Consider the following 57,190-nt stretch of genomic DNA (forward strand, 5'->3'; position numbering starts at 1 on the left):
AGGTCGGCGGCGGGTCCGGAGCCGCCCTCGCGGGTGAAGCGGACGGGCCCTTCGAAGGCACGGCCCATGGCACGGACCACGGACCGCAGGGCGGGGTGGTCGAGCGGGGTCAGGCACGGGCGCGTGGCGGGGCTGAACGTGATCTCGTGGCGGATCCCGGCGGGGATCCGTTCGTCGGCCCAGGCGCGGACGGCCTTCTCGATCCGCTCGGGGTCCTGGCCCGCGACCAGCCGGAAGGACAGCTTGACGAAGGCGGAGGACGGGATGATCGTCTTGCTGCCGGGGCCCTGGTAGCCGCCTCCGATGCCGTTGACCTCGGCGGTCGGGCGGGCCCAGACGCGCTCCAGGGTGGTGTGCCCGGCCTCGCCGTGGGCGGCGTGCGAGGTGGCGGTGCGCAGCCACTGCTCCTCGTCGAAGGGCAGCTCGGCGAAGAGTTCGCGTTCGCGGTCGGTGAGCTCGACGATGCCGTCGTAGAAGCCGGGGACGGCCACGCGCGCGTGCTCGTCGTGCAGGGCGGCGACGAGGCGGGCGACGGCGGTGGCCGGGTTGGGGACGGCGCCGCCGAAGGAGCCGGAGTGGATGTCCTGGTCGGGGCCGAAGAGGCGGATCTCGCACTCGGTGAGGCCGCGCATGCCCGTGCAGACCGTGGGGGTGTCCGGGGACCACATACCGGTGTCGGAGACGATCACGGCGTCCGCGGCGAGCCGCTCGGCGTGCTTCTCGACGAGGGCGCGGAAGTTCGGGGAGCTGGACTCCTCCTCGCCCTCGATCAGCAGCTTGAGGTGGACCGCCGGGGCGGTGCGGCCGGTGGCGGCGAGGTGGGCCCGCACGCCGAGGGTGTGGAAGAACACCTGGCCCTTGTCGTCGGCGGCCCCGCGCGCGTAGAGGCGGTTTCCGCGGACGACGGGCTCGAAGGGGTCGCTGTCCCAGCCGTCCTCGCGGGCGGCGGGCTGCACGTCGTGGTGGCCGTAGACCAGGACGGCGGGGGCCTCGGGGTCGTCCGAGGGCCACTCGGCGTAGACGGCGGGGGCGCCGGGCGTCGGCCAGACCTCGACGGTCGGGAAGCCGGTCTCCGTCAGCTTCGCGGCGAGCCAGTCCGCGCTGCGTCGTACGTCGGGGGCGTGGTCGGGCTGCGCGGACACCGAGGGGATGCGCAGCCACTCGGCGAGGTCGTCGAGGAAGGCGGCGCGGTGCTGCCCGATGTACGTGCGGACGGCGCTGACGGCACTGTCAACGGTATGGCTCATGGTCACGAGCCTATCGGCCCGCGCCGACATCCTCGCCGGGCGGTTGCGCACGGTTTCCTCGCCCTTGGGGTGCCTCGTGCTCCTCCGCCGGGGCGTCCTCGCCCCTCAACAGGCGCTCCAGGGCGGGGCGATCGGGCAGGTCGCGGGGCCGTACGACCTCGCCGGTGCGGACGTAGAGGAACGCCGCTGTGACGGATTCCACGGGCACTCCCTGCTGTTCGGCCCAGGCGAGCCGGTAGAGGGCGAGCTGGAGGGGGTCGGCGGTGCGGGCGCGGTGGGTCTTCCAGTCGACGATCTCGTACGTCGTCGTGTCGCCGTCGTCCTGCCGGTAGACGGCGTCGATCCGGCCCCGTACCACGCGGCCGGCGAGGGCTAGCTGGAAGGGGGCCTCGACGCGGTGGGGGGTGCGGTGGGCGTACTCGGTGCGCTCGAAGGCCTCCTTGAGGGCCTCCAGGTCGCGTTCGTCGGCGATCTCGGCGTCGTCGGCGCCGGGCAGTTCGTCGGGTTCGAGGAGCGGAAGCGTCAACTCCTCGAAGCGGGCTTCCACCCATGCGTGGAACCGGGTGCCCCGGCGCGCGGCCGGTTGCGGGGGGCGCGGCATGGGGCGGGCCAGTTCCTGTGCGAGACCGTCCGGGTCGGCGGCCAGGCGCATCACCTGGGAGGCGGTGAGCGTCGTCGGGAGGGGGACGTCCGTGACGCTCCGGCGGGTGCGCAGGAGCTCGTCGGCGAGGGCGTCGAGGTCGCGGTCCCAGGAGGCGACCGCGCGGGCCTCCTCGGGGGTGAGGGAACCGCGCCGGGGGCGGCCGAGGGGCGGCTCGGGGGCGGTGGCCTGGTGGGGGACGGCGGGGCGGGCGGGTTCCCGGGGCTCCTCTTCGGTGGCGTCGCCGTAGAGGTCGTGGAGGTCGTCGTCGAACGGGTCGGCCTCGTCGTGGGGCGGTTCGTCCTCGTCCGGCGGCGGGGGCCAGTCCGGGTCGTCGTACGTGTCCGGGTCGTGGGTGGCGGCGGGCCGTACGTCGTCCTGGGCGGCGAGGTCGTCGAGGTGGGCGAGGACGGTGTCGGCGGCGGCGCGGCGGCGGGCGAGTGCGTCGGCGTCCAGGGGCAGCGGCCAGACCTGGTCGGCCGTGGCGCGGTGCAGGGCGGGGTTCTCCGCGTCCTCCTCCGGCTCGTCCGCCCAGGCCTCGATCTCGCCGTACCCGGCGACGCAGTGGTCGTACAGGTCCTGCAGGAAGTCGGAGGGGCCGCGGGGCCTCTTCTGGCTGGGGCCCCACCAGTGGCCGGAGCCCAGGAGCAGGGAGCGGGGGCGGGTGAAGGTGACGTAGCCGAGGCGGAGTTCCTCGGTGTGCTGGTGGTCCTTCATGGCCTCGTGGAAGGCCTTCATGCCCCGGGAGTCCCAGGAGTCGATGTCGGGGAGGGTGTCGGCGTCGCCGCGCAGGGCGTGCGGCAGCACCTTGGCCTGGGCGGTCCACTTCTCGCGCCCCTGGCCGCTGGGGAAGGTGCCGGTGACCAGGCCGGGGACGGCGACGACGTCCCACTCCAGGCCCTTGGACTTGTGGGCGGTGAGCACCTTGACGGTGTTCTCGCCGCCGGGCAGGGCGTTGTCGAGGCCCTTCTCGTACTGGGCGGCGGTGCGCAGGAAGCCGAGGAAGGCGAGCAGGCTCGCCTCGCTCTCGGCGGCGGCGAAGGATGCGGCGACGTCGAGGAAGTTCGACAGGGTCTCGCGGCGGCGGGCGGCCAGCGCGTGCGGGGAGGCCGACAGTTCGACCTCGAGGCCGGTGACGGCGAGGACGCGGTGCAGGACGTCCATCAGCGGGTCGGCCAGGGAGCGGCGCAGGTCGCGCAGTTCGGCGGCGAGCCGTGCGAAGCGCACGCGCGCGTCCGGCGAGAACGGCAGTCTGTCGTCCGCGCCGCCCTCCATGGGGGTCTCCAGGAAGGTGTCGAGGGCGTCCGCGAGCGAGATCACCTCGGACGGGTCGACACCTTCGACGGCCTCGGCGAGACGGCGGTCCGGGTCGTCGCCGTCGTCCCCGCGCGCGTGGGCGACGAGCAGCCGGGCCCGTCGGCCGAGGAGGGCGAGGTCGCGCGGGCCGATGCGCCAGCGCGGGCCGGTGAGCAGCCGGACCAGGGAGGCGTTGGCACCGGGGTCCTGGAGGACCTCGCAGACGGCGACGAGGTCGGCGACCTCGGGCAGGTGCAGCAGTCCGGAGAGGCCGACGACCTCGACGGGCACGTCCCGGGCGACGAGGGCGCCCTGGATCTCCGCGAAGTCGGTGGCCGTACGGCACAGGACGGCGATCTCGCCGGGCGCCTTGCCGGTGGCGACGAGGTGGGCGACGGAGTCGGCGATCCAGTCGATCTCCTCGGCGTGGGTGGCCAGGAGCGCGCAGCGGACCAGGCCGTCGCGTTCGGCGCCCGGGGCCGGGCGCAGGGCCTCCACGCCCGCGTGCAGGGCGCGCAGGGGTGCGGCGAGGCCGTTGGCGAGGTCGAGGAGGCGGCCGCCGCTGCGGCGGTTCTCGCTGAGGGCCTGGCGGGTGGCGGGCCGGCCGTCGGCGTGGGCGAAGTGCTCGGGGAAGTCGTCGAGGTTGGCGACGGAGGCGCCGCGCCAGCCGTAGATGGCCTGGCAGGGGTCGCCGACGGCGGTCACGGGGTGGCCGGTGCCGTCGCCGAACAGTCCGGCCAGGAGGATGCGCTGGGCGACGGAGGTGTCCTGGTACTCGTCGAGGAGGACCACGCGGAACTCGTCCCGCAGGATCCGGCCCACCTCGGGGACCTGGGCGAGCTGTGCCGCGAGGGCGATCTGGTCTCCGAAGTCCAGCAGGTCGCGTTGGCGTTTGGCCGCGCGGTAGCGGACCACCAGGTCGGCCAGCTCGCGCCGGGCGGCGGCGGCCTCGGGCACCTTGCGCAGGTCGGCGTTGCTGAGCCGGGCGCCCTCCAGGGTGGCCAGCAGTCCGGCGTCCCAGGTGCGGAGCTTCTCGGGGCGTACGAGGTGTTCGGCGAGCTCGGAGTCGAGGGCGAGGAGGTCGCTGACCAGGTCGGCGAAGGAGCGGGTGAGCGAGGGGTAGGGGCCGGGGGCCTCGCGCAGCACGCGTGCGGCGAGCTGGTAGCGGGTGGCGTCGGCGAGGAGGCGGGAGGTCGGCTCCAGGCCGATGCGCAGGCCGTGATCGGTCAGCAGCCGGCCCGCGAAGGCGTGGTACGTGGAGATCACCGGCTCGCCCGGCGGGTTGTCCGGGTCGATGGCGTCGGGGTCGGTGACGCCGGCCCTGACCAGTGCCTTGCGGACGCGTTCGGCGAGTTCGCCGGCCGCCTTGTTGGTGAAGGTCAGGCCGAGGACCTGTTCCGGGGCGACCTGGCCGGTGCCGACCAGCCAGACCACGCGCGCGGCCATCACCGTCGTCTTGCCCGACCCGGCTCCGGCCACGATCACCTGCGGGGCGGGCGGCGCGGTGATGCAGGCCGTCTGCTCCGGGGTGAAGGGGATCCCGAGGAGCTCCTTGAGCTGCTCGGGATCGGTGATGCGGGCGGGCATGAAAAGAGGCTAACGGCGGGCACCGACATCGCTGACCACCCGCTCACTCCACCACGTGCCGCCCCTCGGGCCGCGCGGTGCACGACGCCCGGAACGCGCAGTGGGCGCAGTGCTGGCCGGCGCTGGGGGTGAACCGCTCGTCGAGGACCTTGCCGGCCGCCGTGGCGAGCAGTTCGCCGACCCACTCCCCCTCCAGTGGCTCCTGTGCCTGGACCTTCGGCAGGGTCTCGCCGCCGTCCCGCTTGGCGGCGCCCTGACGGAGCTGTACGAGCTCGGCGCCGCCGGGCTCCGGTCGCGCGCCGTCGAAGGCGTCGTCGACGGCCCCCTCACGGACGGCCAGCTGATAGACGGCGAGCTGCGGGTGGCGGGCCACCTCGGCCCCTGACACCTGGCCCTTGCCGGTCTTGAAGTCGACGACATAGGCGCGGCCCTCGGCGTCCGCCTCCACGCGGTCCATCTGACCGCGGATGCGCACCTCGTAGTCGCCCGCTTCGAGGGTGACGTCGAAGTCGCGCTCGCTGGCGACGGGCGTGCGTCCCGCGCGGTCCCGCACATGCCACTGGAGGAAGCGTTCGAGCGCCACGCGCGCGTTGCCCTTCTCCTGCTCCGACTTCCAGGGCGCGTCGAAGGCGAGCGCGTTCCACACGGAGTCGAGGCGCTCCATGAGGACGTCGAGGTCGGCCGGGGTGTGCCCGGAGGCCACCTCGTCGGCGAGGACGTGCACGACGTTGCCGAAGCCCTGGGCGACGGTGGCGGGCGCGTCGGCCTTCACCTCGCGGCCCAGGAACCACTGCAGGGCGCAGGTGTTGGCGAGCTGGTCGAGGGCGCTGCCGGAGAGCACGACGGGCTGGTCTCGGTCGCGCAGCGGGACGCTGCTCGCGGTCGGCTCGAACATGCCCCACCAGCGGTGGGGGTGCGCGGACGGCACCAGCGGGCGGCCGTCCTCGTCGGCGAGTGCGGCCAGGCGGGCGAGCCGGCGGGCGGCGGCCTCCCGGAGGGCGGCGGAGACGCGGGGGTCGACCGTCGTGGCGCGCAGTTCGGCGACGAGCGCGGCGACGGACAGGGGGCGGCGGGGGCGGCCGGTGACGTCCCTGGGTTCCACGCCGAGCTCGGTGAGGAAGCGGGAGGGCTGGTCGCCGTCGTCGGCGGGTGCCTTCACGGCGGTGACGACGAGCCGGTCACGCGCGCGCGTGGCGGCCACGTAGAACAGTCGGCGTTCCTCGGCGAGCAGCGCGCCCGGGGTGAGCGGCTCGGCGAGTCCGTCGCGGCCGATGCGGTCGGCCTCCAGGAGGGAGCCGCGGCGGCGCAGGTCCGGCCACAGGCCTTCCTGGACGCCGACGACGACGACCAGACGCCACTCGAGGCCCTTGGCGCGGTGGGCGGTCATCAGCCGGACGGCGTCGGGGCGTACCGCGCGGCGGGTGAGGGTGTCGGCGGCTATGTCCTCGGCCTCGATCTCGGCGAGGAAGTTCAGGGCGCCGCGGCCGCCGGTGCGTTCCTCCGCGCGCGCGGCGGTGGCGAACAGCGCGCAGACGGCGTCCAGGTCGCGGTCGGCGTTGCGTCCGGCCGCGCCGCCGCGGCGGGCGACCCGTTCCAGGCGGGTGGGCCAGGGCGTGCCCTCCCAGAGGTCCCACAGCGCCTCCTCGGCGGTGCCGCCGCGTGCGAGGCGCTCGCGGGCCGTGGCGAGCAGCGCGCCGAGGCGCTGGGCGCCGCGCGCGTACGCCGGGTCGTGGGTGACGAGCCGCTCCGGTTCGGCGAGGGCGCGGGTGAGCAGGTCGTCGGAGGGCGGCGGCAGCGGGTTGCCCGCGGCGCGCTCCTCCTCGCGCAGGGCGCGTCCCAGGCGGCGCAGATCGGCGGCGTCCATGCCGGCGAGCGGCGAGGCGAGGAGGCTGAGGGCGGTCTCGGTGTCGAGCCAGCAGGGGGCGTCCTGCACGGTGGCCTCGGCGGCCTCGGTGACCCCGGCGGCCTCAGTGGCCCTGGCGGCCTCAGTGGTCCCGGCGGCCTCAGTGGCCCCGGCGGCCTCAGTGGCCCCGGCGGCCTCAGTGGCCCCGGCGGTCGTGGTGGCCCCGGCAGCCCCGGCGGTCGTGGTGGCCCCGGCAGCCCCGGTGACCGTGGTGGCCCCGGCAGCCGTGGCTTTGGTGCCCCCGGTGGCCTCGGTGGTCGTGGCCTCGGTGGCCTCCTCGCCCCGGGAGGCTTCCGCGCTCGCCACCGCCCGCAGGGCCGTCAGCAGGGGGGCCACGGCGGGTTCGTGGCGCAGGGGCAGGTCGTCGCCGTCGATGTCGAGGGGGACGCCGGCCGCTGTGAGGGCGCGGCGGACCGTGGGGATCGTGCGGGAGCCGGCGCGGACCAGGACGGCCATGTCGCCCCAGGCCACCCCGTCCTCCAGATGGGCGCGGCGCAGGATGTCGGCGACGTTGTCCAGCTCGGTGCCGGGGGTCGGGTACGTGTAGACCTCGACGCGGCCGCCCTCGCGTGTGGGGACGAGTTCGCGGTGGGCGCGGACCTTCTCCGCCGGGAGACGGGTCAGGGGCATGCGCCGGGTCAGCAGCCGGGTGGCGGCGAGCAGGGCGTCGCCGGAGCGGCGGGAGGTGCGCAGGACCTCGACGGAGGCCGGGCGGCCGTCGGAGCGGGGGAAGGTGCGAGGGAAGTCCAGGATGCCGTTCACATCGGCGCCCCGGAAGGTGTAGATCGACTGGTCGGGGTCACCGAGGGCGACGAGGGTGCGGCCGCCGCCGGCCAGGGCGTGCAGCAGTCGTACCTGGGCCGGGTCGGTGTCCTGGTACTCGTCGACGTACACGGCGTCGTACTGCGCGGCCAGCCTCAGGGCGGTCTTGGGGCGGTGGGCCAGGAGGACCGCGCGGTGGACGAGTTCGGCGTAGTCGATGACGCCGTGCAGGTCGAGGACGTCGAGGTACTCGGCGAGGAAGGCGGCGGCGGCCCGCCAGTCGGGGCGGCCGATGCGGGCGGCGAAGGCGTCCAGGGCGTCGGGGCCGAGGCCGAGTTCCCGGCTGCGGGCGAGCACCGCGCGGACCTCGTCGGCGAACCCGCGCGTGGTGAGACAGGCGCGCAGTTCGTCCGGCCAGCGGACGTGGGCGAGGCCGAGCCGCTGCAGGTCGAGCTGTCCGGCGAGCAGTTCACGGACGGCCACGTCCTGCTCGGGGCCGGACAGCAGCCGCAGGGGCTCCGCGAACAGTTCGCCGTCCTGGTGGGCGCGGACCAGGGCGTAGCAGTAGGAGTGGAAGGTGGTCGCCTGGGGCGCGCGGGCGGCGCCCATGCGCAACGCCATCCGGTCGCGCAGTTCCACGGCCGCCTTGCGGCTGAAGGTCAGCACCAGCACGCGCGCGGGGTCGCCGCCGCGGGCGACGCGGGCCGCCACGGACTCGACGAGGGTGGTGGTCTTGCCGGTGCCCGGGCCGGCGAGGACGAGCAGCGGACCGGTGACGTGGTCAACCACGGAGCGCTGTGCGGCGTCCAGACGAGGGGGGGCGGTCCGAGTGGGCGGGGTGCGGACCAGTCGGTAAGCGCCACGGTTCCCCTGTCGACCCTGGGGGTACGACAGGCGCCTGGTGGAGGAAGAGGAGCTCACGTGGTTCGCCGGTCCTGGTGGGTGTGCTGGTTGATCGAGGGCCGCTTTCTCCGCCCCGCGCCCCTCGAACGTACGCCATGCCACCGACGTGCCCGGTTTTCCTGTTTTCCCCCGTACGGGCCACAGGGTCCCCTCGGGCAGGTCGGATGGCGGAAGCTGTCAGGTGTGACCGTCCGCGCGTTCGCCGCCGTCCCAGCGGGCCCGCCGCATGTCGAGCCGCGGCAGGTGGCCCTCGGCGGCCCTGCTCGCCTCCTTCAGCGGCGTGCCCTCGTCGCGGTAGTGGCCGAGCGCCCGCAGCTCGTGACCGGGCAGCAGCGCCCCGTCCGCGCGCACCACACGCCACCACGGCACGGCGCCGCCGTAGAGGGCCATCACCCGGCCGACCTGCCGGGGCCCGCCCTCGTCGAGCCACTCGGCGACGTCCCCGTACGTCATGACCCGCCCCGGCGGGATCAGCTCCGCGACCTCGAGGACCCGCTCGGCATACTCCGGCAGCGCGTCGGGGTACTCGGGGCGGGCGTCGTGCCGCTCCGGGCGGGCGTCGTCCGGGATGCTCTGCTCGCTCATCCGCCCCATCCTGCCGCACCCCGCCGACAGGGCGACCGCGGTGTGACCGTGCGTGACCCTCGCCCCCGGGCGGTGCGTCGGGCAGACTGTGCGCCCCCGCGTTTGCACCCTGATGCCCCCGTGTGTCGGTGGAGCATGCCACCATCGTGCGGGCGGTGACCGGTGATACGAGATCAAGAAGAGACGATGAAGCAGCAGGGTGTGCATCCCGAGGACGCGGAGGGCACCTCTGACGCTGCGTCGCGCCCGGACCGCCCCGACAGCTCGGACGGCAAGGTCGGAGAGGAGCCGCTCGACGAGTCGTGCGAGGAAGTACACATCGACGAGGTCGAGGGCGACGAACCGCTGCTCCCCGCGCGCGTGCACCGCCCCTCCGACCTCATGCGGCTGCTGGTGGGCGTGCTCGCCGTCATCGTGCTGCTGGGCATCGCCGCCTTCGCCCACGGAACGACCTCGGGTCTCGAACAGGACATCAACAAGGGCACCGGTCAGGCGCCGGACCTGCTCATCAAGATCGCGGGGCTGGCGTCCAGCATCGCGATCCTGCTGGTCCCGGTGGCCTTCGCGATCGAGCGGCTGATCAAACGGGACGGGCTGCGCATCGCCGACGGCGTGCTCGCCGCCGTCCTCGCGCACGGTGTGACACTCGCCACGGACCTGTGGGTCGCCAAGGCGGCCCCGGACTCCATCCAGGAGGCCCTCACCCAGCCCTCCCCCGGCGACATCCACGCCCTCACCGACCCCGTGCACGGCTATCTCGCCCCGGTCATCGCCTATATGACGGCCGTCGGCATGTCGCGCCGGCCGCGCTGGCGCGCGGTGCTGTGGATGGTGCTGCTCCTCGACGCGTTCTCGATGCTGGTCACCGGCTACACCACGCCGTTCTCGATCATCCTGACGGTACTGATCGGCTGGACCGTGGCCTACGGGACGCTGTACGCGGTCGGCTCGCCGAACGTGCGGCCCACGGGACGGACGCTGATGGCGGGCCTGCGGCACGTCGGCTTCCATCCGGTGAGCGCGGCCCGCGAGGAGGGGCCGGACACCTCCGAGACCGGCGACCGCGGCCGACGCTACTTCGTCACCCTGGAGGACGGCCCGCCGCTGGACGTCACCGTGGTCGACCGGGAGCAGCAGGCCCAGGGATTCTTCTACCGCGCGTGGCGCAATCTGACCCTGCGCGGCTTCGCCACCCGCAGCAGCCTGCAGTCGCTGCGCCAGGCGCTGGAGCAGGAGGCGCTGCTCGCCTACGCGGCGATCGCGGCGGGCGCCAACGCTCCCAAGCTGATCGCCACCTCCGAGCTCGGCCCCGACGCCGTGATGCTCGTCTACGAACACACCGGCGGGCGCACGCTGGACTCGCTGGCGGACGACGACATCACCGACGACCTGCTGCGGGACACCTGGCACCAGGTGCGCGCCCTGCAGTCCCGGCGTATCGCGCACCGCCGGCTGGTGGGGGACGCGGTCCTGGTGGATCGTTCCGGCACGGTGATCCTCACCGATCTGCGCGTCGGCGAGATCGCGGCGGGCGATCTGCTGCTGCGCATGGACATCTCCCAGCTGCTCGTGACCCTGGGGCTCAGAGTGGGCGCCGAGCGCGCGGTCGCCTCGGCGGTGGGTGTGCTCGGCCCGGACGCGGTGGCGGACTGTCTGCCGATGCTGCAGCCCATCGCGCTCAGTCGCTCCACGCGCGCGACGCTGCGCCGACTGGCCCGGGAGCGGGCGCAGCGCGAGCGTGAGGCGGTCCTCGAGGCGTCCCGGCAGGCCAAGCAGGCCCGGCTGGAGGCGGGACACGAGGCGGAGCCGGTCTCCGAGAAGGCCGAGAAGAGGGCCGTACGGGCACAGGCGCGTGCCGAGAAGCGGGCCATCGACGACGCCCTGGAGGAGGCCCGCGAGGAGGATCTGCTGACCCAGATCCGGCACCAGGTGCTGCGGATCCGGCCCCAGGCGCCGGTCGAGCCGGCCCGGCTGGAGCGGGTGCGGCCGCGCACCCTGATGAGCTTCATCGCCGGTGCGATCGGCGCGTACTTCCTGCTGACGCAGCTCACGCACATCGAGTTCGGCCCGCTCGTCGCCAACGCCGAGTGGGGCTGGGTCGCGGCGGCCGTGCTGTTCTCGGCGCTGAGCTATGTCGCCGCCGCGATGAGCCTGCTGGGGTTCGTGCCGGAGCGGGTGCCGTTCCTGCGGACCGTCGCCGCGCAGGTCGCGGGGTCGTTCGTGAAGATCGTGGCCCCGGCCGCGGTCGGCGGGGTCGCGCTCAACACACGTTTCCTGCAGCGTTCGGGGGTGCGCCCCGGGCTCGCGGTGGCGAGCGTCGGCGCGTCGCAGCTGTTCGGGCTCGGCTGCCACATCCTGATGCTGCTGTCGTTCGGCTATCTGACCGGGACCGAGAAGACACCGTCGCTGTCGCCGTCCCGCACGGTCATCGCGGGTCTGCTGACGGTGGCGGTGCTGGTGCTGGTGGTGACATCGGTGCCGTTCCTGCGGAAATTCGTCTCCACGCGCGTGCGGTCGCTGTTCGCGGGTGTCGTGCCGCGCATGCTGGACGTGCTGCAGCGGCCCCAGAAGCTGGTCACCGGCATCGGCGGCATGCTGTTGCTGACGTTCTGCTTCGTGATGTGCCTGGACGCGTCGATCCGCGCGTTCGGCACCGAGTCGTCCTCGATCAGCATCGCCAGCGTCGCGGTCGTCTTCCTCGCCGGCAACGCGCTGGGCTCCGCCGCCCCGACCCCGGGCGGTGTCGGAGCGGTCGAGGCGACGCTGACGGTCGGTCTGATCGCGGTGGGCCTGCCCAAGGAGGTGGCCGCCCCCGCGGTGCTGCTCTACCGGCTGCTGACCCTGTGGCTCCCGGTGCTGCCGGGCTGGCTGGCCTTCAACCACCTGAGCCGCAAGGGCGCGCTCTAGAGGCGGTACCTCGTACGGCCCGCGCCCCGCGCGCGTGGCCTGGCCCGGCCCCACGATGGGATCATGCCGAGCCCCGCCCGTCTGCGCGCCGCCGCCCTGACCGCGACCGCCCTCCTGCTGGCCTCCGCGCTGGCCGGTTGCGGCGAGGACGCCGGGGACGAGGACCTGACGCGGCAGAAGCTCGACTGGGAGGACTGCCCGGCTCCGTCCTCCTCGCAGGGCGGCGGCAACGCCCCGTCCCCGCTGCCGGACGGCGACCGCTGGCAGTGCGCCACGATGAAGGCGCCCCGGGACTGGGCCGACCCGAAGGGTGACACCATCGGGATCGCGCTCATCCGGGCCGAGGCGAGCGGCGATCCGAGCCGGCGGATCGGGTCGCTGGTGTTCAACTTCGGCGGGCCAGGCGTCTCGGGCGTCAGTACGCTGCCGGCGTTCGGCGAGGACTACACGACCCTGCGCACCCGCTACGACCTGGTGAGCTTCGACCCGCGGGGGGTCGGCCGCAGCGCCGGTGTGAAGTGCAAGAACGACCAGCAGCTCGACGCGTACTTCCAGCAGGACTCGACCCCCGACGACGCCGCCGAGCGCGCCACGCTGCTGGACAACACCGAAGCGTTCAACGCGGCCTGCGAGGAGCACTCCGAGGAGATGCTGCCGCATGTCCGCACCACCGACGCGGCCCGTGACATGGACCTGATGCGCGAGGTCCTCGGCGACACGAAACTGCACTACTTCGGCATCTCCTACGGCACCGAACTCGGCGGTGTGTACGCGCATCTGTTCCCGAAGAACGTGGGGCGGGCCGTGTTCGACGCGGTCGTCGACCCGACGCAGACGCCGGAGCAGGGGGCCCTCGGCCAGGCCCGGGGCTTCCAGCTCGCGCTCGACAACTTCGCACAGGACTGCACGTCCCGGGCAGAGGACTGTCCCGTCGGCGACACCCCGAAGGACGTGAAGGACCGCATCGCCGCCCTGCTGGAGCGGCTCGAGACGAAGCCGATCCCCGGCGTCTTCCCACGCGTCCTGACCCAGAGCGCCGCGACCAACGGCATCGCTCAGGCCCTGTACTCGAAGGACTTCTGGGAGTACCTGACCGAGGGCCTGGAGCAGGCCTACGACGGGGACGGCAGGATCCTGATGCTGCTGTCCGACTCTATGAACGGCCGTAGCGCCAACGGCGAGTACAGCAACATCGCGGCCGCGAACGCCGCCATCAACTGCTCCGACGACAAGCCCCGCTACTCCGCCGACTACGTCGAGGGGAAGGTGCCGGAGTTCCGCGCCGCCTCGCCGTTGTTCGGGGACTTCCTGGCCTGGTCCATGGTGAGCTGCGCCGACTGGGCCGTGCCGGGCGCCGCCGACCGTCCGGAGGTCGGCGCGGCCGGCTCGGCTCCCATCCTCGTCGTGGGCAACACCGGTGACCCGGCGACCCCGTACGAGGGGGCGCGCAGGATGGCGACCGCACTGGGCAAGGGCGTGGGCGTGGAGCTGACCTACCGGGGGCAGGGGCACGGCGCCTACGGCAGCAAGAACAAGTGCGTGCAGGCGGCCGTGGACGGCTATCTGCTTCGGGGCAAGGTGCCGGCCTCCGGGACCGTCTGCTCCTGACCCTCCCCCGCTTTCCCCTCACCCCCGGAAAACCCGCAGGTCACAACGTTATCCACAGGCTCGGACGGGCGGGCCGCACTCGCCTACCATGGCCTGACAGCCGTCCCGCCGCCCGGCGCGGACGGTCGGCAAGGGGGGAAGGCTCCATGGCGCGATTCCTGCGGTGGGCGGCTCTCGGGGCCGCCGCCGTGCTCCTCGCGGCGGGCTGCGGCAGCGGCTCCTCGGACGGCGGGGAGGACGGAAAGGGGAGAGCGGCCGACGCGCGGCCGTCCGCGGGCTCGTCGGGTACGGCGACGGCGGCGGCCCTGCCGGCCTCGCTCACCGGGCAGAAGCTGGACTGGGGGCGCTGCCGGGGCGGCGCGGACTCGGCCGCACCGGGCAGCGAGTGGAGGTGCGCCACGCTGAGGGTGCCGCTGGACTGGTCGAAGCCCGACGGCAAGACCATCGGTCTCGCGCTGATCCGCGCCGAGTCCCGGGGCAGCGGCGGCGAGCGGATCGGCTCGCTGCTGTTCAACTTCGGCGGCCCCGGCGGCTCGGGCGTGACCACCCTGCCGCCGTACGGCTCCACCTTCTCCGCGCTGCGCGAGCGTTACGACCTGGTCAGCTGGGATCCGCGCGGGGTGGGCGGCAGCGAGGGCATCCGCTGCCGCAGCAACAAGGACATCCAGGCCGCCGAGTCCATCGACATCACCCCGGACACCACGGCCGAGGAACAGACGTACCTCCAGGACGCCACGGCCTTCGGCAAGGGCTGTGAGAAGGCCGCGGGCGAACTGCTGGCGCATGTGTCCACCACCGACACGGCCCGCGACATGGATCTGATGCGCCAGGTCCTCGGCGACACGAAGATGCACTACTTCGGCATCTCCTACGGCACCGAACTCGGCGGTGTGTACACCCACCTGTTCCCGAAGAACGTGGGGCGGCTGATCCTCGACGCGGTCGTCGACCCGACCGCCGACGCGGTGGGCCATGCCGAGAACCAGGCGAGAGGCTTCCAGCGGGCGCTCGACGACTATCTGAAGTCGACGGGCCAGGACCCCGAGCAGGGCACCGCGAAGATCGCGGACTTCCTGGACCGGCTCGACAACGAGCCGCTGCCGACGTCCGACGGACGGAAGCTGAGCCAGGCACTGGCCGTCACCGGGATCGTCCTGCCGCTGTACAGCGAGCAGAGCTGGCCGGCCCTGACCAGCGCCCTGGAGTCGGCGGAGCAGGGTGACGGCACCGAGCTGCTGGCGCTCGCCGACGCCTACAACGAGCGGGACTCCTCGGGGAACTACGGCACGACGACCCACTCGCAACGCGTCATATCGTGCTTGGACGACAGGCAGCGGCCGACCGCCGAGGAGACCAGGAAGCGGCTGCCGGAGTTCGAGAGGATCTCGCCCGTCTTCGGGGGCTTCCTGGGCTGGGACACGGCCGGCTGGTGTCACGACTGGCCGGTGGCCGGGCAGTACGACACCCCGGAGGTGAGCGCGCCGGGTGCGGCGCCGATCCTGCTGGTCGGCAACACCGGGGACCCGGCGACACCGTACGAGGGCGCCCGGAAGATGGCGGACGAACTCGGCAAGGGAGTCGGGGTGCTGCTCACCTGGAAGGGCGAGGGGCACGGTGCCTACGGCAGCGGGAGCGACTGCGTCGACTCGACGGTGAACGCCTATCTGCTCAAGGGCACGGTGCCGAAGGACGGCAAGGTCTGCTCATGACGACGGAGGGGGCCCCGGGCACGCGTGGCGCCCGGAGCCCCCTCCGATCAAAGACACGAACCGGATCAGTAGACCGGCTTGCTCGGCTCGATCTGGTTGACCCAGCCGATGACACCGCCACCGACGTGGACGGCGTCCGAGAAGCCCGCGGACTTCAGCACGGCGAGGACTTCCGCACTGCGGACACCCGTCTTGCAGTGCAAGACGATCTTCTTGTCCTGCGGCAGGCCCTCCAGGGCGGTGCCCAGGAGGAACTCGTTCTTCGGGATCAGCCTGGCGCCCGGGATGGAGACGATCTCGTACTCGTTCGGCTCGCGGACGTCGATGATCTCGATGTTCTCGCCGTCGTCGATCCACTCCTTGAGCTGCTTGGGAGTGATCGTCGAGCCGGCGGCCGCCTGCTGGGCCTCCTCGGAGACGACGCCGCAGAAGGCCTCGTAGTCGATGAGCTCGGTGACGGTCGGGTTCTCGCCGCAGACCGCGCAGTCCGGGTCCTTGCGGACCTTGACCTGGCGGTACTGCATCTCCAGGGCGTCGTAGATCATGAGGCGGCCGACCAGGGGCTCACCGGTGCCGGTGAGGACCTTGATCGCCTCGGTGACCTGGATGGAGCCGATCGACGCGCACAGCACACCGAGGACACCGCCCTCGGCGCAGGAGGGGACCATGCCCGGCGGCGGGGGCTCCGGGTACAGGCAGCGGTAGCAGGGGCCGTGCTCGGACCAGAACACGGAGGCCTGGCCGTCGAAGCGGTAGATCGAGCCCCACACGTACGGCTTGTTCAGCAGCACACACGCGTCGTTGACCAGGTAGCGGGTCGCGAAGTTGTCCGTGCCGTCGACGATCAGGTCGTACTGGCTGAAGATGTCCATCACGTTCTCGGCCTCGAGCCGTTCCTCGTGAAGGATCACGTTCACGTACGGGTTGATGCCAAGGACGGAGTCACGCGCGGACTCGGCCTTGGAACGGCCGATGTCGGCCTGGCTGTGGATGATCTGGCGCTGCAGGTTCGACTCGTCGACCTCGTCGAACTCCACGATGCCGAGCGTGCCGACGCCCGCCGCGGCCAGGTACATCAGCGCCGGCGAGCCGAGGCCGCCGGCGCCCACACAGAGCACCTTGGCGTTCTTCAGCCGCTTCTGCCCGTCCATCCCGACGTCGGGGATGATCAGGTGGCGGGAGTACCGGCGAACCTCGTCTACGGTGAGCTCAGCGGCTGGCTCGACCAGGGGTGGCAGCGACACGGGGACTCCGTTGGTCGGTCGATCACTACAGTTGTTCTCCCCGTAACACTGCCACGGCCTTCTTCATTCCGAGACACCCGTTCCGATCCGCGAGACGAGTTCGTCCCAGTAGCCGGGCATGGTCTCCCAGGGGTCGTCCAGTCCGCCGCGGTCCCCCCGGTCGGTGAACCAGATCGTGGCCGCGCCCTGCCAGCGGGCGATGCGCAGCGCCTCTTCGAGGTGGCCGCGGGGCACACCGTGCACCAAGTGGCAGAAGCGCTCGGGCGGATGGTCCGCGGTCCACTCGGCCACCTGCGACCAGCGGTAGTCGGTCCAGGGACCGCGGAAGGTGACGAGCTGGTCGGCGTGGTCGGCGTAGCCGGGGTGCGGGTGGGTGCCATGGCCGAGGACGATGTGGGGCGTGTCACGCAGGGTGCGCAGGGCGGCGACCGTGCGGCGGACCCCGGGGAGTTCGGTGCGCCCGGCCGGGCAGCGGTCCAGGAGGAAGCCGTCGACCTGGTACCAGTCGAGGTGCCGTCGCGCGTCGGAGAGCACCTCGGCGAAGCCGCGGACGCCGTGGCCGAGGTCGAGGTGACCGAGGACGCGGACGCCCGCGTTGCGCAGCCCGCCGACGGCCTGGAGACAGTGCGGGTCGGGGCGGACGCCGGGGCCGTCGGCGACGTTCAGGACGACCCAGTGCAGGGCCGCGCCCGTGCGGGCGAGCGAGCCCCACTCGGCCGGCGCGAGCAGGGGGTGGGCCGTGCCGGGCACGCCGAAGCCCGTACGGAGGTCGGTGGTCCCGGTGCCCGCGGTGCCCGTCGGCGTGCCGGTCAGATACGACATGCCGCCTCCATCCAGATGTCGGCGAGGGACTCCTCCAGATTGATCCGGGGCCGCCAGCCCAGCCGGTCGCGGGCGGTGCGCACATCGGCCTGCTGCCAGCTGCCGCAGCCGTCGGGGTACGGGTACGCGACCGGGCCCGCGTGGTCGGAGTCGGCGCGGGGGTGTCCGATGGCCGGCCGCAGATGGGCGCCGGGCGGACCGTCGAGCTCGTGGAGGGCGCCGCCGTATCCGGCCACGCGCGCGAGGATCGAGGCGGCGTCGCGCAGCCGGACGGCGCGCCCGGAGCCGATGTTGATGACGCCCTGGGCGGCGGAGAGGGACGCGGCGTGCACGGCGCGGGCGACGTCGCGGACGTCGACGAAGTCGCGCTGGGCGCCGAGTCCGCCGAGTTTGAGCTCGCCGTCGCCGGACTGCATGGCGCGGCGCATGGCCTCCGCGAGGCGTCCGAGGGGGGACCCCGCCGGGGTGCCGGGGCCGGCCGGGGAGAACACCCGGAGCACGACGGCGTCCAGGCCGGAGCCGAGGACGAGTTCGGTGGCGGCGAGTTTGCTGACGCCGTACGGGCCGCCGGGGCGGGGGACGGCGTCCTCGGCGGTGGAGGAGCCGGGCTGGCTCGGGCCGTACTCGGCGCCGCAGCCGATCTGCACCAGCCGGGCCCCGCAGCCGCTGCGGCGCAGGGCCTCGCAGACGGTGGCGACGGCGACGGTGTTGTGGCGGGTGAGTTCGCGGGCGCCGCCGCGGGTGGCGCCCGCGCAGTTGACGACGACCTGGGGGTGGACCGCGTCGAGGAAGCGGGTGAGCGCGCCGGGGCTGCCGGACGCGAGGTCGAAGCGGACGTCGGCGTCGTCGCCGCGGCCGAGCGCGGTGAGCTGGACGGCCGGGTCGGCGAGCAGGCGGTCGGCGACGAAGCGGCCGAGGTAACCATTGGCTCCGGTCAGCAGGACCCTCATCGTGCGGCTCCCTCGGTGCGTGCTGCGGCTGCCGGGGCCGCGGGGGCGGCGAGCGCCCCGAGTGCCGCGGCTGCTCCGGTGACCGCGGGGGCTCCTGCGACCGCGGGTGCCCCGGTGGCTCCGGTCGCTCCGGATCGGGAGGTGGTCATCTGGTCTCTCCTTCGAGGGTGGTGCGGTTGCCTGCGGCTGGATGGAGGAGCGCGTGCGTCGTGCGGTCCGCGCACGGTGGGGGTGGCGCTGCGCGCGGTGGTCGGGGGCCGGCGGACGGCCGCTGCCCGCCCCTGCGGCGCGGCGCCGCCCGGGCGGGGGTGCGGGAGGCGGGGCGGGTCAGCACGGGTGGGCCGTTCGCGCGTGGGCCGAGGCTCTGGTCAGGCTGCGGGCCGCGTGAACGAGCAGGGGCAGCACGGCGGCTGCGCAGAGCAGGGCCGGGAGGCTCGCCGGGCCCCAGGCGGTGACGACGGTCTCGACGGGAACGGACAGGAAACCGCAGCCGGGCAGCCGGGCCGCGAAGACCGTGGCCGGGGCGAGGGCTTCGACAGTGCCGGTGACGCCGACCACGACCGCCGGGACGTGGGGGAAGCCGTGGACCGTGAGGAGGCGGGCGAGGAAGAGGAGGGCGCCCAGGGTGAGGACGGGGGCGTACGCCGGGGGCTCGTCCAGGGCCGCGGCGCACAGGGCGGTCAGCGCGCCGAGGGCGGCCAGGAACAGCGTGAACACGCCGAGCAGCAGGGGCTGTACGGATGCGGTGAACTCCTCCAGGCCGCGGCTGGCGTCCAGTCGGCGGCGGGCGCGGGCGGTGAGGAGGTGGGCGCACCAGGCGGCGGGCGCGCAGGCCAGGGTGAGGGTGAGCAGGGGCGCGGGCGCGAAGGGCCACGGGCCGTCCGGGGCGCCGGTGGGCGGCCCGTCGGGCCCTCCTGCCACGGCGGCCCGCAGCAGGCCGTCGCCGAGGGCCGCGTAGGCGAGGAGCCAGTAGGTCCACAGGGCGGTCCGGAGCCGGCCGGGGCGGGTGCCGCCGCGGGGGCCGAGCGGGCCTTTGGCGACGGCCTGGCGCAGGGCGAGGGTCACGACGAGAACGCCGATGGCGGCCACGACGAGACGGGTCCGCCCCTCGGTGAGCCGCAGCCCGGCCAGCGCCGCTGCGCACAGGGCGCCCGGCAGCAGGGTGAGCAGGGCCCGGTCCGCGCGGGGGCGTGGCGGGGCGGTGGGTGCGGGGCGCGGCCGTGTGTCGTCGCCGCGCGGGACGCGGGCGTACAGCTCCTCGGCCAGGGAGAAGACGTCCCGGTGCCGGAAGCGGGCCGCGGTGCGGTCGGTGACGCCGTGGGCCTCCAGGCCGGCCGCGATCTCCAGCGGGTCGACGGCCCTTTCGCACAGGTCCCGGTGACGGTGCATCAGTGCCTTCACGGGGTCCCCGGCGCCCCGGCGGGGGGCGGCCGGCTTCTCCGGGGCGCCGGACCGGTCCAGTTCACCGAGGTCGCTCATCGCGCCCCCTCGGCCAGCGAAACCGCGGCGACGGCCGATGCGCCCGGTGCCGGTGGGCCGCCGCACGTCGATGCGCCCGGTGCCGGTGGGCCGACGTAGGCCGACGCGCCCGGTGCCGGTGGGCCGCCATACGCCGGCGCTCCCTGCGCCAGCGGGTCGCCGCACGTCGCCGCGCCCGGTGCCGGGCCGCCCGGCGCGGGTGTGGCCCGTGGGGCCGGGCCCGGCGTCGATCCGCCGCGCGCCGAGGTCCCGCGTACCGGCGGCCCCGCCGGCCAGCCCGGGCCTCGGCGGGCGGTGACCCGTGCGCCCAGGCCGGTCCAGCGGCCGGGCAGCCGGGCCTCGGCGGGGACGGCGAACGGACGGGGGTCGCCGTCCTCGTCGAGGACGACCCCGCGGGCCGGGCACTGGGAGACGATCTCCAGGTAGAGGCCGTGATACGCCTCGACGTTCTGCTCGACGGCGAAGAGCTCCAGCGCGCGGGCGCGGGCGGCCGCGCCCAGGCGTGCACGGCGTTCGGGGTCGCGCAGCAAGGCGCCGCACGCCTCCGCGAGCGCCCGTGGATTGCGCGGCGGTACGACGAGCCCGGTGCCGCCGATGACCTCGACCACCGCGCCGACGTCCGTCGACACGGTCGCCCGGCCGCAGAACATCGCCTCCACGAGGCCCACCGGGAACCCCTCGACGACGCTGGACAGGACGACGACGGCTCCGGCCGCGTAGGTCTCGGCGAGGGCGGGCGCCTGCGGGCCGCCGGGTTCCTCGAAGGACACCGGGTTGTCGCCGACGGCGTGCGGGCCCTCGGCCTCGTCGGGGAAGAGCTGGGCGGCCAGCATCCTGCAGTGTCCGAGGTAGGCCTGCCCCTCGGGACCGGCCGGCGTGCCGACGATCCGCAGGCGGGCCCTCGGCTCCTCCGTGCGGACCTGGGCGAAGGCGTGCAGCAGGGACACCAGGTCCTTCGCCGGTTCCACCCGGCCGACCCAGACCAGGGTGTGCGGATCGGCGGCGTCGGGTGCGTCGCCCACGTCCGCGAAGGGCGCGGCGTCCATCCCCGGAGGGATCATGCGCACCTTGGCGCGGTCGGCGCCGCAGCGTTCCTGCCAGCGGCGGGCGTGCGCGTTGCCGGGGGCGAGGCGGGCCGCCTGCCGGTAGGTCTCGGCGGCGAGCAGACCGTGGAAGGCGGCGAGCAGGGCGCGGACGGCGGGGCTGCCCTCGGCGGCGGTGGCGCCCGGCGCCCCCGAGTTCAGGTAGTGCGTCCGCAGCCGCACCCCGTACTCCGTCACGAGCAGTGGCACGTCGTGGAAGTGGCGCGCGAGGAGTCCGGGCAGGGCGGCCGGGCCGCCGGACGCGGCATGGCACAGGTCCACCGAGCCGAGAGCGCCCCCGTCCGGGCCGTCGGGCCCGTACCAGTCGAGCGAGAGGGGGCGCAGGGCGCGTTCGAGGTGTCCGGCGACGGTCAGCAGCTCGGGTACGCGCGCCTCGCGCGCCGTGCGCAGCGCGCCCGGGGCGCGGCAGGCGCGCTCCAGAGCGCGTACGGCGCTTTCGGAGCGGAGCGCTCCCACCAGCCCGCCCTGGTCGCGGGCGAGTTCGGCGAGGCCGTAGAGCGCACTGGCGAAACGGTCCGCCTGGGAGGGGGAGCTGTAGCACAGGGCGGCCACGAGTTCGCCGTGGCACTCGGTGAAGCGCCGGCGCGCGCGCCGCCCGTACGCGACCCCGTCGTCCTCGGCGGTCCACAGCGGTGCCGTTCGCACTCGCCTGACCTGCGGCGGAAGCGGGACGCAGCCGGATTCCTCCTGGTGCGGTCCGCTGCTGAGCGCGTAGACGTCGAACTCGTGCTGCCCGAGCCCGCGCACGAGCCGGTCGCACCAGAGTCCGGCGTCACCGCTCACATACGGATAACCACCCTCCGTCAGCAGTCCGATGCGCACGCACGCACCCCCGATCTCCCGTCTGGGGAGCCGCCGTTGACCCGGCGGCTCGCAGCGGGAAGAACGTATGCGGACAAGGCGGTGGCGCGACGGACGGTTGTCCATCGCGCCACCAAAAGGGGTGAACGGTCGTAACTTTCCCGTGCGGGTCGCGTTCGGTCGCGCTAAGAGTTCACTCGGATGCGAAACGTCACGTCAGCCCTGGGGGTACGGCCAGGGGTTCGGCAGACAGTGGATCCCGTTGCGGTCGAGGAACTTCGTCTGCTGCTGCATGACGGGCGCGAGATCCCCGTCCTTCTGGCAGTTCTCATGGTGTTTGCCGAGCCGGTGACCGACTTCATGGTTGATCAACATCTGACGGTACGCATGGATCGCGTCACCATATGTACGTGATCCCTGGGCCCATCTGTACGCATTGATCATGACGCGTTCGGTGGCGGCCGAGTCGCAGGAGACGTTGTCCTCGGTGGTGTCCAGGCCTGACTTGTCGCACCAGAAGGCGGTGGTGCCGGGGCTGGCGAGGGTGATGACGAAGTCGGGCTGCCCGGAGTGGATCCGCTCGAAGGTGCGCGCGTTGCCGTGCGCCCAGCTGCGGTCGTCATTCAGGGTCTTCTGCACGGCCTGCGCGAAGAGCTCACCGTCGAGACCGAGCCCCTGCTCCACGTCCACCCGGTAGGTGAACTTCTGCCCCTTGCCCGGCGCCTTGGCGATGCCGGGGATCGCGTCGAACTTCCCGGACCCCTTGAGCTTGGCGTCGAGGGTGTACTTGGTGTCCATCTTCTGCTCGTACGTCAGCGTCACGGGCGCCGGGGACGCGGACGTGGACGGGCTCGGCGCGGCGGACTCCAGGGCCCCGCCGGCGGCCTTCCCGGCGGCCGACTGCGACTGGACGCGGTCGTCGTCGCGCCCAACGGTCACCTGCCCGGCCACCACGACGGCCAGCACGGTCGTGACCGCCGCGGCGGCGATACCGGTGAAGGTCCGCCCCTTGGCGCTCCTGCCGTCGGCGGGTGCACCGGTGGGCGGCGCGTCGTCGTCCGCGCCGTCACCGTCCGGGGAGGAGAGGCCGCCCCCGTACGGATCGCCCTGGTGCAGGCCGCCCCGGTGCAGGTCACCCCCGTACAGGCCGCCCGCGTACGAGTCGGACGCGCGCGTGGGCGTGAACGGCCGTCCCGCGCGCGTGAAGACGTCGTCGGCGCCCGGTTCGAAGGCGTCGAGGTACTCCTGGCGGGGACCCGGTCGCGGGCCCTGCGGCGGGACCGGGCGCTGACGCGGTATCAGCGGCTGCCCGGTGGCGCCCGCCTGGCGGCCTCTCAGGTCGCCCCAGCCGCCCCCGGCCTCCCGCTGCTCGGGGTGTCCGCCGCGGACCTGCGGAACGCCGCGCGCGGGAGTGCCGTCGGGGTACCGGGGCACTCCGTGGGACGGCGTGCCGTCGGGAAGCAGCACGGGGGTGCCGTCGGCCCCGGAGGAGGCACGGGAAGAGTTCTTGGGTGCGCTCTTGGGCGCAGGTCCACGCCGGCTGTGGCGTCCCACGTGAGTCTCAGCCCCCCGGTTTCGCGTCGGCGGTATCGGCGAGCAGCTCGCGGAACGCGGCGGCCACCGTCTCCGGGTACTCCATCATCGCCACGTGCCCGGCGTCCGGCAGGGTGAGCAGGCGGGAGTCGCGGAAGGCGCGGGCGGCGCGCTGGGCCATCCGGAAGCCGACGAGCTGGTCACGGCCGCCGTAGATCAGCAGGGTGGGCGCGAGCACCCGCTCGGCCTGGCGCCACAGCCCGTGCTGGCCGCCCAGGGTGTAGGCGCTGAGCAGCCCGCGCGTGGAACGGGTCAGGGCGTCCCAGAAGTACGGCAGCTGCAGCCGCCGCTCCAGTTCCTCCACCGCGTGCCGGAACGCCTCCGGGGAGACGCTGCCGGGATCGCCGTAGCAGAGCGCGAGGACGCCTCTGACGCGCTGCTCGGCCGTCCACTCCCGGGTGAGCCGGCTGAAGAGCGCGGTCACCCCGGGCAGGCCGGCGAGCCCGGTCGGGATGGCGGTGCGCTGCACGCGCAGCTCGGGCAGGGCCGGCGAGACCAGGGTCAGGGTGCGGACCAGGTCGGGGCGTACCGCCGCGACGCGCGTGGACACCGCGCCGCCGAGGGAGTTGCCGAAGAGGTGCACGGGGCCGCGGCCGGACGCGTCGAGGTAGCGGATCACGGCACGCGCGTGTGCCGTGACGGAGTAGTTGCCGTCGTCCGGGGGCGGGGAGTCGCCGAAGCCGGGCAGGTCGACGGCCTCGCTCGCCACCGCCCCGTCGAGCAGGGCCATCAGCGCGGACCAGTTCTGCGAGGAACCGCCGAGGCCGTGGACGTACAGGGCGGGTTCGAGCCCCTCCCGCGCGGGCGGCCTGGACCGGACGGTCAGGGTGACGCCCGGCAGACCGACGGACCGCAGCCGCTCGCCCTCCGCGACCCTGACGGAGGCCACCTTCGGCAGCACACTGGTGGGCGGCACTGACGGCAGCTCGGTCGAAGACATGCGGGCAATGTTACGAGACGATCACGTGCGGCCATGTGTGTTCGGCGTCACAAGAGCGGGGCGGGGCGGGCGCCGATACCGGCGCGATCCGGGGGCGCATCGCATAGCGTCCGAAACGGGTGTCTCCTAGGCTCGTACTGAGGGCACCCGCTTGTGGCCCCCGCGTGTTCCGGGGGCGTCCGTTGGAAGGGAGCCCACCATGGCGATTGACCCCACCGACCCCGAGACGTTCGCGGAAGAGGACGACGACTTCGGGGAGCTCGACGTCGAGGCACCGGAGAACGCGGCCGCCGAGAAGTACGCGGACGTCACCCCGGGGCGCGACGACCCCCTGGAGGGCGTGGACCCCACTCGGGCGAACGAGGCGGATCTCGTCGAACAGGCGCGCGTCGTCTCACTGGACGAGGACGACTACCGCTGACGTCACGGCTCCATCCAGGAAAGGAGCGGGGGTGAATCCTGCCCGGACTGCACCGCTTCAAAACCTTCTGTACCGCTTTTGTGATCGTCCGGTCCGTGAAATTCTGCGCTCGCACCGCGCGCCACACGGTTACCGAAAAGTACGATGGCGGCGCGGCGCTCACCGCATGAGGACGACTTTGGGAGGCGGCGTGACAGCCATCGAGCAGACAGAGGCGGCACGCCCGCGAGGCACGCGCCTGCCGCGCCGTGCCCGACGGAATCAGCTGCTGGGCGCCGCCCAGGAGGTCTTCGTGGCGCAGGGCTACCACGCCGCCGCCATGGACGACATCGCCGAGCGGGCCGGTGTCAGCAAGCCGGTGCTGTACCAGCACTTCCCGGGCAAGCTCGACCTCTACCTGGCGCTGCTGGACCAGCACTGCGAGTCGCTGATCCAGGCGGTGCGGGGCGCGCTCGCCTCGACGACCGACAACAAGCAGCGCGTCCGCGCCACGATGGACGCCTATTTCGCGTACGTCGAGGACGACGGCGGGGCCTTCCGCCTGGTCTTCGAGTCGGACCTGACGAACGAGCCCGCGGTGCGCGAGCGCGTCGACAAGGTCGCCACCGAGTGCGCCGAGGCGATCTGCGACGTCATCGCCGAGGACACGGGTCTCTCGCGCCCGGAGTCGATGCTGCTGGCCTCCGGTCTGGGCGGTCTGGCCCAGGTCGTCGCCCGCTCCTGGCTGCACAGCGACCGCAGCGTCCCGCGCGATCAGGCGGTGCAGCTGCTGGCCTCGCTGGCGTGGCGGGGCATCGCCGGGTTCCCGCTGCACGGCACCGATCAGCACTGAGCCACAGCGCGGCTCGCCCGTTTGTTCCCGCCCGCTGTTCGCTCCTGGCGTGGACGGCCACGCCGTGTACGTCCCCTCACCGGGCTAATGTGTGCAGCGTACGGCGCGGACGCCCGCGCACCCCATGACCGTCGGAGGGACATAGCCGTGGAGGTCAAGATCGGCGTGCAGCACGCGCCCCGCGAGATCGTTCTGGAGAGCGGTCAGACTCCCGAGGAAGTCGAGCGCGTGGTGGCCGAGGCACTGGCCGGCAAGTCGCAGCTGCTCAGCCTCGTGGACCAGCACGGCCGCAAGGTCCTGGTACCGGCCGACCGCCTGGCCTACGTCGAGCTGGGCGAGCCGGCCCCGCGCAAGGTGGGCTTCGGCGCGCTGTAAGGCACGAGCAAGGCGCACGCATCGCGAGAAGGGGCCCGGCGGTCCGTACGACCGCCGGGCCCCTTCGCATGTTCACCGGCCACTCACAAGTGGTCCCCGCAGGAGGATTGCAATCCGCAGGTCACGGGTAGGACGGGCTGTGACCTTGGTGCACGGCCCGCCGCTCGGGAGGGACCCTCATGATCTTGGAAGCGCTCGGCTCCGCTGTGCTCGGTCTCGCGCTCGCGTGGGCGGCGCTCCAGCGCCTGTCCCACCGCCTGCCGGTCCGCACCCTCGTCCTCGCGACGGGCATCGCCGGAGCCCTGTTCGGTGACTTCGTCACCCACAGCGCGCTGGGCCCCGGCACCCTGCTGCCGAGCCTGATCGGCGCGGCGGTCGTCTCCGTCGCCTCGGTCTCCCTGCTGCTGCGCCCGGCCGGCCGACTCCGCCGCCGCTCGGCCCCGGCGTAGCGTCCCTGGGCCCGACGGCTCTCAGGCCGCGAGCCCCAGCGCGGCCATCCGCTTGGTGTGGGCCTCGGTGATCCGGGAGAACATCCGGCCGACCTCGGCGAGGTCGAACCCGTCCGCGACACCGCCCACGAGCATCGTCGACAGCGCGTCCCGGTCGGCGACCACCCGCTGGGACTGCGACAGGGCCTCGCCCATCAGCCGTCGCGCCCACAGCGCGAGCCGTCCGCCCACGCGCGGGTCGGCGTCGATCGCCGCGCGGACCCGGTCCACGGCGAAGCCGGCGTGACCGGTGTCGTCGAGCACGGCGAGCACCAGGGCACGGGTGTCGGTGTCCAGGCGGACCGCGACCTCCCGGTAGAAGTCACTGGCGATCGAGTCGCCGACGTACGCCTTGACCAGGCCCTCCAGCCAGTCCGAGGGCGCCGTCTGCCGGTGGAAGCCGTCGAGCGCGGCGACGAACGGCTCCATGGCCGCGGTCGGCTCCTCGCCGATCTCCGTGAGCCGGTCGCGCAGCCGCTCGAAGTGGTGGAACTCGGCCGAGGCCATCTTCGCCAGCTCCGCCTTGTCCTCCAGCGTGGGCGCCAGCTTGGCGTCCTCCGCGAGCCGCTCGAACGCGGCCAACTCCCCGTACGCGAGGGCGCCGAGCAGGTCCACGACCGCGGCCCGGTACTGCGGATCGGCAGCGGCCCGCGCCCAGTCCTGGGCGGCGATCCCCGTGGCGGCTTCGGCGGAGTCGGTGGCGGACTCGTCAGGCTCTTCGGAGGCGTTCTCAGGCTTGTCAGAGGTGGTCATGCAGCGCACAATAGCCCGCTCTCCGGGCGGTGGAAGTACCTGGTCAATCAGTGTGACCACGACGACGCGAGCGACCACGTCCGACGGTGTGACAACCACAACGTGACCGAATCGGCCATCGCGTGTGCGCGATTCCGGGGTATGGTGGTAATGCGCCTGCCGAATATTCGACGGGCCGCACGTATGAGGATGCCCGGTCGGTGGCCCGATCGGCTCCGACCCGACAGCCCTCCCCGGCCGTACGGCACATCGCGTACGACGACCGGAGGGAACCCTCCAGCGGTACGAGCGCTGGACCTGTCCGGCGGATGAGGCCGGAGGCGATCCACGGTGACCCGTCATCACCCTGCGTCTCCGGCATGATCCGCCGGACAGGCCCTTGAGCGTCGGCAGAGGTCCCGTGCCATACGGCTTGCCGCATGCGGTCGGTCCGTAAGGCAGCCGACGTCCCCGGCACGGTCCGTCAAAGACCCCCGCGCTCGCCTCGCACCGCATTCACAGAAGAGGCAGCACCCTGACTACGTTCCGAGAGCTCGGAATCCTTCCCGAGACCGCCGAGGCCCTGGAGGCCGTCGGCATCACCACTCCCTTCCCCATCCAGGAGATGACGCTCCCCGTGGCCCTGTCGGGCACGGACGTCATCGGCCAGGCCAAGACCGGCACCGGCAAGACGCTCGGCTTCGGCCTCCCGCTCCTCGAGCGCGTGACCGTCCCCGCCGACGTCGAGGCCGGCCGCGCGAAGCCCGAGGACCTCACCGAGGCCCCGCAGGCGCTCGTCGTCGTCCCCACGCGCGAGCTGTGCACCCAGGTCACCAACGACCTCCTGACCGCCGGCAAGGTGCGCAACGTGCGTGTCCTCGCGATCTACGGCGGCCGGGCCTACGAGCCCCAGGTCGAGGCCCTCAAGAAGGGCGTCGACGTCGTCGTCGGCACCCCGGGCCGGCTCCTCGACCTCGCGGGCCAGAAGAAGCTCAACCTCCAGCACATCAAGTCCCTCGTCCTCGACGAGGCCGACGAGATGCTCGACCTGGGCTTCCTGCCCGACGTCGAGAAGATCATCAACCTGCTGCCGGCGCGCCGCCAGACCATGCTGTTCTCGGCGACCATGCCGGGCGCGGTCATCGGGCTCGCCCGCCGCTACATGTCGCAGCCCACGCACATCCGCGCCACCGCGCCGGACGACGAGGGCGTGACCGTCGCGAACATCTCGCAGCACGTGTACCGCGCGCACAACATGGACAAGCCGGAGATGGTCGCGCGCATTCTGCAGTCCGAGGGCCGTGGCCTCGCCATGATCTTCTGCCGCACCAAGCGCACCGCCGCCGACCTCGCCGACCAGCTCAAGCAGCGCGGCTTCGCCTCCGGCGCGGTCCACGGCGACCTCGGCCAGGGGGCCCGCGAGCAGGCGCTGCGCGCCTTCCGCAACGGCAAGGTGGACGTCCTCGTCTGCACCGACGTCGCCGCGCGCGGCATCGACGTCGAGGGCGTCACCCACGTCATCAACTACCAGACCCCCGAGGACGAGAAGACGTACCTGCACCGCGTCGGCCGTACGGGCCGCGCGGGCGCGAAGGGCATCGCCGTCACGCTCGTCGACTGGGACGACATCCCGCGCTGGCAGCTCATCAACAAGGCGCTGGAGCTTTCGTTCAACGATCCGCCGGAGACGTACTCCACCTCCCCGCACTTCTTCGAGGAGATGAACATCCCGGCCGGCACCAAGGGTGTCCTGCCGCGTTCCGAGCGCACGCGCGCGGGGCTGGACGCGGAGGAGCTGGAGGACCTGGGCGAGCCGGGCGGCCGCGGTGCACGCGGCGGCCGGGGAGGCCGGGGCGAGCGCGGCGGCCGGGGCGAGTCCCGATCCGCCGACCGGTCCGGCGACCGGTCCGCCGAGGGTGAGCGTCCGGCCCGTACGCCGCGCCGCCGCCGTCGTACGCGCGGCGGGGCCATGCTCGACGGAGCGCCGGAGGTCTCCACGACGGAGCAGACGCCGGTGGCCGAGGAGGCCGCCGCGTCCCGCACCCCGCGCCGCCGACGCCGTACGCGCGGCGGAGCGGGCGCCGAGGCGGCTCCGGTGACCGCGGTCACGTCCGCCGCCCCGGAGGCCGCGGAGACGGCCCTGACGACCGCGGAGGGCCCGTCCCTGGACGCCTCCGGGGCCCCGCAGGCCACCGAGACCCCGGCCAAGCCGCGCCGCCGCCGCACCCGCCGGTCCGCGGAGACCGCTGCGGCTGTGGAGACCACCGCCGCTGTGGAGACGGCCCCGGCTGCGGAGCTGACGCCGGCTCAGACTCCGTCCGCCGAAACGGCCGTGGCGACGGCCGAGGGCACGGAGGCTGCCACCGAGGCCCCCGCCGCGCCGCGCCGCCGCACCCGCAAGGTCGCTGCTGCGGCCCCCGCTGTCGAGGCCGCCGAGGCCGTCGTGGAGACGGTCGAGTCGGTCCCGGCCGCGGAGGTCGCCGAGGCCAAGCCGCGCCGCACCCGCAAGACAGCGGCAGCCGCGCCGGCCGAGACCGCCGTGGACACCGCCGAGGCGGTGGAGGCCAAGCCGCGCCGCACCCGTAAGACGGCCGCCGCGGCGGAGGCCACGGTCGACACGGCCGAGGCCGTCGAGGCCAAGCCCCGACGCACCCGTAAGACGGCGACCACCGCTCCGGCGGAGGCCGCCGTGGACACCGCCGAGGGCACGGCGGCCAAGCCGCGGCGCACGCGGAAGACCGCCGCCGCCCCGGCAGAGGCTGAGGCGCAGGTCACGGTCGAGGCCACCGAAGCGGTCACCAAGCCGCGCCGTACGCGCACGACGGCCGCCGCTCCGGCGGAGGCGGAAGCGCAGGTGGACGCCGAGGTCACGGTCGAGGCGACGGAGACCGTCACCAAGCCCCGCCGGACCCGCAAGACGGCCGCCGCCGCTCCGGCGGAGGCCGTGGCCGACACCGCCGAGGCCGTCGAGGCCAAGCCCCGACGCCGGACCACCCGCAAGGCAGCCGAGGCCCCGGAGACGGTCATCACGGCCGAGATCCCGGCCCAGGCCACGCCGGTGGAGGCGGAGGCCAAACCGCGCCGCACCCGCAAGACCGCCGCCGCGACCGCCGAGGCGGCCGTCGACACGGCGGAGGGCACGGAGGCCAAGCCGCGCCGCACCCGGAAGACCGCGGTCGCCAAGACCACGGTCGCCGCTCCGGCCGAGGCCGCCGTGGACACCGCCGAGGGCACGGCGGCCAAGCCGCGCCGCACGCGGAAGATCGCCGCCGCCCCGGCGGAGGCGGAGGCGCAGGTGGACGCCGAGGTCACGGTCGAGGTGACGGAAGCGGTCACCAAGCCGCGCCGGACCCGCAAGACCGCGGCCACCGCTCCGGCGGTAGCCGCCGACGCCGCCGAAGCCGCCGTGGCGACCGAGGTCAAGCCCCGTCGCACGCGGAAGACCGCTGCCGCCGCTCCGGCGGAGGCGCAGGTCACGGTCGAGGCGACGGAAGCGGTCGCCAAGCCGCGCCGGACCCGCAAGGCCGCCGCCACGGTGACGGCCGAGATCCCGGCCCAGGCCACGGCGGCGGAGGCGGAGGCCAAGCCGCGCCGCACCCGCAAGGCCGCGGTCGCCGCTCCGGCCGAGGCCGCCGTGGACACCGCCGAGGCCAAGCCGAGGGTGCGCCGCACCCGTAAGGCGACGGCCGCCGCGGAACCCACGGACAGCTGACCGACCCCGGCTGCACGGACCGACGGCCCGGCCCCTCCCCCACGGAGGAGCCGGGCCGTCGGCGTTCCCGCCCGAGCCGCCCGGCCGCCCGTCTCCTCGTCCCTCCGTGCGGGTAGCCTCAGCACGTGACCAGGCCGACCACCTCCTCGACCCCGTTCCCCCCGCCTCCCGGTGCCCGTGCGTACGCGCTGCGGACCGCGCGCGGTGACTTCGCCGTCGTCGACTCGCCGGTGGCCGCCGGGGTCGAGGAGCGGGGCGTGGCGCTGCTGCTGCCCGGCTTCACCGGCAGCAAGGAGGACTTCCACCATCTGCACGGGCCCTTGGCGGCGCGCGGCTACCGGATGGTCGCGGTGGACGGACGCGGACAGAACGAGTCCGAGGGCCCGACAGACGACGAATCCCCGTACGCACGCGAGGAGTTGGCCCGGGACGTCCTCGCGCAGGCGGCCGCGCTAGGCACACCCCTGCATCTCGTCGGGCACTCCCTGGGGGGCCAGATCGCCCGGGCGGCGGTCCTGCTGGACCACTCCCCCTTCCGGTCCTTCACCCTGATGTCGTCCGGCCCGGCCGAGATCTCGCAGTCGCAGAAGCTGCGGGTGAAGCTGCTGCACGACGCGCTCGCCGTGATGACGATGCCGGAGGTGTGGGAGGCGATCGTGGCGATGGGCCCGCCGGAGGAGGTCGGCGGTCCGGCGCGCGGCTTCGGGGATCCGGAACAGCTGCGGCTGCGCTGGCTGAACCACAAGCCCGCCCAGCTTCTCGCCACGGGCCGTCAGCTGTGCGCGGAGCCGGACCGTGTCGCCGAACTCGCCGCCGTGCCGCTGCCGTTCCACGTCCTGTCGGGCGCGCGGGACGACACCTGGCCGCTGCCGCTGCTGGACGAGATGGCGGTACGGCTGCGGGCCGACCGGACCGTCGTCCCGGATGCCGAGCACTCACCGAACCTGGACCGGCCACTGGCCACGGCCGCGGGTCTCGCCGACTTCTGGGACCGGCACCCCCGACGACCGGGCTAGTACTGCGTCTGTACGTGCTCCCAGAACCCGTCCCGCAGCGCGCGCCGCAGGTCGGCCTGGCCGCGCAGGGAGTACTGCAGGATGCCCTCGGCCTCCACGAGGAGGTCCTGGTCGACGGAGCCGGGGAGGTAGGGGTGGCCGGGCAGCAGCTCGACCAGGGCCTCCCGGCCCCGCGCCGCGAGCCATTTCGCCGCGATCTGGGCGCCGACGAAGCGGACGTCCTCGCGGGTGGGCCGGCTCGCGCCGCTCGCCTCGTAGGCGGGGGCGGTGCGCCGGGCGACGTACGGCTTGAAGAAGTCGAGGTCGAGGGTGCGCTGGCTGTCGACCTCCCAGAGCAGCGGCTCGGCCTGGTTGCGGCCCTCGGGCGCCTCGATGCCCCACAGGTGGACCCGGGCGCCGTAGCCCTGGGCGGCCTCCACCGCCGAGACCAGGTCCTCGTCGCCGCCGAGCAGGGCCGCGTCGCTGATGGCGCGGTGCCGGGCGAGGGACTCGAGGTCGGTGCGGATGAGTGAGTCGACGCCCTTCTGCTGGTTGTTGGCGTTGAGGTTGCCCAACCGGACCTTGACGTCGGGGAGTTCGGCGATGGACTGCTGCTCGGCGGTGTGGATGCGGCGCCGGGCGCCGTCGTACCAGTAGACGCGCAGCAGTCTGCTGTCCGCGAAGATCGTGCGGGCGCGGTCGATGAGCGCCTCGATCAGCCCCTCGGCGTCGAGATCGAAGGCTCTGCGGTCCTCCGTCCCGGCGATCAGCCGGCCCGCGGCGGCGTAGAGATACCCCGCGTCGACGAAGATCGCATGGGTCGAGGGCGTCTTGGCCACCTCGGCGAGCATGCGGGTCAGCAGCTCGTTCGTGCGGTCGATACGGGCGGCGAGGGCCGGGAGGTCGTCGTTCATCGCCTCCATTGTCCCGGCGGTCACGCTGTGAACACAACCGATCCCGTTCAGTCTCCACACACTCTCTTACCGGCGGGTAATTAGCCGTTCGAAAAATTTCTTTAGCGTAGGGAATGTTTGTAACACGCAGCCCGTTGACTCCTCATGTAGCTAGCAATCCTCCAGGAGGATGACCAGACGAAGGGAGAAGCCCATGCGCTTCGAAATCATGCGACTCGACGACGTCGACGGCACGCCCGTGGACAGCACCGTTGTGGACGCCGCCTCCGTCAACCGGATCGTGCAGGACGCCGCCGCCATCGGGCAGCGACTCTGGATCCGACCGGCCGAATCCGCGGCCTCATAACCCGCGGGCCCTTACACACTTCAGAGCCCCGTACGGCGCCGATCGCCGTACGGGGCTCTGTGCGTGTACGCCGGGTCAGCTCGCCCGGACGACCTGGGTGATCCCGTTGATGATCTGCTGCACGGCGATCGCGGAGAGCATCATGCCCGCGAGCCGGGTCACCAGGACCACACCGCCGTCCTTGATGACCCGGATGATCAGCAGCGAGTAGCGCATCACCAGCCACAGCACGACATGAACGGCGAGGATCGCCGCCCACACCGACACCTGCATGGCGGCGCTGTCGGCCTTCTGCACGGCCAGGATGACCGACACGATCGCGCCCGGCCCGGCCAGCAGCGGCATGCCGAGCGGCACGAGCGCGACATTGACGTCCTTGGTCTGCTTCGGCTCGTCGGTCTTGCCGGTGAGCAGGTCGAGCGCGATCAGCAGGAGCAGCAGCCCGCCCGCGATCATCAGCGCGGGCACGGAGACGTGCAGATAGTTCAGGATCTGGTGTCCCACGAGCCCGAAGACGGTGATGACACCGCCCGCCACGCAGACGGCCTGGAAGGCCATCCGCTTCTGCACCTTGCCGGGGCGTCCGGCGGTCAGGGCGAGGAAGATCGGGGTGATCCCGGGGGGATCCATGATGACGAAGAGGGTCAGGAAGAGAGAGCCGAAGAGGGCAACGTCGAACATCAGTACAGAGGCCTTGCGGGAAAGAAGAGCGGACGGGAGGACCGGGGTACGCCTCAGGCCCCGCCGGTCCCCGGCACGGGGAACGCCCCGGTGGCGCGCCGGGTGATCTCCCCGTACACCTCGGGGTCGGTGGTGTACTCGCCGAGCACACAGGTCTTGCGGCTGCCGTGGTAGTCGGAGGAGCCGGTGACGAGGAGCCCGAGGTCCTTCGCCAGCCCGCGCAGCCGGGCGCGGGTGTCCTCGTCGTGGTCCATGTGGTCGACCTCGATGCCGTCGAGGCCGGCGGCGGCCAGGTCGGCGATCGCGGACTCGGGGACCGTACGGCCACGCTTGCCGGCGCCCGGGTGGGCGAAGACGGTGACCCCGCCCGCGCCCTTGACCAGCCGGATCGCCTCGAAGGGGTCCGTCTCGTGCTTCTCGACGTAGGCCCGGCCGCCGTCGGCCAGCCAGTCCTGGGTGAAGGCGTCGCTCACACTCGGTACGACCCCGAGCTCGACCAGCGCGGTCGCGACATGCGGCCGCCCCACGGAGCCGTCACCGGCGATCCGCGCGACCTGCTCCCAGGTGACGGGCACGCCCAGCTCCCGGAGCTTGGCGATCATGCCCCGCGCCCTCGGCACCCGGTCGTCGCGCACCAGCTCGCGCTCGGCGAGCAGGGCGGGCTCCTCCGGGTCGAAGAGGTAGGCCAGCATGTGCATGGAGACCCCGTCGATCCGGCACGACAGCTCGGCGCCGGTGACCAGGGTGAGCCCCTCGGGCAGCGCACCGATCGCCTCCGCGTACCCGCGGGTGGTGTCGTGATCGGTCAGCGCGACGACGTCCAGCCCACGGGCGGAGGCGTTCCGCACCAGCTCAGCGGGCGTGTCCGTACCGTCGGACGCCGTGGAGTGGCAGTGCAGATCGATACGCACGAACGAACTCCAAGCGGGACGGCATACGGAAGGGACGCCTCAGCATAGCCCAGATTCGAACACCGAATGTCACACCCAAAAGTGAGGTTCACCCCCTACAAGCGCGCCAGACAACGCCCCCCTCACACACCCCTACGGCTTGAGCAAGCGCGGCGACAACGCCCCGCACGGCACCAACTCCACCTCCGCCCCCGCGTCCCGCAGATCCGTCAGCACCAGCTCGTCGTACATCAACAACCCGGCCTGCTCGGGCCACACCACCGCCCACAGCCACAGCCCCCGGGCCTCCCCCGCGAACACCGCCCGGTCGTCCGGCACCCCGGAGACATGCCACAACGGCGTGGGCCGGCCCACCGCCAGCACCTTCGCCTGCGCGGGTTTCTCGACGCTCATGTAGGGCCCCGGATCGGGTCCGTCGATCCCGGCGTACCGCGCGCCGAGCCCGACCCCGAGTTCCTCCGCGACGAGGATCAGCTCGGCCACGCCGCCCAGCGGCCCGGGCCCGGAGCAGGCGACCGCGGTCGCGCGGCCGCCGCTGCGGTCGTCACCGGCGTACGTCACCCCCGTGAACAACCACCCCACCGGCAGCGGCCACGGCATCCACACCGGCACCTGCGTACGGTGCACCACGACGCTGAGGGCCTCGACGCTGGGCGGGATCACGGGCTGCAGCGGATGCACCGTCCCGTGCACATCGCACTGCCAGGAGTCGGAGAAGAGTCCGGGAGCCCTGACCCGGCCACCACACTTCGGGCAACTGGGTTCGCCCCTCATAGGGCCCCACGGTCCTACCCGAGCAGGCCCACGTCAAGGACGATCACCCGTCCGGACGGAACGGGTTCACCGGAAACAGATAGATGCAGCTTGCATTAATTAGCCGCCCTAACTTATCATGTGTATATGCCAACTACTTCCGGTCTTCTGCGTCAGCCCAGGGCGGTGTGGGCGACGGCCGGCGCCTCCGTCGTCGCCTTCATGGGCATCGGACTGGTCGACCCGATCCTGCCGTCCATCGCCCAGGGTCTCGACGCCACACCCAGCCAGGTCTCCCTGCTCTTCACGTCGTACTTCCTGATCACCGCGTTCGCGATGCTGGTGACCGGCTTCGTCTCCAGCCGGATCGGCGGCCGGCGGACCCTGCTGCTCGGCCTCGCGTTCGTCGTGGTCTTCGCGGGCCTCGCCGGCACCTCGGACTCGGTCGCCGAACTCGTCGGCTTCCGCGCGGGCTGGGGCCTCGGCAACGCCCTCTTCGTGTCGACGGCCCTCGCGGTCATCGTCGGCGCGGCGGCGGGCGGCAGCGCCGCCGCGATCCTGCTGTACGAGTCCGCCCTCGGCCTCGGCATGGCCTGCGGCCCCCTGCTCGGCGCGGTGCTCGGCGACGCCAGCTGGCGCTACCCCTTCTTCGGCACCGCGTTCCTGATGGCGGTCGGCTTCCTGTGCATCACCGCGTTCCTGAAGGAGCAGCCGAAGCCGGCCCGCAGGACCTCGCTGCTCGACCCGGTGAAGGCGCTCGGCCACGGCGGTCTCGCCTCCGTGGCGGCCTCGGCGTTCTTCTACAACTACACGTTCTTCACCGTGCTGGCCTTCACCCCGTTCGTGCTGGACATGACCCCCTACAAGTCGGGGGCGGTGTTCTTCGCCTGGGGGGTGCTGCTCGCGGTGTTCTCGGTGGTCGTGGCGCCCCGGCTGCAGGAGCGGTTCGGCTCGCTGAAGGTGCTCGGCGGCTCACTGGTGCTGCTCGCGGCCGATGTGCTGGTCCTCGGCTACGGCTCCCACGCCACGGCGATCGTCTGCACGGTCCTGTCCGGCGCGTTCATCGGCGTGAACAACACCGTCTACACCGAGTTGGCGCTCGGCGTGTCCGACGCCCCGCGCCCGGTGGCGAGCGCGGGCTACAACTTCGTGCGGTGGTTCGCCGCGGCGGCCGCGCCCTACTTCGCGCCGAAGATCGAGGAGTGGACCGACGCCCACGTCCCGTTCGTGGTCGCGGCGGCCACCGCGGTCCTCGGCGCGGTCGTGGTCCTTCTGCGGCAGAAGGCGCTCACCCACGGGGTGCGGGAGTCGGCTCCCCGGCATGCGACCGAGGACTCCGTCGCGGTGTTCGCGAACTGACGGTCCGTGCGGACGGCCGCCGCCTGCCCACTGTGCCAACCGAGGCTCTTCGGCCACCGGTTGGTGACCTTCCTCACGGAGCGTCAGTCGAGCGGGACGGACCTGCGGGCGGGATCCCGGAGGTCCGTCCCGTTCGTCAGCCAGCGCTCCTGGAGGGCCTGGGCGCCGTGCACCCGCTTCCAGGCGGCCTCGTTCGGGGTCATGGGGAGCAGCGGGAGGAAGCGGACCGGGTCGAGCGGCTCGTCCAGTTCCAGATCCTCGACCAGGCCGCCCGGTTCGGCGACCAGGACCGAGGTGAACGGGGCGCCCGGCCACAGTGGTTCCCCCACGTCCAGCGAGGCGCCGGGCGCCACGACCACCCCCTCGACCTGCGGAGACGCGGCGAGCACGGCCAGCGGGCGGAGCACCTTGTCGGTCTCGGCGAGCCCGCCCCGTACGGAGAGGACCAGTTCGACGCGGGGGCCCTTGACGGGGTCGGCGAGCACCGCGGTGGGGTCCGTCATCGGCTGCGCGGACATGCCGAGCGTGGCGTAGCGGACGATGTCGCCCTCGTGGAAACGGAGCACCTCGATACGGTCCGTACCGAGGAAGGTGACCGCCGCGCGGGCGTCCGGCTCGCCCAGCGCCGTACGCAACCGGGCCTCGACGAGAGGAAGAACATCAGCCATGTCGCGAGCATAGAACTCGTCAGTACCGGGCAAAGCAGCGCCTTGACACTTCAGTCGGCTGATACTCTGAGTCGGTGGTTCGAGGCAGCACGCAGAAGCGTCGCGATCTTGCCTCGGACGCCGATGGGACTCCCTTACGAGGGACCGGCTGGAGGAGGTGGGGCTGTCATGGATCGAAGTCACCCGTGCAGTACCACTCGCTCTTCCGGCCGCTGATGCAGCTCCCCTTAGGTTCCGGCTGACCGCCGCCTTTCCTGTTCGCGTCTTCACGCGGAAGAGCACTTCGTTTCGTTTTGCCTGATCCGTCTGATCTGAATCAGCAGCGAACTCGCCACCGCGACGGTGCGGTGCTCCCCGCTTTGTGGACGTGCCAAACATCCGAAGCAGGACGTCCCCATTCCGGGTAGTTCCACCCGTCACCACGGCCTTTCGTTGCCCGACGCGAAGGAGCCCTGCCATGTCGATGATCCGCGACCTGCGTGCCGTGGTCCGTCCCGCCCGCCCCTCCCTGCTCAAGGGCGGCGTCCGCAAGGGCGGTGTCCGGGTGGACACCGGCGCGTACGACACCACCCGCGACCCCGCGATGCCGTCGGCCGTCGTCGACTGCGCCGTCTACCGCGACGGCTCCCGCGTCGAGTTCGGGCACGCCCTGACCCCGCAGGAGGCCATGCGCCAGGTCCGGCGCGACGGCGGCTTCGTGTGGATCGGGCTGCACGAGCCGACCGAGGCCGAATTCTCCGGTATCGCGGGCGAGTTCGGGCTGCACCCGCTGGCCGTCGAGGACGCGGTGCAGGCCCATCAGCGCCCCAAGCTGGAGCGCTACGACGACTCCCTCTTCACCGTCTTCAAGACGATCCACTACGTCGAGCACGACCGGCTGACCGCCAACAGCGAGGTCGTGGAGACCGGTGAGGTCATGTGCTTCACCGGCAAGGACTTCTTCATCACCGTCCGGCACGGCGGCCAGGGCTCGCTGCGCGCCCTGCGCCACCGTCTCCAGGACGACCCCGAGCTGCTCGCCAAGGGCCCCTCGGCGGTGCTGCACGCCATCGCCGACCACGTCGTCGACGGTTACGTCGCGGTCGCCGACGCCGTGCAGGACGACATCGACGAGGTCGAGACCGAGGTGTTCTCGCCGGGCCGCAAGGGCACCCCGCGCGGCACCGACGCCGGCCGGATCTACCAGCTCAAGCGTGAGGTGCTGGAGTTCAAGCGCGCCGTCTCCCCGCTGCTGCGGCCGATGCAGCTGCTCAGCGAGCGGCCGATGCGACTGGTCGACCCCGACATCCAGAAGTACTTCCGGGACGTCGCCGACCACCTCGCCCGCGTCCAGGAGCAGGTCGTCGGCTTCGACGAGCTCCTCAACTCGATCCTCCAGGCCAACCTCGCGCAGGCCTCCGTCGCCCAGAACGAGGACATGCGCAAGATCACGTCCTGGGCGGCCATCATCGCCGTGCCGACCATGGTCTGCGGGGTGTACGGCATGAACTTCGACTACATGCCGGAGCTGCACTGGAAGTTCGGCTACCCCGTCGTCATGACGGTCATGGTCGGGATGTGTGTCGGCATCCACCGCACCCTGAAGCGCAACGGCTGGCTGTGAGCGCGGCTGGATACCCTGAGGCCATGACTAGCGAGCTGCTCGACCAGGCCCTCGTCGAGGAGGCCACCAAGAAGTCCGGCCTCATCTGGGTCAGGGGCGCGGGCGAACCGGCCGCGCGGGTGCTGTGGCACGTCTGGCACGAGGGCGCGGCCTGCGTGGTCGGCGACGGGCCCGGCGAGCAGCCGCTGCCGGGGCTCGTCGAGGGCGGCACCGCCGAGGTGACCGTGCGCAGCAAGGACAAGGGGGGCCGACTGGTCTCCTGGACGGCCGCGGTCGTCCAGCTCGCGCCCGGGTCGCAGGAGTGGGAGGCGGCTGTCGGCGAGCTGAAGGGGAAGCGGCTGAACGCGTCCGACGGTGAGGCGATGCCGGAGCGCTGGGCGCGGGAGTGCCGGGTGCTTCGCCTGGAGCCGACGGGGGCGATCCTGCCGTTGCCCGACGGGGATCTGGCCGCACGGCCCGTGCCGTCCCCCGCGACCACGCGGGAGGCGGCTCCTGCGGGGTTGCATCGGTTGTTGATGCGGCGGCGGAAGGGCTAGTTCTTCGGCTGCGGGGCGGTGGGGGCCGGTCGCGCCCACGCGGCGGAGCCGCACGTGGAACACAGCCCCGCGCCCCCGGACGTCTACGACGTCGGGAGCTGCTTCCCGTAATCCACCGTTTCGCCCTTCTGCGGCTCCTCCAGGGGGAAGTCCTTGCCCCAGGAGGAGAAGGTCAGGGTGCCTGCGCCGCCTGCCCGGACCAGGCGCAGGGGGTACGGCTCGCCCTCCAGGGAGACGTCCAGGGTGCCGCCGTCGCCGCCGTCCCCGGTGATGCGGATGGTGCGGGTGCCGGACTGCTCGTGGTGGCCGTCCGTCCTCACCGCGCCGTGCAGGGTCAGCAGACCGTCGAGAAGGAGGTCCTTGTCCGTGAAGACGCTGAACTTCTTGTACGAGGGGTCCCCCGACGGCACCTTCACATACTTGCCGTCGAGCTTGTCCGCGGCGGCCGTGTCCTTGGCGTCGTCGTCGGACGTGCCGTCCTCATGGGCCCAGAACGCCGCGTCGGCCTTCAGGAACAGCTGCTCGCCGACCCGCAGCAGATGGAACGTGGCGCCCTCGGAAGTGACCGAGCCGGAGCCGCCGTCCTCCTTCAGCCGCATGTCGAGCCTGTACGTACGGCCGCTGGTGACCACGGTCCCCGCCAACCGCACCGCGTCCACCGCCCCGGCGGCCGTCTTCGTCTTCGTCTGGATCTGCGCGGCGGGCAGCTTGCCGACCCCGTTCGTGCCCGCGTCCGGATCCTCGCTGCACCCCGCTCCCAGCCCCACGACCAGTGCGCACATCGCGCTCAGCAGCGCGGCCCGGCGGGTACGGCCTCGGGGAATCGCAGTCACAGAGAAGGCCGCCTTTCTGCGGGGGTGTGCTGAGCGGCGTACGGCAGCGTACCGGGGTCCCGGACCGCCGTCTGAACGGGTCCGTCCGGACCGCTCACCAGGGCGTATCCGATCGGGACGGGCTAGCCTGAAGCCCGCAGGAGCGGGCAATTGGGAAGGCGCTTCGGAAAAGGAAGCCAGCAGCACCGCAGCACGCAAAAGGAAGCAGGGAACCACAGCCATGGCAGCCGGTGCCCCCCGGATCTTCGTCTCGCACCTCGCCGGTGTCCCGGTCTTCGACCCGAGCGGCGACCAGGTGGGCCGGGTGCGCGACCTGGTCGTCATGCTGCGCGTCGGCCACAAGCCACCGCGGCTGCTCGGCCTGGTCGTCGAACTGTCCACCCGGCGCCGTATCTTCCTGCCCATGACCCGGGTGACGGGCGTCGAGTCCGGCCAGGTCATCGCCACCGGCGTGGTCAACGTCCGCCGCTTCGAGCAGCGGCCCACCGAGCGGCTGGTCTTCGGCGAACTGCTCGACCTGCGCGTCACGCTCGTCGAGACCGGCGAGGAGGTCACCGTCCTCGATGTGTCCGTGCAGCAGCTGCCCGCCCGCCGGGACTGGGAGATCACCCGTGTCTTCGTCCGCAAGGGCAGGAAGGGCGGCGCCTTCCGGCGGGCCAAGGGCGAGACGCTGACGGTCGGGTGGTCGGCGGTGACCGGGTTCTCCCTGGAGGAGCAGGGGCAGGGCGCCGAGAGCCTGCTCGCCACCTTCGAGCAGCTGCGCCCCGCCGACCTCGCCAACGTCCTGCACCATCTCTCCGCCAAGCGGCGCGCCGAGGTCGCCGCCGCCCTCGACGACGACCGCCTCGCCGACGTCCTGGAGGAGCTGCCGGAGGACGACCAGATCGAGATCCTCGGCAAGCTGAAGGAGGAGCGCGCGGCGGACGTCCTGGAGGCCATGGACCCCGACGACGCGGCCGACCTGCTCGCCGAGCTGCCCGAGGCCGACAAGGAGCGGCTGCTGAGCCTGATGCAGCCCGACGACGCGGCCGACATGCGGCGGCTGATGTCGTACGAGGAGCACACGGCCGGCGGTCTGATGACCACCGAGCCGATCGTCCTGCGCCCCGACGCCACCGTCGCCGACGCCCTCGCGCGCGTCCGCAACCCCGACCTGTCCCCCGCGCTCGCCGCCCAGGTCTATGTCTGCCGCCCGCCGGACGAGACCCCGACCGGCAAGTACCTGGGCACGGTCCACTTCCAGCGGCTGCTGCGCGAACCGCCGTACACGCTGGTCAGCGCGGTCCTCGACGACGACCTCCAGGCGCTCGACCCGGAGGCCCAGCTGCCGGTCGTCGCCGGGTTCTTCGCGACGTACGACATGGTCGCGGCGCCGGTGGTGGACGAGGCGGGGGCGCTGCTCGGCGCGGTCACCGTGGACGACGTACTGGACCACATGCTGCCGGAGGACTGGCGGGAGACCGAGTTCCATCTGAACGACGAGACGGACGCCGGGACGGGCGCCGGGACGGGCGCCGGGACGGGCGAGGGGGTGGTCCCGCATGGCTCCTGAGCGTGACGGCGCACGTGAGGGCTCGCGCGAGCGCACGCCCTCCGGCGCGACCGCGACCACCCGCCCGCGCGCCCGGCTCGACCAGCCGCGTCCGCCCCGGCGCCGGCTGGTGCCCGAGTGGGACCCGGAGGCCTTCGGCCGGCTCTCCGAGCGCATCGCGCGCTTCCTGGGCACCGGACGGTTCATCGTCTGGATGACGGTCGTCATCATCGTGTGGGTGCTGTGGAACATCTTCGCCCCGCACGACCTGCGCTTCGACAACTACCCGTTCATCTTCCTCACCCTGATGCTGTCCCTTCAGGCCTCCTACGCGGCCCCGCTGATCCTGCTCGCGCAGAACCGGCAGGACGACCGCGACCGCGTCAACCTCGAACAGGACCGCAAGCAGAACGAGCGGTCGATCGCGGACACCGAGTACCTCACCCGCGAGGTCGCGGCGCTGCGGATGGGCCTCGGCGAGGTCGCCACCCGCGACTGGATCCGCAACGAGCTGCAGGACATGCTCAAGGAGCTGGACGGCCGGCGTGACGGCCACGACGGTCACGACGGTCACGAGGGCAGGGTCGTATTCCCGGCGGATCGGTCGCCGGGACGTGACGCAGACGACCGCTGAGGGGCTGGCCGCGGTCCCCCGGGGGCGCCGTACCATCGTCCTTATGGCTAGCGAAGACGCGGTGCGCGAGGCACTGGCGACGGTGAACGACCCGGAGATCAACCGACCCATCACCGAGCTGGGGATGGTCAAGTCGGTGGAGATCGGCGCGGACGGAGCGGTCGCGGTCACCGTGTACCTGACGGTCTCGGGCTGCCCGATGCGCGAGACGATCACCCAGCGGGTTACCGAGGCGGTCTCCGGGGTCGAGGGCGTCACCCGCGTCGACGTCACGCTCGACGTCATGAGCGACGAGCAGCGCAAGGAGCTGGCGACGGCCCTGCGCGGCGGCCAGACCGAGCGCGAGGTCCCCTTCGCCAAGCCCGGCAACCTCACCCGGGTCTACGCGGTGGCGTCCGGCAAGGGCGGCGTCGGCAAGTCCTCGGTGACGGTGAACCTGGCGGCGGCGATGGCGGCCGACGGCCTCAAGGTGGGCGTGGTCGACGCCGACATCTACGGCCACAGCGTGCCCCGCATGCTCGGCGCGGACGGCCGTCCCACCCAGGTCGAGAACATGATCATGCCGCCGTCGGCGAACGGCGTGAAGGTCATCTCCATCGGCATGTTCACGCCCGGCAACGCCCCGGTCGTCTGGCGCGGCCCGATGCTCCACCGCGCGCTCCAGCAGTTCCTCGCGGACGTCTACTGGGGCGACCTGGACGTCCTCCTCCTCGACCTCCCGCCCGGCACCGGCGACATCGCGATCTCGGTGGCCCAGCTCGTCCCGAACGCGGAGATCCTGGTCGTCACGACCCCGCAGCAGGCGGCGGCCGAGGTGGCCGAGCGCGCGGGCGCCATCGCCGTCCAGACCCACCAGAAGATCGTCGGCGTGGTCGAGAACATGTCCGGCCTGCCCTGCCCGCACTGCGGCGAGATGGTCGACGTCTTCGGCACCGGCGGCGGTCAGCTGGTCGCGGACGGCCTGACCCGCACGACGGGAGCCACGGTCCCCGTCCTCGGCTCCATCCCGATCGACATCCGCCTCCGCGAGGGCGGCGACGAGGGCAAGCCGGTGGTCCTGACGGACCCGGCCTCTCCGGCGGGTTCGGCGCTGCGGGCGATCGCGGGGAAGCTGGGAGGACGGCAGCGGGGCCTTTCGGGCCTGTCGCTGGGGATCACACCCAAGAACAAGTTCTAGGTACGACCGACCTCAGGGTCAGCCGACCTCAGGGGCGCGGGGAACTGCGCGACCAGCCACATACGGCCCGCAGTTCCCCACCGGCCTAGACGTACTCGGCGATGTCCTTGACCACGGAGAACCCGAGCCCGTACGCGCTCATACCCCTGCCGTACGCCCCGAGGTGCACCCCCTGCTCGGTGGACCCGGCCAGCACCCACCCGAACTCCGACTCACGGTAGTGAAACGGCGTGGGCACCCCGTCCACCGGCAGGGAGAGGCTGGACCACTCCGGCCCGCCGAGATCGTCGGCCAGCGCCCACGCCGTCTCCGTCTGCTGGTCCAGCCAGTCGTCCCGCAGACTGTGGTCCATCTGCCCCGGCCAGGTGAAGGACAGCAGCCCCACCCCCGCCAGCCAGGCCGCCGAGGACACCGAGGTGGCCTCGAGCAGCCCCGTCCCGTCGGCGCTCCTCCGGGACGGATTCGCGGCGACGGTCACGACGACCGCGAACCTCCCCCGGTCCTCCCCGGCCGTCTCGTGCCGTACGGAGGGTTCGTCACCGTGTCCGATGGAACCGTGTTCGACGGCCCCGTCGGCCGCCGTCCCCACCTGCATCAGCCAGCGCGGCCCCGTGAAGGCCTCGTCGAGGCCGTACCAGGGGAAGGGCGCCTCCAGGTAGCCGTCGACGGTGCGCCGAGCGGAGGGGACCTGCTGTCCACCCTCCGCGGCCGGCGCCTGTTCGACTGCCCGACTCGTCGTCTCCATGTGCCCGGACGCCTCCTCGCTCTCGACGGAACGGTCCGGCCCGCCCCCCTTCGGGCGTACTCGTCCGTTCCGCACAACAACCAGGCAGCATAGCCACCCGGCCACGAACAGCGGGGAAGGCGGCCGTCAGGCGGCGAAGATCACGTGGCGTCGAAGATCACGTGGCGTCGAAGTCGAAGGGCGGACGGTCGTCCTTGCCCGGGTCCTCGGGCTTCTTCGTCATGTCGATGCGCCCGCCGGAAGAGTCCGAGGAGGAGTCCGTGTCGCGGCTGTGGACGGCCTCGGTGACCTCGGCCATCTCCTTCTTGATGTCGAAGCCGTTGCGGATCTCCTTCAGCCCCAGCTCGTCGTTGTCGAGCTGCTTGCGGATGAAGGTCTTCGGGTTGAGGTCCTCGAACTCGAAGTCCTTGAACTCCGGTCCCAGTTCGGCGCGGATGTCGTGCTTGGCGCTCTCGGAGAACTCACGGATCTTCCGGACGGTACGCATCACGTCCTGGATGACCTTCGGGAGCTTGTCCGGACCGAAGACGAGCACGGCCAGGACGACGATCGTCACCAGCTCGAGCGGTCCTATGTCATTGAACACCTGAAGCTCCTTGGGATGTCCGCGGTCCTCGGCCCTCGGCGGTCTGGTCAGGTCTTCCGTGGTCCGGGCCGGGTCCACGGTACCTGTCACACCTGTCCGACCGGTACCGTCCCGCGCTGCCCGGCTGGGTGCACCCGGCCGGTTTTCCGCGTTGTTTGCCTTGTCGGAGGGGGTTTCGGGGTCCGGTCTGTGAGGTTTCTGTCAATCGCTGTGCACAGCCTGCTGCTCAGTCGCCCTCAGCGGATCCCAAGACGAGGGAGAGCGTACGTTCCCTGCCGTCGCGTTCGACGGTCAGCTCCAGTCGGTCGCCGGGGCGGTGGGCGCGGGTCTTGACGATCAGTTCGGTGCCGGAGTGGACCCGGGTGCCGTCGACCTCCGTGATCACGTCCCCGGCCTTGATGCCCGCCAGAGCCCCCGGGCCGCCCGGGGTGACCGGCGCGCCGGCGTCGCCGCCCTTGGTACTCACCCGGGCGCCGTCGCCGGCGTAGTCCAGATCGAGGGTGACACCGATGACCGGGTGGGTCGCGTGACCGGTGTTGATCAGCTCCTCGGCGACGCGCTTGCCCTGGTTGACGGGGATGGCGAAGCCGAGGCCGATCGAGCCGGCCTCGCCGCTGCCGGAGTCGGAGCCGTCGGCGGCGGAGCGGATGGCGGAGTTGATGCCGATGACCCGGCCCTTGGTGTCGAGCAGGGGTCCGCCGGAGTTGCCGGGGTTGATGGGGGCGTCGGTCTGCAGCGCGTCGACGTACGACACGTCGCTCGCGTGGCCGCTGTCGCCGCCGGCCGTGATGGGCCGTTCCTTGGCGCTGATGATGCCGGAGGTGACCGTGCCCTCCAGGTCGAAGGGGGCGCCGATGGCGACGACCGGGTCGCCGACCTGGACGCCGTCGGAGTTGCCGAGCGGGAGCGGGCGGAGCCCGCTGACCCCCTTGACCTTGACCACGGCGAGGTCGTAGCCGCTGTCGCGGCCGACGACGTCCGCCTTCGCGGTCTGGCCGCCGTTGAAGACGACGGTTATCTCGCCGTCGTCGCCGGCGGGCTCGACGACGTGGTTGTTGGTGAGGATGTGGCCGCTGGCGTCGAGCACGAAGCCGGTGCCCGTGCCGGACTCCTCGCTGCCGCTGACATGCAGGGTGACGACGCTGGGCAGGGCGCGGGCCGCGATGCCCGCGACGCTGTCCGCGGCCCGCCCGGTGGGCTCCGCGGACGCCTGCGGCAACTTCACCCCGCCGAACCCGCCCCGGCGCTCCAGCTGAGCCCCCACGACCCCACCGAGCACCCCGGAGACCAACGCCAGCGCCAACGCACCCCCGGCAATCCGCTTCCGCACCTGCCGCCGCCGCGCATCCTCACTGAGCACGGCGGCACCGGTCTGATGCAGGGGGCCGGCGGGCACGGGGGCCCAGGGGTCGTAGCGGCGCCAAGGGTCGTCGGAGGAGGTGGAGGGTGGTGTGGAGGGTGTAGGGGGTGTGGGCCCTCCGGGGGCTTCCGAGACTCCGGGGGCCGCAGGGACTTGCGGGACTCCGTGGACTTCCGGGACTCCGGGAGCGGCTGGGAGGGGTGCGGAGACTCCGGGGGCCGAGTAAGGCTGCGGGTCGGGCGGGTCGGCCGGGGAAGCCGGTAGCGGGGGTGCGGAGACTCCGGGAGCCGAGTGAGGCTGCGGGTCGGCGGTGGCGGCCGCGGAAGCCGGGAGCGGCGGTGCGGAGACTCCGGGAGCCGAGTAAGGCTGCGGGTCGGGCGTGGCGACTCCGGAAGCCGGGAGCGGGGGTGCGGAGACTCCGGGAGCCGAGTAAGGCTGCGGGTCGGGCGTGCCGACTCCGGAAGCCGGGAGCGGAGCCGGTGCCGGGAGCGGAGCCGGTGCCGGGGGCGGAGTCGGTGCCGGGGGCGGAGTCGGTGCCGGGGGCGTGGACGGGCTCGGGGTCGGGGTTGGAGCGGAGTCGGGGGCTGTGGCTCCCGGTATCGCGGCCGTCGGCGCGGCAGGCTCTGGTGCGGGCTGGGTGGCGGCGGTCGGCACGGGCGGTTCCGTCACCGATGGTGTGGCAGCCGGGGCCGCAGCGGGCGGCGGCGTCCGAGCGAGCCTCGCCGCCGGGTGCTGGACCGGCGGGGCGGGGGCCCAGGGGCCCGGGTGGCCGTATGGCGGGGTGCTGTAGGGGTCGGGGTCGTGCAGAGGCCTGGGAGGCTCGTCAGTGGCAGGAGCGGGAGTCACAGGGACCGCCTCGGCGGACGGCGGCACGGCGGCCTCCGCCACGGACGGCTCCTCGGCTGCCACGTCACCGGCGCCCCCGGCCTCGACCGTGTCCCCCGTGCTCACGGGCAGGTCCAACTCGTAGTCGCCCGCGCCCGCCTCCTCGGCCTTGCCGCCGGAGGCCCCCGTCCCCTCGTCCATGCTCTCCCCACAGTCGGACCCGGTCACGGCCGGGTGAACCCCGTCTCCGATTCAACCAGGTTCGCCGCGGACCGGCGCAGGGACCGGGTCAGCGGGGGTGCTGCGGGGACGGGGAGGCGACGGGGGCGGAGGTGGTGTCGGGGACGGGCGCGGCGAGCAGGCCGGGGCCGGTGATCTCAGGGGCGGTGGCCCAGGAGGTCACGGCGATCGGCGGGGTCGTACCGAGCGGACGTATCAGCGGGGACATGGCCGCCGCTCCGGCCATCACCGGGGTGGTGAGCCGGTGCAGGGCCGTCTGCTCCGTGTGACCGGAGGCCGGGGAGGGCACACCGGGCAGCAGCGGGGCGGAGACCCCGGTCGGCGCCGCGGGGGTGCCGAGGAGCTGACCGCCCTGGGCGAGCAGCGGTCCGGTGGACCGGCGTCGCTGGTTCTCGGGCGCGGCGGAGCCCGAACCCGGGGTGCGGGCCGGTGTCACATTGCTTCCGCCGGTTCCGCCGCGCGCGTCCGCGGCGGTGTCGGCCGGAGCACCGGTGTTCATCCCGCCGAGGGCGATCGCGGCCAGCGACACCGCGCCGGCGGCGACGAAGGCGAACCGCAGACCGCGGGAACGCTCGCTGTCCCGGCCGACGGGGTGGATACGGAAGCCGCGGTCGGCGGGCGTCAGGGCGGAGCCGTGGTCACCCGTGGGCAGATAGCCGAAGGAGAACGGCTCGTCCCCGCTCACTCCGAAGACGCCGTCACCGAAGCCTCCCCTGCCCAGCGGCGTACCGCCGCCGTCCGGGTCACCTCCCGCGGGGAGCCCCTGGAGACGGGCCAGGAAGCTCTCGGAGGGGGCGGGCGGGGCCACTTCCGCGAAGACGTTCTTCAGTCGGCGCTGGGCGTCGACCTCGGCCTTGCACTTCGGGCAGGTGGCCACGTGCGCCAGGACGCGCTCACGGGTGTCATGACCGAGTTCGCCGTCCACGAGGGCGGAGAGCCGGTCTCCCAGATGCTGTTCTGCGAGGAGCCCCTCTGCGGGGGTGCGTCGTGTTCCAGTCACGCGGTCGCGCCCCCTCCTCCCAGAGCGGGCACCCGGGACACGAAGGAGCGGCGCTCGGCGCGCGCCTTCGGGGAGCGGTGCGCGAGGGCCTTGCGCAGCTGCGAGCGGCCGCGGTGGATCCGCGAGCGGACCGTGCCCAGCTTGACGCCGAGGGTCGCGGCGATCTCCTCGTACGACAGTCCTTCGATGTCGCACAGGACGACCGCGGCGCGGAACTCGGGCGCGAGGGTGTCGAGGGCCTGCTGGACGTCCGCGTCGAAGTGGGCGTCGTTGAAGACCTGCTGCGGCGTGGGCTCCTTGCTGGCCAGCCGCTCGGCCGCGTCCTCGCCGAGCGCGTCGAAGCGGATGCGCTGCTTGCGGCGGACCATGTCCAGGAACAGGTTGGTGGTGATGCGGTGCAGCCAGCCCTCGAAGGTGCCGGGCGTGTAGGTCGACAGGGAGCGGAAGACGCGGACGAAGACCTCCTGGGTGAGGTCCTCGGCGTCGTGCTGGTTGCCGGTCAGACGGTAGGCGAGCCGGTAGACCCGGCCGCTGTGCATGCTGACGATCTCCTCCCAGGTGGGCGGAGTCCACGCCTGCCCGTCCGCGTCGGTGGAGAAGGTCGCGGTCTGGGCGTAGTCGCCGGCGTGACGGTGGTCAGCGGTGTCGTTCACGGATTTCGGCCTGCCCGCCGATCCGAGGAAGCGCCGCAGCACTCCTCCCCGATCCACAGGCGCAGCCGCACCTCCCCTGTCGGCTCTGGTGGTGTCCAGTGGAGCCCCTACCATAGCCACCTCGCCCGTTAGCTCCGGATAAGCGGTTTTACGAGAATTTGATCTGTGCTGATACGGCTCATACGGCTGCGTCAGCACTTGCTCGACGTCTCGTCCCTCGTCGTGATCCAACTGTGTCCCCCGCTCATCGTTCCCACCCCTTCAAACGCCCGGTCCCATCTGCGGGTTCCCGGCACCAACGGATACAGTCACGCCGAGGCAACCAGCGGGGACAGGAGAGGGTCATTACCGGCAACCGGCAGGCAAGCTGGGCGTTCGCCGACGCCTACGCCGCCGAGGACGACGCGCTGCGCTGGGCCCGCGACCGGGCCCGCGAGGCAGGGCTGCGCTCGGTGTCGCCCAGCACCGGCGCCGCGCTGCGGCTGCTCGCCGCCACCGTGGACGCGAAGGCGGTCGCGGAGATCGGTACCGGCACCGGCGTCTCCGGCATCCACCTGCTGCACGGCATGCGCCCCGACGGGGTGCTGACCACCGTGGACCCCGAGCCGGAGCACCAGCAGTTCGCCCGGCAGGCCTTCCGCGCGTGTGGCTTCGCCAGCAACCGGGCCCGGTTCATCCCCGGCCGCGCGCTCGACGTCCTGCCCCGGCTCGCGGACTCCGGCTACGACCTCGTCTTCTGCGACGGCGACCGGCTGGAGTTCCTCGACTATCTCGCTGAATCGTTGCGCCTGCTGCGCCCGGGCGGGCTCGTGGTCTTCGAGGGCGTCTTCGCCAACGGCCGCACGGTCGACTCGGGCCCGCAGCCCACGGAGGTCATAAGGATCCGCGAGCTGCTGCGGGCGGTACGCGAGAGCCAGGAACTGGTGCCGTCCCTGCTTCCCGTGGGGGACGGCCTGCTGTGCGCGGTCAAGCGCTGACCACTGGGCCGTACGGGCGAGGTACCCCCGGCAAAACAGCCGCCCCGGCACCCAAGAGGATGCCGGGGCGGCTGAAAGGGTATGGTCGCTTGCGCGTCAGCCGACGACCTTCTTGAGGGCGTCGCCGAGCGCGTCGGCCTCGTCGGGCGTCAGCTCGACGACGAGCCGACCGCCGCCTTCGAGCGGAACGCGCATGACGATGCCCCGCCCCTCCTTGGTCACCTCGAGCGGGCCATCGCCCGTCCGCGGCTTCATGGCCGCCATGCTCGTTCCCCTTCCTGAAACCAGCTCACGTCAAAAGCCGACGGCCCTGGCAGGGCACGCGCGATCCAGCGTGGGACACGCGACACCGGCATCGAACACATTGCTTCCAGGCCATTATCCCGCATCTCAGGACCCGATGACCAACATCAGTAGGCATCGCTTGGGCAACGCGCGCGAGCAAAACCACCCAATTCGGCGATGTGGCTGCGATACTGCGCCGCCGCACAGACACCCCCGGTCCGTAAACCGGGTCGATTTCTTTGACGCAGGTCACACGTCGCGTCCGCTCCTCGGACGCCATGCTGTTCTCTGGTAACCGAGCCGATACACCAGCCGACACACCAGTCGACACACACAAGGGGATACGTCATGGCCGACACCGTGCTCTACGAGGTGAGCGACGGGCTCGCGACGATCACGCTGAACCGCCCCGAGGCGATGAACGCGCTGAACGTCGCGACCAAGGTCGCCCTGCGGGACGCGGCGCGCACGGCGGCGGACGACGTGGAGGTGCGGGCGGTGCTGCTGACCGCCGCCGGGGACCGGGCCTTCTGCGTCGGCCAGGACCTCAAGGAGCACATCGGGCTGCTCGCCGAGGGCTCCGGACACGTCATGACGACGGTCAAGGAGCACTACAACCCGATCGTGCGGGCGCTGACGGAGGCGGCGAAGCCGGTCGTCGCGGCGGTGAACGGGGTCGCGGCGGGCGCCGGCTTCGGTTTCGCGCTGGCCGCGGACTACCGCGTCGTCGCCGACACGGCGTCCTTCAACACGTCGTTCGCGGGGGTCGCGCTGACCGCCGACTCCGGCGTCTCCTGGACCCTGCCGCGGGTGGTCGGGCCGGGGCGGGCGACGGATCTGCTGCTCTTCCCGCGGAACATCCCGGCTCAGGAGGCGTACGAGCTGGGGATCGCGAACCGGGTGGTGCCGGGCGCGGAGCTGCGGGCCGAGGCCGAGAAGGTTGCGCGGAAGTTGGCCTCGGGGCCGACCGTCGCCTACGCGGCGCTCAAGGAGGCCGTGGCGTTCGGGTTCTCGCACTCGCTGTCCGAGACGCTGGAGAAGGAGGACGAGTTGCAGACGCGGGCCGGTGCGTCCGAGGACCACACGATCGCCGTGCGGGCTTTCGTTCAGAAGGAGACGCCCAAGTATTTGGGGCGCTGAGGTCTCGTGGCGGGTGCGGGTGTGTGGGGGCTGGTCGCGCAGTTCCCCGCGCCCCTTCACGTACCTCTGCTCACGCACGTCTCCAAGTGGTCGTTCACCAAGCCGCACGCCTGCATCAAGGCGTAGGCCGTCGTGGGGCCCACGAAGCGGAGGCCCTTCTTCTTCAGGGCCTTCGACAGGCCCGTCGACTCGTCCGTGACCGCAGGGACGTCCGCGAGGGCCTTCGGGACCCTGCTCGTCGTCGGGGCGTGGGACCAGATCAGGTCGTCCAGGTCACCCGGGGTCCAGTCCAGGAGCACGCGCGCGTTGGCCAGGGTCGCGTCGATCTTGGCCCGGTTGCGGATGATGCCGGCGTCGGCGAGGAGGCGTTCGCGGTCCTCGTCGGTGAAGGCCGCGACCGAGGCGATCTTGAAGTCGGCGAACGCGGTGCGGAAGCCCTCGCGGCGGCGCAGGATCGTGATCCAGGACAGGCCGGACTGGAAGGCCTCCAGGCTGAGGCGTTCGAAGAGGGCGTCGTCGCCGTGGACCGGGCGGCCCCACTCCTCGTCGTGGTAGGTGAGGTAGTCGGGCGTGGAGAGGGCCCAGGGGCAGCGCAGCGCCCCGTCGGGGCCGGCGAGGGCGGCGCCGTCGCTCACTGCTCGTCCTCCGGCGCGGGCTTCTCGAAGGAGACATGGGGCCGCGCCGGGGCCTGGGCGCCCGCGAGGGTGGTCTCCAGGACGGCGATGCGGGCGTCGCGCTCGGCGAGCTCGGCGGCGACCCGGTTCAGGGCGTCGTCGACGTCCTCCATGCGGTAGCCGCGGAGAGCGAGCGGGAAGCGGAGCCGGTCGACGTCGGACCGGTCGAGCGGGCGGTCCGGGGGCAGCGGGTCGTGCAGGCGCTCGGGAGCCACCTCGGGCAGCGGGCCGGTGCCCTCGCCGCCACCCACCACGGCGAGTGTCACCGCGGCGACCACTACGGCGAGCGCGATGACCAGGAACAAGAACATAACCATCGGTGGGTCCCCACGCTCGGTGTGCTCGATCTCGGATGTGTGTGGCTCCGATCGTGCCATGCGAGCCCGGCGGTTAGGGTCACAGGCGGTGGATGCGCGGCACGCACTAGGAGAGGTCACAGGCGATGCTCAGGCTGGGCAGGCGTGAATTCGGGGCCCAGGAGCCGGTGATCATGGCGATCGTGAACCGGACTCCGGACTCCTTCTACGACCAGGGGGCCACCTTCCGTGACGAGCCGGCGCTCGCCAGGGTGGAGCAGGCCGTGGCCGAGGGGGCCGCCATCGTCGACATCGGCGGGGTGAAGGCCGGGCCCGGCGACGAGGTGACCGCCGAGGAGGAGGCGCGGCGCACGGTCGGGTTCGTGGCGGAGGTGCGGCGGCGCTTCCCGGACGTGATCATCAGCGTGGACACCTGGCGGGCCGAGGTCGGCGAGGCCGTCTGCGAGGCGGGCGCGGATCTGCTGAACGACGCGTGGGGCGGGGTGGATCCCGGGCTCGCGGAGGTCGCCGCGCGGTACGGGGTGGGACTGGTGTGCACGCACGCGGGCGGCGCGGAGCCGAGGACGCGGCCGCACCGGGTGACGTACGACGACGTCATGGCCGACATTCTGCGGGTGACCGTGGGTCTGGCCGAGCGGGCGGCGGAGCTGGGGGTGCCCAGGGAGTCGATCCTGATCGATCCCGGCCACGACTTCGGGAAGAACACCCGGCACAGTCTGGAGGCGACGCGGCGGCTGCCGGAGATGGTGGAGACGGGCTGGCCGGTGCTGGTGTCGCTGTCCAACAAGGACTTCGTCGGGGAGACCCTGGACCGGCCGGTGAAGGAGCGGGTGCTGGGGACGCTGGCGACGACCGCCGTGTCCGCGTGGCTCGGGGCCCAGGTGTACCGGGTGCACGAGGTGGCGGAGACGCGGCAGGTGCTGGACATGGTGGCGTCCATCGCGGGCCACCGCCCACCGGCGGTGGCCCGACGCGGACTCGCCTGATCCGCCGGACCGGCCCTACTCGCGGGCCGCTTCCTTCGACACCAGGGCGACCGCCTCGTCCACGTCGTCCGTGACGTGGAAGAGGAGGAGGTCCTTCTCGGCCGCCTTGCCCTGGGCGACCAGGGTGTGGGTGAGCCAGTCGACGAGTCCGCCCCAGTACTCCGTGCCGAAGAGGACGATCGGGAAGCGGGTCACCTTCTGGGTCTGGACGAGGGTGAGGGCCTCGAAGAGCTCGTCCAGGGTGCCGAGGCCGCCCGGCAGGACCACGAAGCCCTGCGCGTACTTCACGAACATCATCTTGCGGACGAAGAAGTAGCGGAAGTTGAGGCCGATGTCGACGTAGGGGTTGAGGCCCTGTTCGAAGGGGAGCTCGATGCCGAGGCCGACCGAGGTGCCGCCCGCCTCGCAGGCGCCCTTGTTCGCCGCCTCCATGGCGCCCGGGCCGCCGCCCGTGATCACCGCCCAGCCGGCGTCGACCAGGGCGCGGCCGAGGCGGACGCCCGCCTCGTACTCCGGGGAGTCGACGGGCGTCCGGGCGGAGCCGAACACGCTGATCGCCGGGGGCAGTTCGGCCAGGGTGCCGAAGCCCTCGATGAACTCCGACTGGATGCGCAGAACGCGCCAGGGGTCCGTGTGGACCCAGTCCGAGGGGCCTCCCGCGTCGAGCAGCCGCTGGTCGGTGGTGCTCGCCGTGACCTGACCCCGCCGTCGGAGGACCGGTCCCAGCCGCTGCTCGTCCGGCGGCTGCTTCTTCCCCTCGGGGTTTCCGGTAGCCATGTGCGCTCCCTCCGCTTGCAGGTCTTTCCGTGCCAGCGTAGATCCACCCGGGTTACGGACGGGGGACGTCGGCGTGTCCGGCACAAAGCGCCCGGGTCAGCCGAGCCAGGCCCGCAGCCGTTCCTCGCCCGCCAGGACCTTCGCCACCTCGACGCGTTCGTCGCGCTTGTGGGCCAGGTGCGGGTTGCCGGGGCCGTAGTTGACCGCGGGGACGCCGAGCGCCGAGAAGCGGCTGACGTCGGTCCAGCCGTACTTGGGCATCGGGGTGCCGCCCACCGCCTCGATGAAGGCGGCCGCCGCCGGGTGGGAGAGGCCGGGCAGGGCGCCGGGGCTGTGGTCGTCGACGATGAACTCGGTGACGCCGCAGTCGGCGAAGACCTCCCTGACGTGGGCGATCGCCTCCTCCCCGGTACGGTCCGGCGCATAGCGGAAGTTGACCGTGACCACGCACTCGTCGGGGATGACGTTGCCCGCGACCCCGCCCCTGACGCCCACCGCGTTCAGGCCCTCGCGGTACTCCAGGCCGTCGATGACCGGCCAACGCGGCTGGTACTCCGCGAGCCGGGCCAGGATGGGGGCGGCGGCGTGGATCGCGTTGGAGCCCATCCAGCCGCGCGCCGAGTGGGCCCGCTCGCCGGAGGTCTTCAGCAGCACCCGCAGGGTGCCCTGGCAGCCGCCCTCGACCTGGCCGTCCGACGGCTCCAGCAGGACCGCGAAGTCGCCCACGAGCCACTCGGGGTGGGCCTCGGCGACATGCTTGAGGCCGTTGAGGTCGGCGGCGACCTCCTCGTTGTCGTAGAAGACGAAGGTCAGGTCGCGGTTGGGGGCCGGGACGGTGGCCGCGATCCGCAGCTGGACGGCGACGCCCGCCTTCATGTCGCAGGTGCCGCAGCCCCACAGCACGCCGTCCTCGTCGAGGCGGGAGGGGACGTTGTCGGCGATCGGCACGGTGTCGATGTGGCCGGCGAGGATCACCCGCTCCGGGCGGCCCAGGTCGGTCCGGGCGATCACGTTGTTGCCGTACCGGTCCACCGTGAGGTGCGGCAGCGCGCGCAGGGCGGTCTCGATCGCGTCCGCGAGGGGCTTCTCGGTGCCGCTCTCGGAGGGGAAGTCGACGAGCTGCGCGGTGAGGGCGGCGGCGTCCAGCGTGAGATCAAGGGGGGTGTCGGCCATGGCCTCGACCCTAACGCGCCAGATCTCCGTCCCGCTCTTCACAGGCTTCGCACGAGTCTCCTCCGTTTCCGTACTCTCCAGTACCTTGTACGCGTGCCAGAGCTGTCCCCCTCTCCCAAGCGTCGCGGCCGCCGCCTTCTCCGTCTCGGGGCGTCCTGCGTGGTTCTGTCTGCCGTCGCGGGCTATGTCGTGGTCCAGTACGTCACCGGCGGAGCCGACGATCCCGGGTGCAGAGTCGTTTCTGGTACGGGGGACGCGGCACGGTACGAGTTCACGCCCGAGCAGGCGGTGAACGCGGCGACGATCGCCGCCGTCGGCACCCACCGGGAGATGCCGGAGCGGGCCGTGGCCATAGCGCTGGCGACCGCGATCCAGGAGTCGGGGCTGCGCAACCTCGCCCACGGCGACCGGGACTCGCTCGGCCTGTTCCAGCAGCGGCCCTCGCAGGGCTGGGGCACCGAGAAGCAGGTCACGGACCCGGCGTACGCGGCGAGCATCTTCTACGAGCACCTCGCCAAGGTGCCCGACTACACCGAACTTCCCCTCACGGTCGCCGCGCAGAAGGTGCAGCGCAGCGGCTATCCGGAGGCGTACGCCAAGCACGAGGCGGATGCCGTGATGCTGGCCGCCGCGCTCACCGGGACCTCGGCGGCCACGCTGACCTGCGACGGACGCCTGGACGTCGGCACGGCGAGCACGGGCCCGGACGCGGTGCGCGCGGCGCTCTCGCGGGACTTCGGGCGGGATGCGCTGGAGGAGGCGGAAGACGAGGAGGGCGAGACCGACAAGGCGTCCGCCTCGGCCGACGACGACGTGCCGACCGCCGAGACCGACGGGCGGACGGTGACGCTGCCCGTCTCCCGGGAGACGTCCGCCGGGCGCGGTGTCCGTGAGCGGGGCTGGCAACTGGCGCACTGGGCCGTCGCCAACGCCTCGGCGCTGCACATCCGGCAGGTCTCGTACGCGGGCCGGGAGTGGACCGCCGGGAACACCGACAGCCAGTGGCGCCCGACGGGATCGGGCAGTACGGAGGCCGCCGGGGCGGCGGGCTCGGGCGGCGGCACGGGCAGCGTACGGATCGTGACCGGGCAGTAGTACGAGCCTTCACCCGGCCGGGTGCGGTGCGGGGCCACGGACCGGCCCGGCACCCAGTTTTTCGCGCCGTCGCATTTGTCCACAGCCCGATAATGCGACGCATTGCCAACTCTTTACGTCGGGCGTGCGCAACCTTCGGCGGCTTCGAGCGGTAGTCACAGCGTTCTCTGTTCTCTCCCGTCGAAGGAGCACCATGTCCCTCCCCCTGACCCGCAGGATCGCCCGTGCCGCGCTGCTCGTCGCTGCGGGAGCGGCCGCCGGGGTCGGTGCGGCCGGCTCCGCGAGCGCTGCCCCCTCCACCCTGCCCGCCACCCCGGACCTCGGTGGGCTGACCGCCCTGGACGGGGCGACCGTCGGCAAGACGCTCGACGGTGCGACGCGCAGTGCGACCGGCGTCGCGGGTGAAGCCGGCGGCAAGGCCGTCGAGAAGGCCGTGCCGGGCGCGGGCAAGGCCGGCGGCAAGGCCGTGAAGAAGGCGACGCCGGCGGTGCAGAAGGTGGCCGGTGAGGCCGCCGGGTCCGCCGGGGGCGTCCTCGGGGACGCCGCCAAGTCCGCGACGAAGGGTGGGCTGCCGACGGAGGGGCTCACCAAGGGCGGGCTGCCGGGCGGCGGGACCGTGAAGGGTCTGCCGCTCGGCTGACACCGGGTTCTTCGAGCCGGCTAGCTGCAAGACAACGGCGGGGTCCGGGGGTGCTCCCCCTGGATTCGCGCCCTTCACATGCTGCCCCGCGACCGCGGCACGATCGTCCAGGTCGGCTCCGCGCTCGCCTACCGCGG

49 protein-coding genes (1 of these 49 cut by a window edge) are annotated in these 57,190 nt (G+C 72.7%); 21 read left to right on the plus strand and 28 right to left on the minus strand.

Annotated features, from left to right (window positions below):
• The 4 genes from ABZ464_RS08745 to ABZ464_RS08760 all read right to left on the minus strand — a co-directional run.
• On the minus strand, positions 1–1,247 hold the 5' portion of the coding sequence (locus ABZ464_RS08745; RefSeq protein ID WP_359272873.1) for a dipeptidase. The gene continues 166 nt to the left of window position 1, outside the view; the window shows 1,247 of its 1,413 coding nt (coding positions 1–1,247); it begins with the start codon at positions 1,245–1,247; its stop codon lies off the left edge, out of view.
• A 10-nt stretch (positions 1,248–1,257) separates the two neighbouring features.
• The gene (locus ABZ464_RS08750) at positions 1,258–4,770 is read right to left on the minus strand and encodes an ATP-dependent DNA helicase (RefSeq protein ID WP_359272876.1); all 3,513 of its coding nucleotides are present in this window, start codon (positions 4,768–4,770) and stop codon (positions 1,258–1,260) included.
• A 43-nt stretch (positions 4,771–4,813) separates the two neighbouring features.
• On the minus strand, positions 4,814–8,356 hold the full coding sequence (locus ABZ464_RS08755; RefSeq protein ID WP_359272879.1) for an ATP-dependent DNA helicase: 3,543 nt from the start codon (positions 8,354–8,356) through the stop codon (positions 4,814–4,816).
• A 159-nt stretch (positions 8,357–8,515) separates the two neighbouring features.
• Complete coding sequence (locus tag ABZ464_RS08760) at positions 8,516–8,923, minus strand: MGMT family protein (protein ID WP_359272881.1); 408 nt, start codon at positions 8,921–8,923, stop codon at positions 8,516–8,518.
• Positions 8,924–9,109: 186 nt separating this feature from the next.
• Between ABZ464_RS08760 and ABZ464_RS08765 the strand changes: the two genes are divergently transcribed.
• The 3 genes from ABZ464_RS08765 (at position 9,110) to ABZ464_RS08775 (ending at position 15,147) form a co-directional block, all read left to right on the plus strand.
• Complete coding sequence (locus tag ABZ464_RS08765) at positions 9,110–11,830, plus strand: flippase-like domain-containing protein (RefSeq protein ID WP_359272884.1); 2,721 nt, start codon at positions 9,110–9,112, stop codon at positions 11,828–11,830.
• 63 nt (positions 11,831–11,893) lie between these two features.
• Positions 11,894–13,438, plus strand: a complete 1,545-nt coding sequence (locus ABZ464_RS08770) for an alpha/beta hydrolase (protein WP_359272887.1) — start codon at positions 11,894–11,896, stop codon at positions 13,436–13,438.
• A 146-nt stretch (positions 13,439–13,584) separates the two neighbouring features.
• Entirely contained in the window at positions 13,585–15,147 is a 1,563-nt protein-coding gene (locus tag ABZ464_RS08775; RefSeq protein WP_359272889.1) for an alpha/beta hydrolase, read from the plus strand.
• Positions 15,148–15,212: 65 nt separating this feature from the next.
• On the opposite strand, the gene moeZ is transcribed toward ABZ464_RS08775, so the two are convergent.
• The 7 genes from moeZ to ABZ464_RS08810 form a co-directional block, all read right to left on the minus strand.
• Positions 15,213–16,391 (minus strand): adenylyltransferase/sulfurtransferase MoeZ, encoded by a 1,179-nt coding sequence (gene moeZ / locus ABZ464_RS08780; protein WP_359272892.1) that lies wholly within the window; start codon positions 16,389–16,391, stop codon positions 15,213–15,215.
• 63 nt (positions 16,392–16,454) lie between these two features.
• Positions 16,455–17,213 carry a spherulation-specific family 4 protein gene (locus tag ABZ464_RS08785; RefSeq protein ID WP_359272895.1) on the minus strand — a complete coding sequence of 253 codons (759 nt, stop codon included), beginning with the start codon at positions 17,211–17,213 and terminating at the stop codon, positions 16,455–16,457.
• A complete protein-coding gene (locus ABZ464_RS08790; RefSeq protein WP_359272898.1) occupies positions 17,201–18,163 on the minus strand; it encodes an NAD-dependent epimerase/dehydratase family protein in 963 nt (320 codons plus the stop codon). Before ABZ464_RS08790 ends, ABZ464_RS08785 begins: the two co-directional genes overlap by 13 nt.
• A gap of 327 nt (positions 18,164–18,490) precedes the next feature.
• Entirely contained in the window at positions 18,491–19,642 is a 1,152-nt protein-coding gene (locus ABZ464_RS08795) for a hypothetical protein (RefSeq protein WP_359272900.1), read from the minus strand.
• Positions 19,639–21,567, minus strand: a complete 1,929-nt coding sequence (locus ABZ464_RS08800) for a DUF3492 domain-containing protein (RefSeq protein ID WP_359272903.1) — start codon at positions 21,565–21,567, stop codon at positions 19,639–19,641. Before ABZ464_RS08800 ends, ABZ464_RS08795 begins: the two co-directional genes overlap by 4 nt.
• 195 nt (positions 21,568–21,762) lie before the next feature.
• Positions 21,763–23,013, minus strand: coding sequence for a DUF3152 domain-containing protein (locus tag ABZ464_RS08805; RefSeq protein WP_359272905.1), 1,251 nt, complete (start codon positions 23,011–23,013; stop codon positions 21,763–21,765).
• 94 nt (positions 23,014–23,107) lie between these two features.
• Complete coding sequence (locus ABZ464_RS08810) at positions 23,108–24,079, minus strand: alpha/beta hydrolase (protein WP_359272907.1); 972 nt, start codon at positions 24,077–24,079, stop codon at positions 23,108–23,110.
• A 199-nt stretch (positions 24,080–24,278) separates the two neighbouring features.
• Between ABZ464_RS08810 and ABZ464_RS08815 the strand changes: the two genes are divergently transcribed.
• The 4 genes from ABZ464_RS08815 (at position 24,279) to ABZ464_RS08830 (ending at position 26,156) form a co-directional block, all read left to right on the plus strand.
• A complete protein-coding gene (locus ABZ464_RS08815; RefSeq protein ID WP_359272909.1) occupies positions 24,279–24,500 on the plus strand; it encodes a hypothetical protein in 222 nt (73 codons plus the stop codon).
• 190 nt (positions 24,501–24,690) lie between these two features.
• Positions 24,691–25,332, plus strand: a complete 642-nt coding sequence (locus ABZ464_RS08820; protein WP_359272912.1) for a TetR/AcrR family transcriptional regulator — start codon at positions 24,691–24,693, stop codon at positions 25,330–25,332.
• Between the two features lie 147 nt (positions 25,333–25,479).
• On the plus strand, positions 25,480–25,707 hold the full coding sequence (locus tag ABZ464_RS08825) for a DUF3107 domain-containing protein (RefSeq protein WP_030784015.1): 228 nt from the start codon (positions 25,480–25,482) through the stop codon (positions 25,705–25,707).
• Between the two features lie 179 nt (positions 25,708–25,886).
• Positions 25,887–26,156, plus strand: coding sequence for a hypothetical protein (locus ABZ464_RS08830; RefSeq protein ID WP_359272915.1), 270 nt, complete (start codon positions 25,887–25,889; stop codon positions 26,154–26,156).
• 21 nt (positions 26,157–26,177) lie between these two features.
• Here the strand turns inward: ABZ464_RS08830 and ABZ464_RS08835 are convergent, their stop codons facing one another.
• On the minus strand, positions 26,178–26,948 hold the full coding sequence (locus ABZ464_RS08835) for a ferritin-like fold-containing protein (protein WP_359272917.1): 771 nt from the start codon (positions 26,946–26,948) through the stop codon (positions 26,178–26,180).
• Positions 26,949–27,552: 604 nt separating this feature from the next.
• Here ABZ464_RS08835 and ABZ464_RS08840 point away from each other — a divergent pair.
• Both ABZ464_RS08840 and ABZ464_RS08845 read left to right on the plus strand, forming a co-directional pair.
• A complete protein-coding gene (locus tag ABZ464_RS08840) occupies positions 27,553–30,639 on the plus strand; it encodes a DEAD/DEAH box helicase (RefSeq protein WP_359272920.1) in 3,087 nt (1,028 codons plus the stop codon).
• A gap of 125 nt (positions 30,640–30,764) precedes the next feature.
• Positions 30,765–31,655: an alpha/beta fold hydrolase gene (locus ABZ464_RS08845; protein WP_359272923.1), complete on the plus strand. Its 891-nt coding sequence runs from the start codon at positions 30,765–30,767 to the stop codon at positions 31,653–31,655.
• On the opposite strand, the gene ABZ464_RS08850 is transcribed toward ABZ464_RS08845, so the two are convergent.
• A complete protein-coding gene (locus ABZ464_RS08850; protein WP_359272926.1) occupies positions 31,652–32,548 on the minus strand; it encodes an NYN domain-containing protein in 897 nt (298 codons plus the stop codon). The two genes, ABZ464_RS08845 and ABZ464_RS08850, sit on opposite strands and share 4 nt — an antisense overlap.
• A 193-nt stretch (positions 32,549–32,741) precedes the next feature.
• On the opposite strand from ABZ464_RS08850, the gene ABZ464_RS08855 reads away from it, so the two are divergent.
• Positions 32,742–32,894, plus strand: coding sequence for a hypothetical protein (locus tag ABZ464_RS08855; protein WP_359272929.1), 153 nt, complete (start codon positions 32,742–32,744; stop codon positions 32,892–32,894).
• 75 nt (positions 32,895–32,969) lie between these two features.
• Here the strand turns inward: ABZ464_RS08855 and ABZ464_RS08860 are convergent, their stop codons facing one another.
• From ABZ464_RS08860 to ABZ464_RS08870, 3 genes are all read right to left on the minus strand, one after another.
• Positions 32,970–33,575, minus strand: coding sequence for a MarC family protein (locus tag ABZ464_RS08860; RefSeq protein ID WP_359272931.1), 606 nt, complete (start codon positions 33,573–33,575; stop codon positions 32,970–32,972).
• A 53-nt stretch (positions 33,576–33,628) separates the two neighbouring features.
• On the minus strand, positions 33,629–34,486 hold the full coding sequence (locus ABZ464_RS08865) for a PHP domain-containing protein (protein ID WP_359272933.1): 858 nt from the start codon (positions 34,484–34,486) through the stop codon (positions 33,629–33,631).
• A 132-nt stretch (positions 34,487–34,618) separates the two neighbouring features.
• Complete coding sequence (locus ABZ464_RS08870; RefSeq protein ID WP_133912557.1) at positions 34,619–35,260, minus strand: DUF6758 family protein; 642 nt, start codon at positions 35,258–35,260, stop codon at positions 34,619–34,621.
• Between the two features lie 126 nt (positions 35,261–35,386).
• On the opposite strand from ABZ464_RS08870, the gene ABZ464_RS08875 reads away from it, so the two are divergent.
• Positions 35,387–36,598 (plus strand): MFS transporter, encoded by a 1,212-nt coding sequence (locus ABZ464_RS08875; protein ID WP_359272937.1) that lies wholly within the window; start codon positions 35,387–35,389, stop codon positions 36,596–36,598.
• Between the two features lie 83 nt (positions 36,599–36,681).
• Here ABZ464_RS08875 and ABZ464_RS08880 read toward each other — a convergent pair whose 3' ends face one another.
• Positions 36,682–37,266 (minus strand): suppressor of fused domain protein, encoded by a 585-nt coding sequence (locus ABZ464_RS08880; protein WP_359272940.1) that lies wholly within the window; start codon positions 37,264–37,266, stop codon positions 36,682–36,684.
• Positions 37,267–37,723: 457 nt separating this feature from the next.
• Between ABZ464_RS08880 and ABZ464_RS08885 the strand changes: the two genes are divergently transcribed.
• Complete coding sequence (locus ABZ464_RS08885; protein ID WP_358998524.1) at positions 37,724–38,869, plus strand: magnesium and cobalt transport protein CorA; 1,146 nt, start codon at positions 37,724–37,726, stop codon at positions 38,867–38,869.
• A gap of 23 nt (positions 38,870–38,892) precedes the next feature.
• Positions 38,893–39,405: a hypothetical protein gene (locus ABZ464_RS08890; RefSeq protein ID WP_359272943.1), complete on the plus strand. Its 513-nt coding sequence runs from the start codon at positions 38,893–38,895 to the stop codon at positions 39,403–39,405.
• 83 nt (positions 39,406–39,488) lie between these two features.
• Here ABZ464_RS08890 and ABZ464_RS08895 read toward each other — a convergent pair whose 3' ends face one another.
• Complete coding sequence (locus tag ABZ464_RS08895) at positions 39,489–40,238, minus strand: hypothetical protein (protein ID WP_359272946.1); 750 nt, start codon at positions 40,236–40,238, stop codon at positions 39,489–39,491.
• 220 nt (positions 40,239–40,458) lie between these two features.
• Here ABZ464_RS08895 and ABZ464_RS08900 point away from each other — a divergent pair, with 220 nt between their 5' ends.
• Genes ABZ464_RS08900 through ABZ464_RS08910 form a run of 3 tightly spaced genes read left to right on the plus strand, consistent with a single transcriptional unit; the run spans position 40,459 to position 43,580 of the window.
• Positions 40,459–41,790 carry a CBS domain-containing protein gene (locus tag ABZ464_RS08900; protein WP_359272949.1) on the plus strand — a complete coding sequence of 444 codons (1,332 nt, stop codon included), beginning with the start codon at positions 40,459–40,461 and terminating at the stop codon, positions 41,788–41,790.
• Positions 41,780–42,403 carry a DUF1003 domain-containing protein gene (locus ABZ464_RS08905; RefSeq protein WP_359272952.1) on the plus strand — a complete coding sequence of 208 codons (624 nt, stop codon included), beginning with the start codon at positions 41,780–41,782 and terminating at the stop codon, positions 42,401–42,403. Before ABZ464_RS08900 ends, ABZ464_RS08905 begins: the two co-directional genes overlap by 11 nt.
• Positions 42,404–42,446: 43 nt before the next feature.
• Positions 42,447–43,580, plus strand: a complete 1,134-nt coding sequence (locus tag ABZ464_RS08910; protein WP_359272955.1) for an Mrp/NBP35 family ATP-binding protein — start codon at positions 42,447–42,449, stop codon at positions 43,578–43,580.
• 85 nt (positions 43,581–43,665) lie between these two features.
• Here the strand turns inward: ABZ464_RS08910 and ABZ464_RS08915 are convergent, their stop codons facing one another.
• The 5 genes from ABZ464_RS08915 to sigE form a co-directional block, all read right to left on the minus strand.
• A complete protein-coding gene (locus tag ABZ464_RS08915; protein WP_359272958.1) occupies positions 43,666–44,325 on the minus strand; it encodes a hypothetical protein in 660 nt (219 codons plus the stop codon).
• 157 nt (positions 44,326–44,482) lie between these two features.
• Positions 44,483–44,911 carry a sec-independent translocase gene (locus tag ABZ464_RS08920; RefSeq protein WP_359272961.1) on the minus strand — a complete coding sequence of 143 codons (429 nt, stop codon included), beginning with the start codon at positions 44,909–44,911 and terminating at the stop codon, positions 44,483–44,485.
• A 226-nt stretch (positions 44,912–45,137) separates the two neighbouring features.
• A complete protein-coding gene (locus tag ABZ464_RS08925; protein ID WP_359273022.1) occupies positions 45,138–46,871 on the minus strand; it encodes a trypsin-like peptidase domain-containing protein in 1,734 nt (577 codons plus the stop codon).
• A gap of 514 nt (positions 46,872–47,385) precedes the next feature.
• Positions 47,386–48,336, minus strand: coding sequence for a zf-HC2 domain-containing protein (locus ABZ464_RS08930; protein WP_359272964.1), 951 nt, complete (start codon positions 48,334–48,336; stop codon positions 47,386–47,388).
• Positions 48,333–49,031, minus strand: coding sequence for an RNA polymerase sigma factor SigE (gene sigE / locus ABZ464_RS08935; protein WP_055635246.1), 699 nt, complete (start codon positions 49,029–49,031; stop codon positions 48,333–48,335). Before sigE ends, ABZ464_RS08930 begins: the two co-directional genes overlap by 4 nt.
• A gap of 260 nt (positions 49,032–49,291) precedes the next feature.
• Here sigE and ABZ464_RS08940 point away from each other — a divergent pair, with 260 nt between their 5' ends.
• Positions 49,292–49,966 (plus strand): O-methyltransferase, encoded by a 675-nt coding sequence (locus tag ABZ464_RS08940; RefSeq protein WP_359273024.1) that lies wholly within the window; start codon positions 49,292–49,294, stop codon positions 49,964–49,966.
• 96 nt (positions 49,967–50,062) lie between these two features.
• Here ABZ464_RS08940 and ABZ464_RS08945 read toward each other — a convergent pair whose 3' ends face one another.
• Positions 50,063–50,230 (minus strand): DUF3117 domain-containing protein, encoded by a 168-nt coding sequence (locus tag ABZ464_RS08945; RefSeq protein WP_003966491.1) that lies wholly within the window; start codon positions 50,228–50,230, stop codon positions 50,063–50,065.
• Positions 50,231–50,599: 369 nt separating this feature from the next.
• On the opposite strand from ABZ464_RS08945, the gene ABZ464_RS08950 reads away from it, so the two are divergent.
• Positions 50,600–51,391: an enoyl-CoA hydratase-related protein gene (locus tag ABZ464_RS08950; RefSeq protein WP_359272966.1), complete on the plus strand. Its 792-nt coding sequence runs from the start codon at positions 50,600–50,602 to the stop codon at positions 51,389–51,391.
• A 56-nt stretch (positions 51,392–51,447) separates the two neighbouring features.
• Here the strand turns inward: ABZ464_RS08950 and ABZ464_RS08955 are convergent, their stop codons facing one another.
• The gene (locus tag ABZ464_RS08955) at positions 51,448–52,026 is read right to left on the minus strand and encodes a DNA-3-methyladenine glycosylase I (RefSeq protein WP_359272968.1); all 579 of its coding nucleotides are present in this window, start codon (positions 52,024–52,026) and stop codon (positions 51,448–51,450) included.
• Positions 52,023–52,376 carry a DivIVA domain-containing protein gene (locus ABZ464_RS08960; protein ID WP_359273027.1) on the minus strand — a complete coding sequence of 118 codons (354 nt, stop codon included), beginning with the start codon at positions 52,374–52,376 and terminating at the stop codon, positions 52,023–52,025. Before ABZ464_RS08960 ends, ABZ464_RS08955 begins: the two co-directional genes overlap by 4 nt.
• Before the next feature lie 131 nt (positions 52,377–52,507).
• Between ABZ464_RS08960 and folP the strand changes: the two genes are divergently transcribed.
• Positions 52,508–53,368, plus strand: coding sequence for a dihydropteroate synthase (gene folP, locus ABZ464_RS08965; protein ID WP_359272971.1), 861 nt, complete (start codon positions 52,508–52,510; stop codon positions 53,366–53,368).
• A 15-nt stretch (positions 53,369–53,383) separates the two neighbouring features.
• On the opposite strand, the gene ABZ464_RS08970 is transcribed toward folP, so the two are convergent.
• Both ABZ464_RS08970 and dapE read right to left on the minus strand, forming a co-directional pair.
• Positions 53,384–54,145, minus strand: coding sequence for a TIGR00730 family Rossman fold protein (locus tag ABZ464_RS08970; RefSeq protein WP_359272974.1), 762 nt, complete (start codon positions 54,143–54,145; stop codon positions 53,384–53,386).
• 96 nt (positions 54,146–54,241) lie between these two features.
• A complete protein-coding gene (gene dapE / locus ABZ464_RS08975) occupies positions 54,242–55,318 on the minus strand; it encodes a succinyl-diaminopimelate desuccinylase (protein WP_359272977.1) in 1,077 nt (358 codons plus the stop codon).
• 93 nt (positions 55,319–55,411) lie between these two features.
• Here dapE and ABZ464_RS08980 point away from each other — a divergent pair, with 93 nt between their 5' ends.
• Positions 55,412–56,413, plus strand: coding sequence for a heavy metal transporter (locus tag ABZ464_RS08980; protein WP_359272980.1), 1,002 nt, complete (start codon positions 55,412–55,414; stop codon positions 56,411–56,413).
• A 193-nt stretch (positions 56,414–56,606) separates the two neighbouring features.
• Positions 56,607–57,053 carry an ATP-binding protein gene (locus ABZ464_RS08985; RefSeq protein ID WP_359272983.1) on the plus strand — a complete coding sequence of 149 codons (447 nt, stop codon included), beginning with the start codon at positions 56,607–56,609 and terminating at the stop codon, positions 57,051–57,053.
• Positions 57,054–57,190 lie beyond the last annotated feature (137 nt).

The sequence above is a fragment of the Streptomyces sp. NPDC005820 genome, assembly GCF_040630255.1.
Lineage (GTDB): Bacteria > Actinomycetota > Actinomycetes > Streptomycetales > Streptomycetaceae > Streptomyces.

Coding starts and splice junctions, on each gene's coding strand:
- ABZ464_RS08815 (WP_359272909.1), top strand. CDS start 24,279: ATGGCGATTGACCCCACCGACCCCGAGACGTTCGCGGAAGAGGACGAC.
- ABZ464_RS08750 (WP_359272876.1), bottom strand. CDS start 4,770: ATGCCCGCCCGCATCACCGATCCCGAGCAGCTCAAGGAGCTCCTCGGG.
- ABZ464_RS08840 (WP_359272920.1), top strand. CDS start 27,553: ATGACGCTCCCCGTGGCCCTGTCGGGCACGGACGTCATCGGCCAGGCC.
- ABZ464_RS08970 (WP_359272974.1), bottom strand. CDS start 54,145: ATGGCTACCGGAAACCCCGAGGGGAAGAAGCAGCCGCCGGACGAGCAG.
- ABZ464_RS08900 (WP_359272949.1), top strand. CDS start 40,459: ATGGCAGCCGGTGCCCCCCGGATCTTCGTCTCGCACCTCGCCGGTGTC.
- ABZ464_RS08850 (WP_359272926.1), bottom strand. CDS start 32,548: ATGAACGACGACCTCCCGGCCCTCGCCGCCCGTATCGACCGCACGAAC.
- ABZ464_RS08870 (WP_133912557.1), bottom strand. CDS start 35,260: ATGAGGGGCGAACCCAGTTGCCCGAAGTGTGGTGGCCGGGTCAGGGCT.
- ABZ464_RS08875 (WP_359272937.1), top strand. CDS start 35,387: ATGCCAACTACTTCCGGTCTTCTGCGTCAGCCCAGGGCGGTGTGGGCG.
- ABZ464_RS08765 (WP_359272884.1), top strand. CDS start 9,110: ATGAAGCAGCAGGGTGTGCATCCCGAGGACGCGGAGGGCACCTCTGAC.
- dapE (WP_359272977.1), bottom strand. CDS start 55,318: ATGGCCGACACCCCCCTTGATCTCACGCTGGACGCCGCCGCCCTCACC.
- ABZ464_RS08905 (WP_359272952.1), top strand. CDS start 41,780: ATGGCTCCTGAGCGTGACGGCGCACGTGAGGGCTCGCGCGAGCGCACG.
- ABZ464_RS08810 (WP_359272907.1), bottom strand. CDS start 24,079: ATGTCTTCGACCGAGCTGCCGTCAGTGCCGCCCACCAGTGTGCTGCCG.
- ABZ464_RS08890 (WP_359272943.1), top strand. CDS start 38,893: ATGACTAGCGAGCTGCTCGACCAGGCCCTCGTCGAGGAGGCCACCAAG.
- ABZ464_RS08960 (WP_359273027.1), bottom strand. CDS start 52,376: ATGTTCTTGTTCCTGGTCATCGCGCTCGCCGTAGTGGTCGCCGCGGTG.
- ABZ464_RS08855 (WP_359272929.1), top strand. CDS start 32,742: ATGCGCTTCGAAATCATGCGACTCGACGACGTCGACGGCACGCCCGTG.
- ABZ464_RS08950 (WP_359272966.1), top strand. CDS start 50,600: ATGGCCGACACCGTGCTCTACGAGGTGAGCGACGGGCTCGCGACGATC.
- ABZ464_RS08910 (WP_359272955.1), top strand. CDS start 42,447: ATGGCTAGCGAAGACGCGGTGCGCGAGGCACTGGCGACGGTGAACGAC.
- ABZ464_RS08770 (WP_359272887.1), top strand. CDS start 11,894: ATGCCGAGCCCCGCCCGTCTGCGCGCCGCCGCCCTGACCGCGACCGCC.
- ABZ464_RS08785 (WP_359272895.1), bottom strand. CDS start 17,213: ATGTCGTATCTGACCGGCACGCCGACGGGCACCGCGGGCACCGGGACC.
- ABZ464_RS08760 (WP_359272881.1), bottom strand. CDS start 8,923: ATGAGCGAGCAGAGCATCCCGGACGACGCCCGCCCGGAGCGGCACGAC.
- ABZ464_RS08795 (WP_359272900.1), bottom strand. CDS start 19,642: ATGAGCGACCTCGGTGAACTGGACCGGTCCGGCGCCCCGGAGAAGCCG.
- ABZ464_RS08830 (WP_359272915.1), top strand. CDS start 25,887: ATGATCTTGGAAGCGCTCGGCTCCGCTGTGCTCGGTCTCGCGCTCGCG.
- ABZ464_RS08985 (WP_359272983.1), top strand. CDS start 56,607: ATGTCCCTCCCCCTGACCCGCAGGATCGCCCGTGCCGCGCTGCTCGTC.
- ABZ464_RS08835 (WP_359272917.1), bottom strand. CDS start 26,948: ATGACCACCTCTGACAAGCCTGAGAACGCCTCCGAAGAGCCTGACGAG.
- ABZ464_RS08945 (WP_003966491.1), bottom strand. CDS start 50,230: ATGGCGGCCATGAAGCCGCGGACGGGCGATGGCCCGCTCGAGGTGACC.
- ABZ464_RS08915 (WP_359272958.1), bottom strand. CDS start 44,325: ATGGAGACGACGAGTCGGGCAGTCGAACAGGCGCCGGCCGCGGAGGGT.
- ABZ464_RS08860 (WP_359272931.1), bottom strand. CDS start 33,575: ATGTTCGACGTTGCCCTCTTCGGCTCTCTCTTCCTGACCCTCTTCGTC.
- ABZ464_RS08790 (WP_359272898.1), bottom strand. CDS start 18,163: ATGAGGGTCCTGCTGACCGGAGCCAATGGTTACCTCGGCCGCTTCGTC.
- ABZ464_RS08775 (WP_359272889.1), top strand. CDS start 13,585: ATGGCGCGATTCCTGCGGTGGGCGGCTCTCGGGGCCGCCGCCGTGCTC.
- folP (WP_359272971.1), top strand. CDS start 52,508: ATGCTCAGGCTGGGCAGGCGTGAATTCGGGGCCCAGGAGCCGGTGATC.
- ABZ464_RS08880 (WP_359272940.1), bottom strand. CDS start 37,266: ATGGCTGATGTTCTTCCTCTCGTCGAGGCCCGGTTGCGTACGGCGCTG.
- ABZ464_RS08885 (WP_358998524.1), top strand. CDS start 37,724: ATGTCGATGATCCGCGACCTGCGTGCCGTGGTCCGTCCCGCCCGCCCC.